Source organism: Kitasatospora sp. NPDC088861, from assembly GCF_044750105.1.
In the GTDB taxonomy this organism is placed as follows: domain Bacteria; phylum Actinomycetota; class Actinomycetes; order Streptomycetales; family Streptomycetaceae; genus Kitasatospora.
This window is the reverse complement of sequence record NZ_JBIVJF010000006.1, coordinates 57,672-115,342: the sequence shown is the minus strand read 5'-3', so window position 1 is coordinate 115,342 and position 57,671 is coordinate 57,672. Positions and strand designations below refer to the sequence as shown.

The following is a 57,671-nucleotide window of genomic DNA, read 5'->3' as shown; positions in this document are numbered from 1 at the left end:
CAATGACACCTCGATGATCCGCGCGCGGTAGGTGATCTCGATGTAGAAGCCGGTGCCCTCGTGGCCCCTCGGGGATCCGGCCGGCTCGGAGCAGACTGAAGTAGCGACAGACGACCGCTTCGACGTCGGCTTTGGCAGGGCGCTCCGTCCAGATCTTCACCGTGGGATTTTAAGGGAGCGCCTTACGGATCCCGCTCTCAGCACGGGAAGTCGGCCGGTCCGACTTCCCGTGCTGCGAAAGCCCCAAGCGCCGCTGCCAAGCCCTGTCCCGGAGTTCATCACTCCAGTCTGCTCACATCACTGCCGCCTGGTGACCGTTCCCTGCCGATCACACTGCCGTGGCCCCTGCCAGGGCCCTGGCGATGACCGGCGCCTTCGTGGCCAGTGGGCTACCGACCGCGGCGGTTGTCCTCCCAGTCGTCGAACCAGCGGAGCCAGATGGGCGTGCCGACACCGCGGTGCCACTGGTCGCGAGCGGCTTTCTCCAGCTCCGGGGTCGTCAGACCCTCCTCGTGCTCCAGCCAGTCGATGTACCACTCGCCGAAGCCGGCCGGTCGCCCCGCATCCGTCAGCAGCGGGTTGAGGCGATCGCAGGTCGGCCGGCCGTCGAACCACATACTGCCGCGATCCGGACCGCTGACGATGAGCAGGGTGCTGAAGTTGTGGCCATGGCCCGCCAGAAACACACCGCCCGTGACCCGGTCCCGTTCCGCCGCCTCCACGGCCTCGTTCCGAGCGTCCCGGGCGGCTTCGAAGTCGGCAGGGTTGGCGTAGTCCTCTTCCCGTACGAACTTCTCCCACACCTCGTCACTCGCCGCCAGCGCGGTGTCGTGATCGGGGAACGGCACGTGCAGCCGCTCCAGTTGGGTGTCCGCGTCCTCTGCCCAGTGCCATCCGTCGGGTCCCCGCCGCAACTCCCTGGGCCACCGTCCACCCGCACTCACCCGCAGCAGGAACTCCCGGTAGTCCGCCGGAAACGTGATCCCGAACTGCCGCTCCGCCTCCACCACCTGGACTTCGGTCAGCGGCGCAGCCAGCTCAGCCCCCGGCCCGCTCCACCCCTGCTCCTCGCGCACCGCGCATACCCGCCCCCGGACGTCGTCCCAGTCAATGCTCTGCATGATCGGCCAGGATATGACCTTGGTGTTTCAAGGCCCTGGCGGCCGGGGGTGCTGCTGAGGATCTGATTCAGGCGGTGATTCGAGGCACTGCTGAACACCTGGGACGGGGGGTTCGACCTCAGCTCCGTCTGGGCGGATGTGGGCCCGGAGTCCCGTGGATACGTCGGCCGAGGCCGTCGACTTGGTCGGCAAACCGAAACCGAGACCACGGAACGACGATGGCCCGGGCCGCTGAGCGGGCCGGGCCATCGTTTGCGTTGGGTGGGTGGGTGGATGGATGGGGTCAGGGGGTGGGGCGGAGGGTGGCGGTGGTGGTGCGGGCCAGCCAGACGCCCAGGAGGGCTTGGAGGAGGCTGATCAGGAGGGTTGCGGTGATCATCAGGGAGGCGAGGGCCGGGAGGCCGGCGAGGGCGGCGAGGGTGCGGGCGGTGCCGGCCACGGCTTCGCCGGTGGCGGCGCGCCACAGGAGGGGGGCGGCCCAGCCGGCGAGGGCGGCTGTGGTGGCGGTGAGGACGGCGGTGCGGGCTCGTTGGCCGCGCAGGGCCGTGGTGGTGCCGAGGGCGAGGCCGCAGAGGAAGGGGAGGTACCAGAGGGAGTAGAGGGAGCCGAGGGCTATGACCACGGTGGCGAGGAGGGTGGGGAGGAGGGTGCGGAGGTGGGGGGTCGTCATGGTGGTCAGGCTCCCGGTCGCAGGGTCCACACCTTGGTGGAGGCGGGTTGGTCGGCGGCCATCAGGAGTGGCGGGTTCCGGCCCTCCCACCAGTACGGGATGAAGTTCCGGTACCAGGGTGAGGCCGGGTTCTCGCTCTGGCCGCCGGGGTAGACGGCCTGCGCGGTGGCGGTGTCCGGGCCCTTCCAGTCGACGACCATGCGCCAGCTCGGGCCGAAGGTGGAGTTCATGCCGCCGTCGGCCGCGTTGACGGTCCAGCGGTCGCCCTCGGCGGGCTTGGGGCCGTAGCCGAGGGCTTCGGCGCCGGTGAGGGAGGGGATCTGCCGGGTGTGGACGCGGTCCCAGGTCCAGGTGGCGGGGTCGTTGCCGAGGTCCTGGGACAGTTCGGAGACGGCTTGGGCGAAGGCGGTGCGCATGGCGTCCGTCGCGGTGCGGGTCGGGCCGCCGGGGGAGGTGAAGGCCGGGTTGGTCGGGTCGTGCAGGGTCCAGGCTTCGAGGTTCTCGTCGAGGCTGGGCAGGGCGCTGGAGACCTTGAGGTACAGGCGGTCGCGTTCGACCGGCACCTTGGCGTGGTTCCACCAGGGCTGGAAGGTGGTCTCCAGGTAGTCGTTCCAGAAGGTCCACCAGATCGGGCCGCCGGCGACGCCGGGTTTCATGGTGTGGTCCCAGCGGTTCAGGACGTCGAGGGCGGCCTGTTGGCGGGGGTCGAGCTTCTGGTCGGCCAGGGCGGTCTTCAGGTGCGGCAGGATGACGGTGGCGAGGTAGTCCGTGACGTCGTTCTGCAGGGTGGTGAAGTCCGCGCTGGTCATCGCCTGGTGGCTCTCCAGGTACTGGTAGATCCGGTTGGCCCGGTAGCCGTTGTCGAAGGCGTTGAGCGTGGTGCCGATGTAGTACGGGTAGTCGGCGGAGACGGGGCGCTGGTTGGCGGTCGCGACCACGTGGTTCGGCGGGTTGTAGACCTGCGGGGTGGCGTCGAAGGGGATGGCGCCGACCACGTCGTACTCGCCGGTGCCGGGCAGCGGGAACCAGGGGTTGCCGCCCTTGGTCAGGGGGAAGTACCCGGCGGCGACCACGCCGATGTTGCCGCCGCCGTCGGCGTAGGCGAAGTTGAGCGTGGGGGCGTGCCAGTCGGCGAGCGCGGTGCGGAACTCCTGGTAGTCGCGGGCCTTGTTGACGGAGAGCAGGACGGCCAGGTCGGGGGAGGGGATGTTGCCCATCCAGCTGACCGAGGTGGTCTGCCCGGCCCGGGTCAGGACCGGCCCGTGCACGGTGAGGTCCACGGCGAGGTGTTCGGTGTCGCCGCCCCGGACCGGGATGGTGTACTCCACCCGCTGCATCGGGTGCCACGCGTTGTTCCAGAAGTACTGGCCGGGGTGGTCGGGGCTGGTCTGCTCGCTGTAGAAGACCGTCGACTGGTTCTGCCCGTCGGTCAGGGACCAGGAGATGTTGGCGTTGCGGCCGATCAGCACGCCGGGCATGCCGGCCATGCTGGCGCCGGTGACGTCGGTCTCCGGCGAGGACAGCGCGATCTGGTACCAGTACGAGGGCAGGGTCATCGGCAGGTGCGGGTCGCCGGCGAGCATCGCGTTGCCGCCCGCCACGGCCGGGCCGTTCGCCGCCCAGGCGTTGCTGTCCGGGAAGGTGTGGACCTGGGTGGCCGGGAGCGCGCGGATGGTGTCCAGCAGGGTGTGGGCCGCGGTCGCCTCCCCGGCGGGGTCGGGCTTCCCGGTGGGGGCGACGGGCGCGGGGCGCGGCTCCGACCGGTTGGCGGCGGCTTGGCCGTCGGGCCCGGCGGTGTTGACGTTCGGGGGCAGCGGCGCGATGCCGAGGTCGCGGTACGGTCCGACGTCGTACGGCCGTTGGTCGTTGGGCGCGTGGACCGGGAACCAGTCCATGGTGCGCTCCTCGCCGAGGGACTCCCGGAAGATCGCGTAGTCCAGCGGGGTGCTGGTGAAGTCCATGCTCTGGGTGAGGAGTTCCTGGATGACCAGGCTGTCGACCGGCGTCCAGTCGGCCGGGTAGACGCCGGTGAGGGAGAAGATGGCCGGCCACTGCCCGTTGTGGCGCAGCTCGGAGATCCAGGCGTTGACTCCCCGGGTGTAGCTGGTGAGGGCGCGGCCCGCCGGGCTGTCGGGCGCGGTGGCGGCCCAGGTGGCCTCGGCGGTGCGCAGGAGTCCCATCTGGAGTTCGAAGCGGTCGGACTCGACGCTCCCGGGCCCGTTGAGTTCCGCAAGGCGTCCGCGTCCGGCGCGCCGCTCCAGGTCGAGCTGGGCGAGCCGGAAGCGGGCGTGCAGGTAGCCCTGGGCCTGGAACAGGTCGGTGTCGGAGGCGGCCTTGACGGTGGGGACGCCGTTGTCGTCGAAGGCGACCGTCACCGGCGCGTTCAGGCCCGCCAGGGTGAGGGTCTCGGTGTGCGGGAGTTCGGCGCCGGCGGCGGAGTCCCACGCACCGGCCCCGGGGACGAGGGCGGTTCCGAGGGCCGGGACGGGCCCGATGCCCAGCGCGAGCAGCGCGAGGACCAGGCCGGAGACTACGGCTGCCACCGCCGCGTGGGTGGCTGTGCGTATGCGCCGCGGCAAGTTGACTCCAGGGGTGCGAGGTTGGGCGGGGTGAAGGGGGCCGGGGTCGAGGCAGGGGGGCTCAGGGAGCCGTCAGGACCAGAAGTCGGCCATCGTGCGGTGGATGCCCTCGACGGTGGCCCGGAGCTCGGGGTGCCCGGGGACCGTGCCGTAGACCGTGCCGATCAGCCACTCGGTGCCGGCCCGCCAGTCGGCCCGCCAGGACGGGTCGATCGTGGCGTCCACCAGGTCCACCCCGGGGAGGTGGTGGAGGCCGTCGAGCACCTCGCCGGGGCCGGGGGCGAGGCCGTCGGCGGGCGGGGAGATGAAGTACTGGAACGCCACCTTCGGGCAGCCTGCGCCCAGGGCGAGCACCGGCTGGGGCGGGTCGAACGCGCCGAGTGCCAGCCGGAGGGCGAGGGCGAGCAGGTCCGTCCCGGCGGAGCGCTTGAGGACGTCCGAGACGTGCCCGCCCAGGCGGCCGTTGACCTCGATCAGCCGCGGCCCGTCGGGGGTGAACTTGATCTCGGTGTGGGTGACGCCCTCGCGGATGCCGAGCGCCCGCAGCGCGCGCTGCTCCAGGGCCACGACCTCGTCGGCCAGGCCGGCGGGGAGCAGGGCCGGGGTGAAGTAGCCGGTCTCCCGGAACGGGGGGGCCAGTGGCAGCTTGCCGGTGACCGCGACGGTGCGGATCTCGCCGTCGCGGATCGCGGACTCGACCGAGACGTAGTCGCCCCAGAACTCCCCCACCACGGTGGGGTCGCTCACCAGGTACTCCTCCAGCACGAACACCGCCGGGCTCGCCAAGCCCTCGGTGAACTCGGCGTACCGGTCGGCCAGTTCGGCGGCGCTGCGGACCAGGCAGGTGTCCACGCTGCCGGCGCCCGAGCGGGGCTTGAGGACGGCGGGCAGCCCGGTCGCGGCGAGGGCCGGGCCGAGGTCGGCGGCGGAGTGGACCGTCCGGCAGGCGGTGGCCTGTACGCCCGCCGCCGCCAGGGCCTCGCGCTGGTGGAATTTGTCGACCAGGACCTCGACGGTGGCGCGGTCGTGGAACGGCACGCCGCACCGCGCGGCCACGGCGGACGCCGTCCGGAGCAGGTGGTCACTGAAGGTGATCACTCCGGAGGCGCCGAACTCGGCGGCCCGGTCGCACAGTTGCTCCTCGGTCAGGCCGGACGTGTCCACCACGGTGACCGACTTCGGCAGCTGGGCCAGGTCGGCGGCCACCTTCGGGTCGCCGAGGTCGCCGAAGAAGACCGCCGTGCACAGCCGCCGCCCGGCGGTCAGGACCCCGCGCGCGGTCGCCGAGCCCCGGCCGTAGACGACCAGCAGCACCGGGGGCGTCGGGGACGAAGGGGGCGAAGGGGACTCCGGGGGCGCCGGGTGGTCCGTCGGGTTCGAGCCGCCCATGTCAGCGCTCCCGCGGCTGGTTCGGGCTGAACGCCGCGCGCTCGGCGGCGACGGACCGGTGCTCCCAGGCCTCCCGGTCGCGCAGGTAGAGCGGCCGGTCGGCGACGACGGCCCGGGTCTCGGCCGAGCCCGCCGAGAGCCGCCACCGCACCGAGCCGGTGACGTGCGCCGAGCAGACCTCGATGAACGCCTGGCTGGCGCGGCGCAGTTCGCCGAACCAGCGGCCCTCCAGCGCCTCGCGGACCCACAGCTGCTCCTGGTTCAGCTTCTCCCGCAGCAGCTCGGCGGAGAGGGTGGCCGTCTCCAGGTGGCGGCGCGAGCGCAGCAGCAGCCAGGCGGCGGGCATCTCGCGGATCTCCAGCACCTTCGGCCCGTGGCCCAGGTGTTCGAGCCCGCTGTACCGGCCGAGGCCGTGCGCGCCGACCAGGTGGTTGAGGGTGTCGATCAGCTCGGTCAGCGGCAGCCGGCGGCCGTCCACCGCGACCGGACGGCCCGCCTCGAAGGCGACCTCGACGGCCTCCGGGGCCTCGGCGGGGCGCAGCGCGCTCCACTGGTAGAGCCGCTCGGGCACGGCGTGGTCCTCGGGGTCGTCGAGGATCCCGGACTCGAACTCCCGGCACCACAGGTTGGAGTCGCCGCTGACCAGCCGCTCGCTCAGCTGCTCCAGGCCGGCTTCCTTGAGCTCGCGCATCTTCTGGTCCCGGTCCACCGGGTCCAGGTCGTACGGGCTGCCGTAGCGTCCGGCGAAGCCGAGCAGTTCGAGGGCGCCGTTGAGCCGGCGCAGGGTGTTCTGGGAGCGGTTGGCGGTGTGCAGCACGGTGGTGGCGCCGAGTTCGCGGGCGGTGTCGACGGCGACCTTGGCGATCAGCGGGCGGCTGAGCGAGGAGCTGACCGGGTGGGTGTCGAGGTAGACGGCGTGCGCGGCGATGGCCGGGCGGACGTAGTCCTCGGCGAACTCCTGCCGGCCGTCGACCAGGTGCAGCCGGATGCCGAGCCGGTCGGCGATCCGCTGCTTGTGCTCGCTGCTCTCGTCCTCGCCGAGGTCGACGCTGACGGCGTGGACGTTGCGGGCGCCGGCCCGGGCCAGGCGGTGCAGCAGGTAGCTGCTGTCCAGCCCGCCGCTGAACAGGGTGACGACGGGGGCCGACGGATCGCGGGCGATCGCGTCGAGCTCGCCGAAGGAACGGACGACCTGGGCAGTCACCGCGATCCCTCCGGTCCCTGCTCGGCCAGGGCGGCGGTGAAGGCCGTCACCGTGGGCTCGTCGTACATCAGGTGCATCGGGACCTCGACGCCGAGCAGCGCCTCCAGCTTGCGGGTGGCGCGGACCACCTTGAAGGAGTCCCCGCCGATCTCGAAGAAGTCGTCGTCCGGGCCGATGGCGGGCAGTCCGAGGACCTCGCACCAGACCGTGGTGACGGTGGCGGCCACGCCGTCGCCGGGCGGTGCTTGCGGTTCGTCGGTGACGGCGGGCAGGACGGCCCCGGCCCGTTCGGTCAGCAGGGCGCGGTCCAGCTTGCCGTTGGCGGTCAGCGGCATCGAGTCGACGGTGGCCAGCGACGCCGGGACCATGTACGAGGGCAGGGCGCCGCGCAGCGTCTCGCGCACGGCGGCGGTGACGCTCGCGGGCTCGGCGCCGGGTGCGAGCACCAGGAAGCCGACCAGCCGGGCGTCGCTGCCGCGGCCGTGGGCCACCACGGCCGCCTGCCGGACCTCGGGCACCCGCAGGGCGGCGGACTCGATCTCGCCCAGTTCGATCCGGTAGCCGCGGATCTTCACCTGGAGGTCGACCCGGCCCAGGAACTCCAGGCCGCCCACCGGGTGGGTGCGGACCAGGTCGCCCGAGCGGTAGAGCGGGCCGGAGCCGTCGCCGAGGTGGTCCGGGACGAAGCGCTCCGCGGTGAGTTCGGGCCGGTTGAGGTAGCCGAGGGCGAGGCCCTCGCCGCCGATGTAGAGCTCGCCGGGCTCGCCGTCCGGTACGGGCTTGCCGTCCTCGTCGAGGATCCACAGGGTGGTGTCCTCGATGGCCGGGCCGATGTAGACGGTGTCCAGGCCGGGGTCGCGCGGGGGCACCCAGGCGGTGCAGTAGATGGTGCACTCGCTCGGCCCGTAGAGGTTGGTGAGCGGCGCGGTGGACTGGGCGTGGAAGCGGCGGACCAGCTCGGGCGCGAGCGGCTCGCCGCCGGTGAGTACGCGCCGCAGGCCGTCGAAGCGCTCCTCGGGCCCGCGGGCCAGCAGGAACAGCTCCAGCAGCGAGACCACGCAGTAGAAGACGGTGATGTCGGCGGCGCGGATGGTCTCGGCGAGGTAGTCGGCGTCGCGCTGGCGGCCGGGGGCGGCGATGACGATGGTGGTGCCGGTGATCAGCGGCCAGTACACCTCGATCAGGAACATGTCGAAGCTGCACGCGGTGTGGTGCAGCATCCGGTCGTCCGGGCCGAGTCCGTGGCTGCGCTGGAGCGCCCGCAGGCGGGTGGTCACCGCGCGGTGCGGGATCAGCGAGGCCTTCGGCCGGCCGGTGGAGCCGGAGGTGTAGATGACGACTGCGGGCTGCTCGGCGAGGTCGGCCGCCGGCTCGAACGGGACGGCCGGGCGGGCCGCCGCGCACTCGTCGACGGTGACGACCTCGGTGCCCGGCAACTCGGGGAAGCGGGAACGCAGTTCGGGGGTGGTGATCAGCAGCCGGGGAGTGCAGTCGGCCAGCATGTCGAGGGTGCGGGCGACCGGGTCGTTGACGTCGAAGGCGACCTGGGCGGCGCCGGCCAGGATCACCCCGGCCACGGCGACCACGAAGTCGGCCGAGCGCTCCAGGTAGACCGCGACCCGCTCGCCCGGGCGCACCCCCCGCTCGCGCAGCAGCGAGGCGACCCGCACGGTGCGGTCCCTGAGCTCGCCAGCGAGCAGGACCCGGTCGCCGTCGACCACGGCGGGCTGCGCCGGGTCGGCCTCCCAGCGGGAGAGCAGCAGGGTGTCGAGCCGTCGTTCGCCGTCGTCGAGAATCGTGGCCGTAGGGCTAGCCATGGAGGTTGTGTCCAATCGGTGTGGTCGGTGCAGGGGCGTCCCGGCGGCCGGGGCCGGCCGGGACGCCGGTTGGTTCACTGGTCGGCGTCGGAGCCCGGGGCGTCGGAGCCGGCCGGTGCGTCGGCGTCGGCCGGTGCGTCGGCGTCGGCGTCGGTCAGGGCGGGGCCGATGGCCGCGGTGAGGTCGCGGACCGTGGAGGAGTCGAAGAGCAGCTCGATGTCGAGCGAGCAGCCGAGTTCCGCCTCCAGCCGGGAGACCAGTCGCAGGGCGCGCAGCGAGTCGCCGCCCAGCTCGAAGAAGTCGTCGTCCAAACCGACCTCCGGCAGTGCCAGGACCTCGCGGAACAGCCGGGCCACCAGCGCCTCGTGGTCCGCCGTGCCGCCCGGCCCGCCGCTCGGCGCGGCCTCGTCGGCGAACCCGGCCGGGGTGGGCAGGGCGAGCAGGTCGGTCTTGCCGGCCGGGGTGAGCGGCAACTCGGCGAGGACGGTGACCGCCTCGGGGACCATGTACGAGGGCAGCGAGCGCCGCAGCCCGGCCTGGACCCCGGGGGCGTCGAGCGGGGCGCCCCGGTCCGCGGGCACCACCCAGGCGACCAGGCGGCCCTCCCGGACGGCGACCGCGGCGGCCGCCACCTCGGGCAGGGCCAGCAGGACCTGCTCGATCTCGCCGGGCTCGATCCGGTAGCCGCGCAGCTTGAGCTGGCGGTCCATCCGGCCGAGCAGTTCGATCCGCCCGTCGGGCAGGCGGCGGGCGTGGTCGCCGGTGCGGTACATCCGGCCGCCCGTGAACGGGTCGGTGACGAACCGCTCGGCCGTCAGCTCGGGCCGCTGCCAGTAGCCCTGGGCCACGCCGTCACCGCCGATGCACAGCTCGCCGACGCAGCCGACCGGCAGCAGCTCGCCGTCCACGGTGTCCAGCACGTGCAGCACGGTGTTGGCGATCGGGCGGCCGACGGTGACCCGGGTGGTGTCGGCGGTGATCCGCTCGACGCTGGAGTACACGGTGGTCTCGGTCGGCCCGTACATGTTCCACACCGACTCGCCGCGCTCGGCCAGCGGCGCCGCCAGGTCCGCGGGGAAGGCCTCGCCGCAGCTGTAGAGCCGGGGGCGGCCGGCGCCCTGCCAGTCGGAGTCCAGCAGCGCCCGGTAGCGGGACGGGGTGGCCTGGAGCGCGGTGATGCCGTGCTCGACGCTGTAGCGGTCGAGTTCGCGGCCGCTCAGCCCGAGTGCCTGGCCGCCGACGTGCACCGTCGCGCCGACGGCGAGCGGCACCAGCAGCTCGGCCAGCGAGGTGTCGAAGCCGAGCGTGGTGAGGGCGAGGAAGCGGGTGTCGCCGTCGAGGCCGGGGTGACGGCGGGCCAGGCTGTCCACCAGGTTCGCCAGTGCCCGGTGGCCGACGGCGACGCCCTTGGGGCGGCCGGTGGAGCCGGAGGTGAACATCAGGTAGGCGAGGCCGTCCGGGGCTGCGCCCGGCAGCTCGGCGGCGGCGGGGTCGGCGGCCTCCTGGAGCGTCAGGTCGAGGTCGGCCAGGTCCAGGGAGGCCAGGTCGACGGCGGTGCCGTCCCAGCCGGCCAGCGCGGGCGCGCCGGTCGCGTCGGTGAGCACCACGGCCGGGGCCGCGTCCGCCAGGACGAGGCCGATCCGCTCCACCGGGTGGGCCGGGTCGAGCGGGACGAACGCGGCCCCGGCCCGGGCGACGGCCAGCACCGCGGTCACCAGGTCGGCGCTGCGGCCCAGGCAGACGCCCACCCGGTCGCCGGGGCGCACGCCGCGCGCGGCCAGCTGCCGGGCCAGGGCCTCGGCCCGCCGGTCGAGTTCGCGGTAGCTGTACCGGGTCTGCTGGTCGACCACCGCCGGGTGGTCCGGGCGGCTGCGGACCGCGTCGTCGATCAGCCCGGACAGCAGGGCCGACGGCTCGCCGCGGTCGATCTCGCTGCCGTTCCAGGTGTCGAGCTGGCGGGCGCGGGCCGCCTCGGGGACGGCGAGCAGCTCGCGGACCGGGCGGCCGGGCTGCGCGGCGATGCGGGTCAGCACCGCGACGACGTGGTCGAGCAGCGCGCCGGTCTCCTCCGGGGTGATCCGCCCGGCGTCCACCACCGCCTGGAGCTGCATCTCGGCGGCGGCCCGCACGACCAGGGTGACCGGGTAGTTGGTCCGCGTCTCGTAGCGGACGTCGCTGACCGTGACCGCGCCGTGGGAGAGCACCGCCTCGGTGCGGTCCGGGTAGTTCTCGACCACCACGACGGTGTCGAACAGCGGCACGCCGGGCGCGGTGTCGGCCCAGCGCTGGATGTCGGTCAGCGGGGTGTGCTGGTGGTCCAGCAGCGGGTGGCGGGTCGCGGCGTGGCCGGCCAGCCACTCGTCGCCGGGCAGCTCCCGGTCGATCCGCACCCGCACCGGGACGGTGTTGATGAACATCCCGAGCATCTGGTCCGCCCGGTGCAGGTCGACGGGGCGGCCCGAGACGGTCACGCCGACCACCACGTCGTCGCGGCCGCTGTGGCGCGCGACCGTCCCCGCCCAGGCGGCCTCGACCAGGCTGCTGAGCGTGGTCGCCTTGCCGGCGGCCAGCCGCCGCAGCGCGGTGACGGTCTCGGCGGGCAGCTCGGCCCGCACCGTGCGGAAGTCGCCGGACGGCTTGGCGCCCGGGCGCACGCCCGGCAGGCTCAGCGTCGCCGGCTCGCGGTAGCCCGCCAGGTAGCCGGTCCAGAACGCGCGGTCGCGCTCGGCCTCCTGACGGCCCAGCCAGGCGATGTACTCGCGGAAGGCGGGCGGCGCGGGCGGCTCGGCGGCGTCACCGGACAGTCCGGCGGTGACCTCGGCCAGCAGCAGCGCGGCGGACCAGCCGTCCAGCAGCAGGTGGTGGTACGTCCACACCACCAGGTGCTCGTCGGGCAGGCGCAGCACCAGCAGCCGCATCAGCGGCGGCCGGGCCAGGTCGAAGCGCTCGCGGGCGCGCTGCTCCAGCTCCTCGGCGACGGCGCGCTCCCGGGCCGGCTCGTCCAGCCCGGACAGGTCGCGGAACTCGATCGGCAGGTCCGCCTTGGGCAGCACCACCTGGTGCGGGGTGCGGATCCGCTCGCGGACGAAGGCCGTGCGCAGCACCGGGTGCCGGGCGATCGCCCGCTGCCAGGCTGCTCCCAGCTCCGTCAGGTCCAGTTCGCCGCGCACCCGGAAGGTGGTCAGCTCGACGTACAGGCCGTGCTCGGGGGAGGTGGTGCTGTGGAAGAGCATCCCCTCCTGGGTCGGCGAGAGCGGGTAGATGTCCTCGATGTCGTTCACTTGGTGTCCTCTCCTGACCGGAACAGGGCGAATACCCGGGCCAGGTCGTCTTCGCTGAGGTCCGCGTCCGAGAACGCCTCGCCCGACCCCTTCGCGGGGGCCGGATCGGGCTCGGTGGGAGCGGTGGGCGGGGCGGGGGTGTCGGACGCCGGGGCGGCGGCGGGCGCGCGGTCCGCGCGCAGCCGGGCGGCGAGCTGTCCGACGGTGGGGTGGGCGAAGAGGTCGCCGGGGGAGACGGTCAGGCCCTGCCGCTGGAGTTCGGCGGTGATCTGGACGATCAGCAGGGAGTCGCCGCCGAGTTCGAAGATGCTGTCCTCGGGGCCGATCCGGGGGACGCCCAGCAGCCGGGACCAGACCGCGGCGATCTGCTCCTCCAGCCCCTCGGGGCCGGTCGCCGGTGCGGACGCCAGGGCGGCCTCCGGCGCGGCCTGCGATGCGGTCGGGACGGGCGTGGCCGGCCCGGCCGCGCGGGGGCTGACCAGCACGTGCGGGAGGTGACGGTTGGCCAGGATCCGGTCGAAGGCCAGCAGGCCCTCCCGGGTCGGGATGCCGCCCTCCGCGTCCGGGCCGGGAGCGTCCGGGCCGGGGGCGGCCGGGGCCGGGCGCAGCACGAAGCCCTCGACGAGCACGGCCGGAGCGCCGTCCGGCCCGGCGACGACCACGTCGACGACCAGCGTGTCGCCCGCCCCGGCGTCACCGGAGCGGCGGTCGACCCGCACCACGGCCTCGGGGCCGAGCGGGCCGAGCACCACCAGGCGGCGGTAGGCGACCGGCAGGTGGCTGCCGGTGCGGGCGGTGACGGCGCCGGTGGCGGTGTCCAGCAGCGCGGGGTGCAGCGGGTGCGCGGCCAGGTCGCCGTGGAACGCCTCGGGCAGGCGCAGCCGCAGCATCGCCCCGCCGCGCCCGTCCTCGCGGACCTCGGTGACGCTCTCCCAGCGCGGCCCGGTGCGCAGCCCGCTGGCGCCGCCGGGCCGCTCCCCGGCGGCGGCGGACACCGCGACCTGCGGCACCGGGGCGCAGCGGGCCGCGAGGCCGTCGAGGTCCAGGCGCTCGGGGGAGTCGCCCCCGTACGGCGCGATCCGGCCCTGGGCGTGCGGCCTGGACGGCACGGCGCTGGAGCGCACCTCCCACAGGTGCCCGCCGTCGGGCGCCGGACGCAGCCGCAGGGTGACCTCGGGCGGGGCGTCGGCGGGCATCCGCAGCGGGTGGGTGAAGACCGCGTCCAGCTCGACCGGCCCGTCCCCGACCGCCAACCGGTGCCCGGCGACGGCGAGTTCGAGCAGCGCGGTGCCGGGCAGGACCGGGACGTCGCCGATCCGGTGCTCGTCGGCCGGCCAGGCGCTCTGCCCGGTGCGGCGCAGCCGCAGCTCCACCGTGCCGTCCGGCTCCGCCCGGCGGGCGTCGAACAGGGCGTGGTCGAGCACCTCGCCGCCGTCGAGCCAGTCGCGCCGGCCGGACCGCATCGCCATGCCGGTCTGCGACCACCGGTCCCAGCCGATCGACACGGCGGCCCGGGAGCCGGCGGCGAAGCTGTCCAGGAAGGCGTTGGCGCCGGTGTAGTCGGCCTGGCCGACCGCGCCGGTGACCGCCAGCACCGAGGAGCAGAGCACCAGCACCGGCCGGTCCACGGCCGTCAGCCGCTCCAGCAGGACGGTGCCGAGCACCTTGGGGGCGAGCACCCGCGCCATCTCCCCGGCGCTGCGCAGGGCGGTGACGCCACCGCCGGGCACCCCGGCGGCGTGGACCACCCCGGCGATCGGGCCGTACGCGGCCCGCACCCGGTCGAGCGCGGCGCCGAGCGCGGCCTCGTCGGTGACGTCCGCCTGGACGAGGCAGAGCCGGGCGCCGTGCGCGGTCAGCCCGGCGAGGGCCTCGGCCAGCTCCGGCGGGCAGCTCGCGGCGGGCGCCGCGCCCTCGGGGCGCAGGCTCCGCCAGCCGGCGCCGTCGGGGACGGCACGGCGGGTGAGCAGGACGAGCGTCCGGTCGGCGTCCTCGGCGAGGTGGCCGGCCACGGCCAGACCGATCCCGCCCAGGCCGCCGGTGACCAGCCACACGCCGGACGGCGCGGCGGGCTGCGGCCCGGCCGGGTCGGTGAGGACGGGCCGCTCCGGGACCGGCACCAGGTGCGCCCGGCCGCGGACGGCGGTCAGCGGCGCCGCAGCGTGCCCGGCGCGCAGCTGCGCCACCACGGTCTGCGCCGCCAGGGCCAGTTCCTCGGGTTCCCGGGTCGGGCAGTCCAGGTCGAGGGCCTGGACGGTGACGCCGGGCAGCTCCTGCGGCAGCACCCGCACCGCGCCCAGCCCGGCGGCGGCCTGCGGGGTGCGGGCAGGCTGCCCGTGCACCCCGTGGGCGGCGTCGGTGACCAGCAGCATCCGCAGCGGCCGGCCGGGGAACGCCTCGCCCAGGGCCCGGGCCAGCTGGACCGGGACGGTGAGGGCGCGCAGCGCGCCGTCGGCCGCCTCGCCCGGGGTGGCCGAGCGCAGCGGCGGGGTGTCCAGGGCCCAGCAGGAGAGGACGGCGTCCGGCACGGTGCCGCGCGCGGCCAGGGCGGCGGCCAGCGCGGGGAAGGCTTCGGGGTCGTCGGCGTCGAGCGTGAACGGGGTGCCGTGCGTGAGCGCGGTGGACGCCCCGGCGCGGACCAGGCTGACCTGGACACCGGCGGCGGCGAGCTCTCCGGCGACGGCCTCGGCGAGGCCGGACTCGTCGGCGAGCAGGAGCACCGACGAGGGGAGCGGCCCGGTGCCGGACGGCGGCAGGGCCTGCGTCCAGGACACGACGCGCAGCCAGTCGTCCACGCCGCTCGCACCGTCGGAAACCTGCGCGGGCCCGGCGGGGCCCTGGACGGTGACGGCGGCGGGCTCGGCGGCGGTGGGCTCGAACCAGTGCCGGGTGGGCTCGAACGGGTAGCCCGGCAGCGAGACGTGCCGGCGCCCGGCGCGCTCGCCGAGGGCGGACCAGTCGACCTCGGTGCCCCGCTCCCACAGCCGGGCCAGCGCGGTGAGCCGGGCCGGCGGCTGGTCCGGGGCGGGCGCGGCGCCGCCGAGGGTGGGCAGCGCGGGGCGTCCGGCGCCCAGGGTCCGTACGGCGAAGCCGCTCAGCCCCCGGCCGGGGCCGAGCTCCAGCAGCGGGCCGTCGCCCGGCAGCGCGGCGAGCGCGTCGGCGAAGCGGACGGTGTGCCGCAGCTGGCGCGCCCAGTACTCCGGTGACGCGGCCTCCTCGGCGGTGAGCTCACGCCCGGTCAGGCCGGAGACGAGCGGCACGGCGGGCGCCTGGACCGGGACGGTGGCGACCAGCCGGGCGAACTCCTCCAGCAGCGGTTCGGCGTCCCGGGAGTGGAAGGCGTGCCGCACGGCCAGCTGCCGGGCGGCCACACCGCGCGCGGCCAGCCGCTCGGCGAGCCGCGCGACCGCCTCGGGGGCGCCGGCCACCACGCAGCGGTCGGGCGCGTTGACGGCGGCCAGCTCCGGCCCGGCCGGGTCGTCCAGCAGGGCGCGCAGCTCCGGCTCGGGCAGCGGGACGCTGAGCATCGCGCCGGGCGCCATGGTGCCCATCAGCCGGCCGCGTTCGGCCACCAGCCGGGCGGCGCCGGGCAGGTCGAAGACCCCGGCGGCGCAGGCGGCCGCGAACTCGCCGACGCTGTGCCCGGCGAGTGCGACCGGCCGGACGCCGAGCCCCGTCCACCACGCGGTGAGCGCGTACTCCACCGCGAACAGGGCCGGCTGGGCGGTCTCGGTCCGGTCGAACAGGTCCGGGTGGGCCGGGTCGAGCAGCAGCTCGCGCAGCGGCGCCGTGGTCCACGGCCGCAGGGCGTCCAGGCAGCGGTCGAGCGCGGCGCGGAAGAGCGGCTCGGCGCGGTACGGCTCGGCCGCCATGCCGGGGTGGCCGGCCCCCTGCCCGGGGTAGAGGAAGGCCACCTTCCGACCGGTTCCGACGGCCTGGACGGCCTGGGCGGCGGGGGACGCCTCGCCCGAACGCCCGGTCAGGACGGCGCGCCGCCACGGGTGGTGGCGCCGCCTGGTCTGGAGGGTGAACGCGGCGTCGCCCGCGCCGGGCGCACCGGGGGCGGCCAGCGCCGTGCCGATCCGCTCGGCGGCCCGGTCGAGCGCCCGCTCGCTCCTGGCGGACAGCGGCAGCAGCTCCCACTGCGCGGGCTCGGCGGCGGGCGCGGCGGGCAGCGGCGGCGCGTCCTGGAGGATCAGGTGGGCGTTGGTGCCGCCGATGCCGAAGGAGCTGACGCCCGCGATTCGGGCGCCGTCGCGGCCGGACCACGGCTCGGCCTCGGTCAGCACCCGGAACAGGCCCGGGGCCAGTTCGGGGCTGGGGCTCTCGAAGTGCACGGTCGGCAGCAGCGTGCGGTGCTGGAGTGCGAGCACCGTCTTGATCAGCCCGGCCATCCCGGCGCAGGTGTCCAGGTGGCCGACGTTCGACTTGACCGCGCCGAGCACCCGGCGGGAGTCCGGGGCGTCCGCGAACACCCGCCCCAGCGCGGCGAGTTCGATCCGGTCGCCGAGCGCGGTGCCGGTGCCGTGCGCCTCGATGCAGGAGACCTCGCCGGGCGTGACCCCGGCCACGGACTGGGCCGCCGAGACGACCCGGACCTGTCCGTCCAGGCTCGGCGCGGTGAAGCCGACCTTGCGGTTCCCGTCGTTGTTGACCGCCGAGCCGAGCAGCACGGCCCGTACGGTGTCGCCGTCGGCGACCGCGTCGGCCAGCCGCTTCAGCACCACCACGCCGACGCCGCTGCCGAAGACCGTGCCGGTCGCGTCGGCGTCGAAGGGGCGGCAGTGCCCGTCGGCGGAGAGGATGCCGCCCTCGGCGTGCAGGTAGCCGAGCCCCTGGCCGATCCCGGCGGAGACGGCGCCGGCCAGCGCCACGTCGCACTCGCCGCTGAGCAGCGCCTCGGCGGCCAGGTGGACCGCGAGCAGGGCGGAGGAGCAGGCGCTCTGCACGCTCAGGCTCGGGCCGGTCAGGCCCAGCCGGTAGGAGGTCTGGGTGGCGAGGTAGTCCTTGTCCCCGGCGGCCAGCCACTGGACGTCGGCCCGGTCGGCCAGGTGGGCCGCGTTGGGCAGCAGGTGGTGCGTCAGGTAGGAGTTGAAGCCGGCCGAGGCGTAGACGCCCACGCCGCCCTCGACGCCGTCGGTCAGCTGCCCGGCGTCCTCCAGCGCGGTGACCGCGCACTGCAGGAACAGCCGGTGCTGGGGGTCCATCAGCTCGGCGTCGCGGGGCGGGATGCCGAAGTACTCGGCGTCGAACTCCGCGAGGCCCTCCAGCACGCCGCCCGCCCCGACGAACCGGGGGTCGGCCAGCCGTTCGGCGGGGACGCCCAGGGCCGCCAGCTCCTCGGGGCTCCGGAAGGTGACGCTCTCGCGGCCCGCGACCAGGTTGGCCCAGAAGGCCCCGGCGTCGGGAGCTCCGGGGAACCGGCAGGCGAGGCCGGTCACGGCGATCGCGTCCGGCAGGTCCGGCGGTGCGGCGGCCGGGCCCCCGGGGGCGTGGGTGGTCATCGGGCTTTTTCTCCTCATGGGTGGTGATGCGACGCGGCTCGCGGGGGTCCGGCGGCCGACACCCGGCACGGGGTGCGGGGTGTCGGCCGCCGGCCGTCGGGGTCAGCCGGTCGGGCCGGTGCCGGAGCCGCCTCGGCGGGCGGCGCGGCGCCGTTCGTGGTGCTGCCGGCGGTCGCCGCCGGCGGGCTGCGCGGTGTCGGATGCGGCGGTGTCGGGTCCAGCGGTGTCGGGTCCGGCCGTGTCCGAGGCGGGCTCGGGTGCCGATGCAGCCGGTACCGCCTGCGGCGCCGGGGCGCCGGCCGGCCGGTCCAGCAGCTCGGCCAGGTGACGGATGGTCGGCCGGTCGAACATCTCGACCACCGAGAGCTCCTGCCCGAAGTCCTCGGCGATCCGCCGCTGGACCCGGACCAGGTGGATGGAGTTGGCGCCGGCCTCGAAGAAGTTGGTGTCGACGCCGACCTCCGCCCCGTCCATCACCTCCCGCCACAGCTCGGTGAGCCGCTCCATCGCGCCGAGCGCGCTCGGCCCGTGCGCCGCCGCTCGCGCCACCGGTGAAGCCGGGGCCGCCGCGAGGGCGGGGGCGACGGGGACGGCGGAGACGACGGCGGGGGCGGGCACCGCGGCGCCCAGCCGGGCGAGCGCCGCCCGGTCGACCTTGCCGTTGGCGGACAGCGGCAGCGCCTCGACCGCCCGCACCCGCTGCGGAACCATGTAGCCGGGCAGCCGCTCGGCGAGCGCGTCGCGCAGCGCGGCCGTCCAGTCGGTGCCGGAGCCGGGCTCCTCGGCGGACGCGTTCAGCGGTCGGCCGCCGACGAGCGTGTGCAGCACGCGCTGGCCCTCCTCCAGCCGCAGCGCCTCGCGCAGCGGATCCGGGAAGACGTCGCCGATCGGGCAGAGCGCCACCGCGCAGTCGGCGGCGCGGTGGCGCAGCAGCTGCGCCATCGCCCCGGCCTCCAACAGGCAGAAGCGGTCGGCGAGTTCGCCGTACACCGGGGCGATCGCGGCGGTCCGGGAGACCAGGAAGACGGCGAAGCCGGCCTGGTCGAGCAGCGGCCCGTTGGCCTCGCTGTAGAGCGCCCGGTCCAGCGCCCGGGCCGAGCCCGGTGCTCCGTCGAGGGCGACCAGCGCCGGCCCGGCCGGGTCGACGTAGTAGGTGCCGGCCGGCAGGCCCGCCACCCTGCCGGGGGCGACGGCCAGGTAGGTCTGCACCGGGTACAGGCCGCCGGCCGAGCCGTAGGCGTACCGGGGCACGCCGTCCTCGTCCTGGCGGGCGAGCACGGTCAGCAGCGCGTGCAGGTCGGCCAGCCGCACGGGGGCGTCGGCGAACCCGGTGGCGGCGCCGCGCAGGGCGGCGGCCCGGCGCAGGTCCAGGGTGTCGGTCGGCAGGGCGAAGGGCAGGACCTCACGGCCCGCCAGGTCGGCGCGGCGGCCGGGCTGGCGCAGGCGCGCCTCCAGCCGGCGGACCCGCTCGGCGTCCAGGGCCGGGGCCGCCGCGGGAGCGGGGGCGGCGGGCTGCGGCCGGGCGGCCTCGCGGACCACGAAGGCCGCGAGCCGGGCGCCGAGCCCGTTGCCCTCGACCAGCGCCGCCGCCTCCCGGACGCCGTCCATCCGGACCAGTGCCGATTCGATCTCGCCCAGCTCGATGCGCATGCCGCGCACCTTGACCTGGCAGTCCTCCCGGCCGAGGAACTCCAGCTCACCGTCGGGCAGCAGCCTGGCCAGGTCGCCGGTGCGGTACAGGCGCTCCCCGGTGACCGGGTGGGTCGGGAACGCCCGGGCGGTGAGCTCGGGGGCGTTGCGGTACCCGACGGCCAGGCCCACGCCGGTGATGAACAGGGCGCCGGCGACGCCGACCGGGCGCGGCCGGAAGGCCTCGTCCAGGACGACCATGCCCTGGTTCCGCATCGGCCGCCCGTACGGGATGCTCGGGCGGCCCGGCTCGACCGCGCCGATCGGGTGCAGCACGGACCAGATCGACGCCTCGGTGGCGCCGCCCAGGCTGATCACCTCGGCCTTGGGCGACAGCGCGCGGACGTGGTCGGGCATGCCGACGGGGATCCAGTCGCCGCTGAGCATGACCAGGCGCAGCGACTCCAGGTCGGCGGCCGGGTTGCCGCCGGCGTACGCGAGCAGCATCTCCATCAGCGCGGGGACGGAGTTCCAGACGGTGACGCCGTGCTCGGCGACCAGCCGGGACCAGCGCGCGGGGTCGCGCTCCTCCCCGGGCCCGACCAGCACCAGCGCGGCGCCGGCGGCGAGGGTGCCGAACAGGTCGTAGACCGAGAGGTCGAAGCCGAGCGAGGAGAGGCCGAGGACGCGGTCGGCGGGGCCGACCCGGAACCGGTCGTTGACGTCCACCACGGTGTTGAGCGCGCCGCGGTGGTCGATCATCACGCCCTTGGGGTCACCGGTGGAGCCCGAGGTGTAGATGACGTACGCGAGGTCCGCCGGGGTGGTGGGCGCCGGGGCCGGCTCGGCGTCGGCCGGGGCGGCCAGCGCCTGTTCGAAGCCCAGCAGGGTGACCCCGGCCGGCACCGCGCCGGCCGCGTCCCAGGACTCCCGGGCGAGCAGCGCGGTGGCGCCGGCGTGTTCGAGCGAGCGGGCGACGCGGGCGGCCGGCAGTCCGGCGTCCAGCGGCAGGTAGGCGCCGCCGGCCCGGATCACGCCGATCGCGGCCGCGACCTGCTCCCAGCCCCGGTCGGCGCGCACGCCGACCAGGTCGCCGGGGCCGACGCCGGCCCCGCGCAGCGCGTGGGCCACGGCGGCGGAGGCGCGCTCCAGCTCGCCGTAGGTCACGGTGCCGGTGGCGGAGACCACGGCGGTCCGCTCGGGGGCGGTGCGCGCCTGGGCGAGGAACGGCTCGTGCAGCAGACCGTCGGGCCGCGGGCCGTCCGTGGCGTTGAGCGCGCGGTAGGCCTCGGCGTGGGCGGCGGGCAGGGCGGCCAGGTACGGGTCCGTCCAGGCGTCGGGCCGCTCGGCGAGGGCGGTGAGCAGGCCGGTGTAGGCCTCGAACATCGCGTCGAGCAGGTCCTCGGGGAAGAGCTCCTCGACGGCGTCCCAGGTCAGCCGCAGCCGGCCCTCGTCCTCGGAGATCTGGTGGTCCAGCCAGACCTGGGGGGTCTGGGTGATGGTGTGGGCGACCCGGGCGCCGAGCTCCCGCAGCACCTGGCTGCCGCCGACCTCGCCGGCGCCGAGCTCGCTGGTGAAGACGACCGGCATGGCGGCGTCGGCCACCCCGCGTCGGCGGGCCAGGTCGCCGCCGACCCGCACGCCGCTGACCAGCTGGTGGTCCAGGTCCTCCCAGAGCCGGTCCTGGAGCCGGCGGGCCCGCTCGGCGAAGGAGCCGGCGGTCGCGCCGTCCACCTCGAAGAGGCTGAGCGCGGTGAAGTCGCCGACCATGGCGGCCAGGTCGGGGTGGTCGCCGACGCGGTTGAACAGGGTCAGGTTGAGGGTGAAGCGGTCGGCCGCCGCCCAGGTGCCGAGCACGGTGGCGTAGGCGGCCAGGGCGAGCGCCGAGGGTGTGACCCGGCCGGCGGCGGCCCGGCTCTTCAGCCGCTCCCACAGCTCGGCGGGCAGGTGCGCCTCGCGGCGGTGGAACCTGGTCTGCGTCAGCTCCTCGGGACGCCGCGCCAGCGGCAGCGCGGGGGCGGGCGGCAGGGTCTCCAGGCGGCCGTGCCAGTAGTCGAGGTCGCGTTGCAGCGCGGGGCCCTCGCGGCGGGTCCGCTCGGCCAGCACGTAGTCGCGGAACGAGAGCTCCATCGGGCGCGGGTCGAGCGAGCCCTGGTAGATCGCCAGCAGCTCGCGCAGCAGGATCTGCACGCTGCCGCCGTCGGCGATCAGGGTGTCGATGCTCAGGTGCAGCCGGGCGTCGGTGCCCTCGGTCCGGCTGGCGTGCAGCTCGAACAGCGGCCAGGTGTCGGCGGGCAGCACCTGGTGCGACATCCGGGCGCGGGTCCCGGCGAGGGCGGCGGCCCGCTCGGGCTCCGGCAGCCCGCGCAGGTCCTCGACGGCCAGCTGGTACGCGGGCACCTCGGGCAGGATGCGCTGGGTGCCGTCCTCGGCGAAGACCAGGCGCAGCGCGTCGTGCCGCCGCACCAGGGCCTGCCAGGCGTCCTGGAGGCGCAGCGGGTCGACGTCGGCGACGTCCACTTCGAGGTAGAGGTGGCAGGCGACGTCGCCGCCGACGGCGCCGCTGCGGCCGATCCAGTACGCGCGCTGCACGTCCGTCAGCGGGAAGGGCTCGTGGCGGTGGGCCGGGTCGGGCAGCAGCTCGACCGGTTGGGCGGGCGCCGCGGTGGCCCCGTCGGCGCCCAGCGCGTCCACGGCCCGGGCGAGGGCGGCGACGGTCGGCGAGTCGAACAGGGTGCGCAGCGGCAGCTGGACGTCCAGGTCGCGGCGGATCCCGGCGACCATCCGGGCGGCCAGCAGGGAGTGGCCGCCGAGCTCGAAGAAGTCCTCCTCGGTGCCGACCTTGTCGAGCGTCAGGGCCTCGCGCCAGATCGCGGCGATCCGCTCCTCGGTCGGCGTGGCGGGCGCGGTGCGGTCGCGGCCGGCGGCGGGGACGGTCTCGGGGGCGGGCAGCGCCGCGCGGTCGACCTTGCCGTTGCCGGTGAGCGGCAGCGCGTCGAGCGGGATGAACCGGGACGGGATCAGGAAGCCCGGCAGCTGCCCGGCCAGGGCGGCCCGCAGCTCGGCCGGGGCGGGCGGCGCGGCCGGGTCCTCGGGCACCAGGTAGGCGGCCAGCGCGGCCCGGGCGGTGCCCAGGCCGTAGGCGGTGACCACGCACTGGCGGATGCCGGGCAGCGCGGTGAGCGCGGCCTCGACCTCGCCGGTCTCGATCCGGAAGCCGCGGATCTTGACCTGGTGGTCGTTGCGCGAGAGGTACTGGAGGCGGCCGTCGGGCAGGGTGCGGACGAGGTCGCCGGTGCGGTACAGCCGGGCGGCGGGGTCGGCCGAGCCCGGGCCGGCTGACTCGGAGCCGGCCGACTCGGGGCTTGCCGAGGCGGGGTCGGTCGCCTCGGGGTCGGCGACGAAGCGTTCGTCGGTGAGCCGGGGCAGCCCGAGGTAGCCAGCCGTCACCCCGGCGCCGCCGATCAGGAGTTCGCCCGGCACGCCGACGGGCACCCGCCGCCCGTACGGGTCGAGGACGCGCACGGTGGTGCCGGCGATCGGGCCGCCGATGGTGACCAGACCCTCGGCCGGGTCGACCTCGGCGGTGGTGGACCAGACGGTCGTCTCGGTCGGCCCGTACATGTTGCGGATCGGGCCGCCGAGGTGCTCGGCCAGCCGGCGCACCAGCTCGGCGTCGAGGGCCTCGCCGCCGAGCAGCAGCTGCCGCAGGCCGCGCAGGGCCTGCGGGTCGGCCTCGTCGAGCAGGGTGCGGGCCCGCGAGGGGGTGCACTGCAGGTGGGTGACGCCGTGGGCGCGCACCAGCGCCGTCAGCTCGGTCTCGGCCGCGACCGCGAGGGCGGCCGGGGTGGGGGCCGGTGCGGCGGCCGCGGTGCGGCGCAGCTCGGCCAGCCGGGGCAGGGCGGCCAGCGCGACGTCGGTGTCGACGCCGAAGTCGACCAGGCAGCCGATCTCGTCCACGCCGGCCGCGGCCAGCCGGTGCACCAGCGGCAGGCACTCCTCGGCGGTGCCGATCAGCGAGCCGTGGCCCAGGTAGCGGGCGCAGGCGTGGTCGAGCAGGGCCTCCTGGTCCTCCGCGGTGAAGTCGTTGCTGCGCACGTCCATGCCGAGGCCGCGGGCCAGGTTCTCGATCAGGCCGACCGAGCTGCGCAGGTAGTCGCGGAACGGCTGCCAGGCGTGCGCCCGGACGTCGGCGGCGTCCGCGCCGACGTAGCTGTGCAGCATCAGGGTCACGTGCGGCTCGCCCGGGTGGCCGGCCTCGTGCCAGGCCTCCCGGTAGAGGGCGATCTTCTCGCCGAGTTCCTCGACGCTCTGGCCCAGCAGGTGGGTCAGCAGCCGGGCGCCGACCCGGCCGGCCGTCCGGCAGGTCTCGGGGTTGCCCGAGGAGGTGAGCCAGTACGGCAGCTCGGCCTGGACGGGGCGGGGCAGCACCTGGACGTCGACGGTGCGGCCGCCGGGCCCCTCGAAGGGGAGCCGCTCGCCGCGCCACAGCCGGCGCACCTGCTCGATCCCGCTGACGGTGAGCGCCTGGCGGTCCTGGTAGGCGTCCTTGGCGAGGACGAAGTCGTCCGCGTGCCAGCCCGAGGCGAAGGAGAGCCCGACCCGCCCGCCGGACAGGTTGTCGACGACCGACCACTCCTCGGCGACCCGGACGGGGTGGTGCAGCGGCAGCACCACGCTGCCGGCCCGGATCCCGATCCGCTGGGTGGCCTGGGCGATCGCGGCGGCCAGCACCGAGGGGGCCGGGAACGGCCCGCCGAAGGCGTGGAAGTGCCGCTCGGGCAGCCAGACGGCGGAGAAGCCGTTGGTGTCGGCGAAGCGGGCGCCGTCCAGCAGCAGCCGGTACTGGTCGGGGCCGGGCTCGGCGCCGGCGGTGTCGCTGGCGAAGTAGAAGAGGCTGAACTCGGGGACGGCCGGGGCGTCCTGCGAGGCCGGTGCGGCCGGGGTGGGGGCCGCCGTGCCGGGGTCGGGGTTGACCACGACGCGGTGGCCCCGGCTGAGCGTCCAGAGCAGTTCCAGGACGGAGATGTCGAAGGAGACGCTGGTGACGGCCAGCCAGGTGGCGGGCTCCCCGTCGTCCGCCAGCACGCGGTCCATCGCCGCCAGGAAGGCGGTGAGGTTGCGGCGCAGCACGACGACGCCCTTGGGGCGGCCGGTCGAGCCGGAGGTGTGGATGACGTACGCGGGGGAGTCCGGATCCACGGGTGCGGCTGTGGGCGCGGGTCCGGCGGACTCGGCCGGGGCGTCGAGGTCGAGCAGCGGGGCGCCGGCGGGCGCGGCGTCCCGGGTCGCGGCGTGCACCACGACCACGGCGGGCTCGGCGTCCTCGACCACGTGGCGCAGCCGGGCCGCCGGGTAGTCCGGGTCGAGCGGCAGGTAGGCGGCGCCGGCCCGGAGCACGGCGAGCATGGCGGCGGGCAGGTCGGTGCCGCGGCGCAGGCACAGGCCGACCCGGTCGCCGGGGCGCACCCCGGCGGCCTGGAGGCGGGCGAGCAACTCGTCGACCCGGGCGTCCAGTCGGGCGAAGGTGAGGGCCAGCTCCGGGCGGCCGCCGGGCAGCACGGCCTCGGCGTCCGGGCGGGTGCGCACGGCCTCGGCGAAGGCCGTCACGACGTCCGGCGCGTCCGCGGGCAGCGCCGGGCCGTCGCCGGCCGAGGCCAGCAGGGCCTGCTCGACGGGGGTGAGCGCGAGCAGTTCGGAGAGCCGCAGTCCGGGGTCGGCGGCGCCGCGGGCCAGCACCCGCTGAAGCGCCTCGGTCAGCGTGCGCACGGTGTCGTCGTCGAACAGGTCGCCGCTGAACTCGCAGACGCCTGCCGTGAGTTCGCCGTCACGGGCGAGTTCCAGGCTCAGGTCGGTGCGACACAGGCCGTTGTCCAGCTCGACCAGCTCGACCGTGACGCCGGGCAGGGCGATGTCGGGGGCGGGGACGTTGCGGTAGCCGAACTGCACCTGGTAGAGCGGGGCGTGGCTGAGGTCGCGGTCCGGGCGCAGCTCGCGGACCAGGCGCTCGAAGGGCACCTGGGCGTGGGCCAGCGCGCCGAGCGAGGTCTCCCGCACCCGGCCGAGCAGTTCGCCGAAGGTCGGGTCGCCGGAGAGGTCCGAGCGCAGCACCAGGCTGTTGACGAACATGCCGACGAGCCCGGCGAGTTCGGGACGGTCGCGGCCCGCGGTGGGCACGCCGACCACGACGTCCTGCTGGCCGGAGTGGCGCATCAGGACGGCTTGCCAGGCGGCCAGCGTGACCATGAACGGGGTGGCCCGGGCCGCCCGGGCCGCGCCCTCCACGGCCTCGGTGGTGGCGGCGTCCAGGGTGAAGTGCACCCGGCCGCCCCGGTGGCCGGGCACGGCCGGCCGGGGCCGGTCGGTGGTCAGCTCCAGGACGTGCGGGGCGCCCTCCAGCCGCTCGCGCCAGTAGCCGAGCGGCTCGGCCAGCGCGGTGTCGGTGAGTTCGCGGCGCTGCCACTGCGCCCAGTCGGCGTACTGCACGGCGAGCGGCTCAGGGGCCGGGCCGCCCTCGCGGAAGGCCCGGTAGCGGGCGCAGAGCTCCTCCACGAGCACCGCGCGGGACCAGGCGTCGCCGACCAGGTGGTGGTTGACCACGACCAGCAGGGCGCGCTCGGGCGCGGAGCGGATCAGCAGGGCGCGCAGCAGCGGTCCGTGCTCCAGGTCGAACGGCAGGGCCGACTCCCGCTCGGCCAGCGCGCGCTCCTCGGCCTCGCTCCAGCCGGCCTCGCCGCCGGCCGGCTCGACCACCCGCAGCACCGGGGCGGTGCGCTCCAGCACCCGCTGCACCGGGCCGTCCTGGCCGGCGGCGATGACGGTGCGCAGCGCCTCGTGCCGCTCCACCAGGCCGTCCAGCGCGGCCTCCAGCGCGGCGACGTCCAGCGGGCCGCTCAGGCGCAGGCCCACATACTCGTTGAACACCCCGAGCCCGGGGGTGAGCTGCTCCAGGAACCAGAGCCGTTCCTGGCCGAAGGACAGCGGCGCTGGCAGCGCCGGGTCGCGCGGCGGCACGGCGGGGGCGGTGGCGGCGGGGCCGGCCGTGGCGGCCGGGGTGGTGCCTGCGCGGCCCCGGGCGCGCGCCTCGAAGGCGGCGCGCTGCTCGGGGGTGAGCCGGGCGAGACGGTCCTCGCGGCGGCCTGCGGGGTTGGTCACTGGTTCTCCAGGTCGGCGAGGATGCGGTCTTCGATCTCGGTGGCGAGGTCGGCGACGCGGCCGCCCTCGAAGAAGACCCGGGCGGGGACGTCGACCTCGAACTCGGCCCGCAGCCGGGCCGCGATCTGGGCGGCCAGCAGCGAGTGCCCGCCGAGCTCCAGGAAGTCGTCGTCCACCCCGACCCGGTCGAGGCCGAGCAGTTCGGCGTAGATCTCGGCCAGGCGCTCCTCGGTCGGGGTGGCCGGGGCGGTGTACGGCGTGGCGAGCTCGGGGCGGGGCAGGGCCGCCGTCCGGGGGGCCTCGGCGGCCGGGGCGGCGGAGGTGCGCAGCGTGCCGTCCGCGATCGCGGCGCCGGCCCGGGCCACCACGGCCCGTCCGGGCGGGCCCTCCAGCAGGGCGGCGAAGGCGCGGGCGCCCTGCTCGGGGGTGAGCGCGCCGGCCAGCATGTCGGCCTGGAAGGCCCGCAGGGCCTCGGGGACCTCGGCCCGGCTGGCCATGCCGACGCCGGCCCACATGTCCCAGTCGACGGCCACCGCGTGGCGCTCGCCGCGCGCGGCCTCGGCCTCCGCGACGGCGGCGAGGTAGGCGTTGGCGGCCGCGTAGTCGGCCTGGCCGTAGGTCGGGATCAGGGTGGCGAGCGAGGAGCAGAGCACCAGCACCTCGGCCTCCCCGGGCCGCAGCGCGGCGAGCAGGTGGCGCAGGCCGGCGGTCTTCGGGGCGAGGACCGTGCGCATGCTGTCGTCGGAGCGCAGCTCGATGGAGCCGCCGCCGGGCACGCCGGCCGCGTGGACGACGCCGTCGATCCGGCCGAAGGCCGAACGGGCCTGTTCCAGCGCCCGGTCCAGCGATTCGGCGTCGGTGACGTCGGCCTGGACGGCCAGCACCTCGGCGCCGCTCTCGCGCACTGTGGCGAGCGCGGCCTCGTCGGCGGCGCCGCGGCCGAGCAGGACGAGCCGGGCGGCGCCGGCCCGGGCCAGGGCCCGGGCGAGGGTCAGGCCGATCCCGCCGATCCCGCCGGTGAGCAGCCAGGTGCTGCCGGCCCGCACCCGGGCCGGGGCGGTCGGGACGGGGCGCTCGGCGGGCTCGACCACGCGGGTGAGCAGAGCGCCCTCGCGCAGGGCGAGCAGCCGGGCCGGGCCGGTGAGCACGGCGCGCACCACCGCGTCGGCGGCGGCCTCGTCGAGCGCGGCGCCGACGGCGAGGTCGACCTGGGTGCAGCGCAGGTTGCGGTACTCCTCGCCGAGCACCTGGACCGGGCCGCTGAGCAGGGCCGCGGCGGGCCGGGGCTGCTCGCCGGGGGCGGCCGGGAAGGCCCCGGCGGTCACGACGCCGAGCCGGACCTCGTTCAGCACGCTCTCGGCGGACATCGCCCGGGCGAGGTGGACCAGGCCGAAGTAGCCGGCGGTCTCGTCCGGCGTCTCGTCCAGGCCCCAGGCGTACAGGACGGCGGTGGGCGTGCGGACCAGGCCGCGCAGGTCGGCCAGCAGCTTCGCGTACTGGGCCGGGTCGGCGGGGTCGAGCTCGTAGACGCCGCGGCGCACCCGGCGGTAGGCCGGGCCGGGCCGGACGGTGGTGACGATCTGGCCGCGCGCGGTCAGCAGTTCCACCAGGGGCTGGGCGGCGGCGGCCCGGTCCAGCAGGACCAGCCAGGTCTGGCGGCGGCCGGCCAGCGGGTCGTCCCCGGGGGCCTCGGCGAGCGGGCGCCAGTCGACGGTCGCGTGGACGGCGTCGAGGTCCGCGGCGGGCAGCGCGGTGGCGGGCGCCCGGCCGGGGACGGCGGGCTCGATCCAGTGCGGGAGCCGCTCGAACGGGTAGCCGGGCAGGTCGGCGGGGCGGGCGTCGGCGTCGACGGGCTCCCAGTCGACGGCGGCGCCGTGCGCCCACAGGCTGCCGAGCGCGAGGACGGCGCTGCCGGGCTCGTCCTCGGCGCCGCGCCGCCCGCGGGTGGGCAGCGGCGGCAGGGCGAGCCGCGGCCCGGCGGTGCCCTCGGCGGCCGCGCGGGCCAGGTCGGTCAGCACGCTGCCGGGGCCGGTCTCCACCAGCACCATCCGCTCGTCGAGCGCCGCCAGGCGGGTGAGCCCGTCGTGGAAGCGCACCGGGGCGAGCATCTGGCGCACCCAGTAACCGGGGTCGGTGGCCTGCTCCGGGGTGATCCAGTCACCGGTGAGGTTGGACAGGAACGGCACGGTGGGCTCGTGCAGCGTGACCTTGGCGAGCTCGGCCGCGAACTGCTCGGCGGCGGGCGCGCACAGGGCGCTGTGGAACGCCCGCTCCACCGGCAGGCGCAGGGCGCGCAGGCCCCGCTCGCCCAGCTCGGCGGCGGCCCGCTCGACGGCCTCGGCGCTGCCGGACAGCACCGAGGCGCCCGGTCCGTTGACGGCGGCGAGGTCCAGGCCGTGCGCGGCGGCGAGGTCGGCCGCGGCCGCCTCGTCCAGCGGGACGGCCAGCATCGCGCCGGGCGCGCTCTGCTCCATCAGCCGGCCGCGGGCGGCGACCAGGGCGAGCGCCTCGGGCAGGTCGAGGACGCCGGAGAGCAGCGCCGCGGTGTACTCGCCGAGGCTGTGGCCCAGCAGCGCCGCCGGGCGCACGCCCCAGTGCCGCCACAGCGCGGCCGTGGCGTGGCCGACCGCCAGCACGGCGGGCTGGGTGACGGAGCTGCGGCGCAGCAGGTCGGCGTCGCCGCCGCGCAGCAGCTCGACCAGGTCGAGGCCCAGGTGCGGGCGCAGCAGGTCGGCGGCCTCGTCCAGGGCGGCCCGGAAGACCGGGTGCGCCCGGTGCAGGCCCAGGGCCATGCCCGGGTACTGCGCGCCCTGGCCGGGCAGCAGGAAGGCGACGGGGGCGGCGCCCTGCCCGGCGCGGGCCCGGACCGACTCCCGGCGGCCGGCGCCGCGCAGCGCGGCCACGGCGGCGGCGGTGTCGTCCGCGACCACGACGCGGCGCTGGACCAGCTGGCGGCGGCCGGTGCGCAGGGTGCGGGCGACGTCGGCCAGCGGGCGGTCCGGGTGGGCGGCGAGGTCGTCGGCGAGCCGTTCGGCGGCGGCGTCCAGCGCGGCGGCGGTGCGGGCCGACAGCGGCAGGGCGACGGGGACGGCGTCCGGTGCGGCGGCCTCGCGCGGGGCCGGCTCGGGGGCCTGCTCCAGGATCACGTGCGCGTTGGTGCCGCCGATGCCGAAGGCGCTGACGGCGGCCCGGCGCGGGCCGTCGGCGACCGGCCAGTCGGTGAGGCCGGCCGGGACGAAGAACGGGCTGTCGGCGAGGCCGAGTTCGGGGTTGACGGCTTCGGCGTGCAGGCTCGCCGGGATGCGGCCGCCGCGCACCGTCAGGATGGCCTTGATCAGGCCGGTGACGCCGGCGGCGGTGTCCAGGTGGCCGAGGTTGGACTTGACCGAGCCCAGGCCGCACCAGCCGGTGGCGGACCTGTCGTCGGCGTCCTGCTCGGCGCGGAAGGCGGCGGTGAGCGCCTCGACCTCGATCGGGTCGCCGATCGGGGTGCCGGTGCCGTGCGCCTCGACGTAGCCGATGCTGTCCGGGGCGACGCCCGCGACGGACAGCGCCTCGCGGATCACGGCGGTCTGGCCGGCGACCCCCGGGGCGGTGTAACCCGCCTTGTTCGCGCCGTCGTTGTTGACGGCCGAGCCGAGGATGACGGCGTGCACCCGGTCGCCGTCGGCGAGCGCGTCGGCGAGGCGCTTGAGCACCACGACGCCCGCGCCGTTGCCGAAGACCGTGCCGGCCGCCTCGGCGCCGAAGGGCCGGCAGTGCCCGTCCGGGGACTCGATGCCGCCGGGCACCGGCAGGTAGCCGGAGCGGTGCGGCACGGTGACGGTGACGCCGCCGGCGAGCGCGAGGTCGCACTCCTCGGACAGCAGGCTCTGCACCGCGAGGTGCACCGCGACCAGCGAGGTCGAGCAGGCGGTCTGCACGCTGACCGCCGGGCCGCGCAGGTTGAGCTTGTACGCGGCGCGGGGGGCCAGCTGGTCGGGCTGGTTGCCCTGGAAGAGCATCGGCACGCCGAGGGAGTCCCGCAGGTCGGTGCGCGGCAGCAGGTTGTGGATCAGGTAGGTGCTCAGCAGCGACCCGGCGTAGACCGCGATCGGCCCGCGCGCCCGGTCGGGGTCGCAGCCGGCGTCCTCCAGCGCCTCCCAGGCGCATTCGAGGAAGATCCGCTGCTGCGGGTCGATGACCGAGGCCTCCAGCGCGTTGTAGCCGAACAGCTGGGAGTCGAAGCCGGCGACATCCGCCAGCACGCCCTTGGCGGCCACGTACCCGGGCTTGCCGGCCTCGCCGTCCGGCACCCCGGCGGCCCGCAGCTCCTCGGGGCCGAACCGGCTGATCGCCTCGGTGCCGGAGGCCAGCAGCTCCCACAGCGCGTCGACGGAATCGGCTCCGGGGAAGCGGCCCGAGAGGCCGACGACGGCGACCCGGCCGTCGGTCTCGGCCTCGTCGGGAATGACCGGCTGTGCGTTCAAGGTGTTCTCCGTGGGTGAGGTGGGCTCCGCGCGCGGCGGGGCGGGCAGGACCGGGTACGCGGCCGGGGCTCAGACCGCCATGGGGTTCAGGGCCGCCGTGCGGCTCAGACCGCCATGAGGTAGCGCTGGAAACGGGGCATCAGGAACTCCAGGGCCCGGACCTCGACGGGCGTCAGCTCCGGGTGCCAGACGTCCCAGAGCAGGACGGCGCGCTGCTGGGTGCCCTTGTTCCAGGCCTCGTGGATGAAGCTGTCGTCGAAGAGGATCACCTTGCCCTCCTCCCAGCCCCGCTCGTCGTCGCCGACCTTGATGGCGCAGCCGGGCGGCACGATCAGCGGCAGGTGCGCGGTCAGCAGCAGGTTCACGCCGCCGGTGTGCGGGGTGATGTGCACGCCGGGGTTGAGGATGGTGAACATGCCGTCGCGCGGCCCGTGCGGGCTCGCCGAGACGGCGGCGTGGGTCTCGGGGCAGCGCTCCAGGACCTCGTCGCGCCAGCTGCCGTTGCGGTACAGCTGGTAGGTGTCCCAGCCCTGCCAGCCGAGCTCCTTGGTGTACAGGTCCTCGTACGGGGCGAAGCGGGCCTGCTCGGCGCGCAGCTCCAGGAACTCGGCCTTGATCCGGTCGTACGCCTCCTCCATCCGGGCCACCCAGGGCAGTTCGGCGGTGTCGTGCCAGGGCAGGGCGCTGATCCCGGGGAAGAACAGCCGGGTCGGCTCCTGGTCGTCGTGCAGGTACTCCGGGGCCTGTTCGCCGGTGAGGATGCGCAGGCACTCCTCGACCCGCTCCAGCCCCTCGGTGCCGAGGATGCCGTGCAGCTCCGTCATCACGCCCTGAACGTCCATGTCAGTCCCTCCCTGTCGGTGCGGTCCGGGTCGTCGGCCCGGCCGGTGTGTGCTGGTCGGCGGCCGGGCCCTCGGCCCGGTCCCGGGCCTCGCGGCGGGCCCTGGCGCGGGCCCGGACGGCGCTCTGGCGGCGTTCGCCGCGCGGCTCGGCGGTCTCGGCGGCGGCTCGGCCGTCCGGGGCGGCGCCCTCGGTGAGGCCGGCCGCGAACTCGGCGATGGTGGGCCGCCCGAAGACGTCCACCAGCCGGACCGGCCGCTCCAGGCGGCGGGCCAGCTCCAGCTGGAGCCGGGCGGCCAGCAGCGAGTCGCCGCCGGCCTCGAAGAAGTTGGTGTGCCGGCCGACCGGGCCGCCGCCCAGCAGCCGGCGCCAGGCGTCGGCGACGAGCTGCTCGACCCCGGCCAGCGGGGCGGCGTCGGCGGGCCGGGCGGCGGCCCCGGGCAGCGGCAGCCGGGCCCGGTCCCGCTTGTTGGTGCGCGTCCTGGGCAGCGCGTCCAGCAGCAGCACGGTGTCCGGCACGACCGCGGCCGGGAGCCGCTCGGCCAGGTGCGCCCGCAGCTCGGCGCCGGTGACCCCGGGCGCCGCGACGGCGTAGCCGACCAGTCGGCGGGCCCCGCCCTGGCCGTGCGCGGCGGCGGCCGCTTCGCGGACCCCGGGGTGCAGCTCCAGCAGCGCCTCGATCTCCTCCAGCTCGATCCGGTTGCCGCGGATCTTCAGCTGGCTGCCGATCCGGCCGACGAACGCCAGCTCGCCGTCCGGGAGGCGGCGGCCCAGGTCCCCGGTGCGGTACAGCCGGCCCCCGGCCTGCCAGGGGTCGGCGACGTACGCCCGGGCGCTCTCCTCGGGCCTGCGGTGGTACGAGCCGGCCAGGAAGTCGCTGCGCAGGTGGATCTCGCCGACCACGCCGACCGGGCAGAGCCGGCCCCGGCGGTCCAGGACCACCGCCTCGCGGCCCGGGATCGGGCTGCCGATCGGTACCCCGGCCGGGAACTCCTCGCCCGTCGCCAGCTCGCGGTGCGTCGCCAGCACGCACTCGGTGGGCCCGTAGAGGTTGTGCAGCCGCGGCCGGTCGGGGCGGTGCGCCCAGGCGGCGGCCAGGGCCACCGGGAGCACCTCGCCGGCCATCAGCACGTGGGCGAGGTCCGGCAGGTGCGAGCCGGTGGCGTCCAGCGCCTCGGTGACCAGTTGGAAGAAGGCCGGGACGGTCTGGATCTGGGTGATCCGCTCGGCCCGCAGCCACCCGGCCACCGCGAGCGGGTCGCGGCGCAGCCCCTGCGGCGGCAGGCAGAGCACCGCGCCCGAGCAGAGCGCGGCGAACACCTCGGTGTACGCGGCGTCGTAGGTGAACGGGGCCCACTGGGCGATCCGGCTGTCCGGCCGGATGCCGAAGTGCTCGCGCTGCCAGTGGGCGAACTGGGCGAGCGCCGCGTGCGGCAGGGCGATGCCCTTGGGCGTGCCGGTGGAGCCGGAGGTGTAGACCAGGCAGAGCGGGTCGCCGGGGGCGGCGGGCGAGGCGGCCGGGGCGGGGCCCGCGGGCTCGTCGGCGGCCGGCACCCGCGGGTCGACGACCTCGACCGGGATACCGGCGAAGTGCCCGACGCCTTCCCGCAGTTCGGGGTGCAGGGCGAGCGTGCTCCCGGCGGCCAGCAGGCACACCGGTTCGGCGTCGGCCAGCAGCGCGGTCAGGCGGGCGTCCGGGTCGGCCGGGTCGAGCACCGCGAAGGCGGCCCCGGTCTTGGCGACGCCGAGGATCGCGGCGCTCTGCACCGGGCCGGCGGGCAGCAGCACCGAGACGAACCGGCCGGGGGCGGCGCCGCGCTCCAGCAGCCGGGACGCGATCCGGTCGCTCCAGACGTCGAGCTGCCGGTAGCCGACCGTCACGTCCTCGGCCCGGATCGCGGGGGCGTCCGGGCGGGCGGTGGCCCGGGCCCGGAACAGCTCGGACACCGAGACGGCGTGCTCGGCGCGCGCCTCGCCCGCGGGGCGGGCCGGGCGCGGGGCGGGCAGAGCGGGGTCGGTGAGCGCGACGGCGTCGAGGGGGGCCTGCGGCGAGGCCAGGGCGGCGCGCAGCAGGACGTGGAAGTGCCGGGCGAAGCGGTCCGCGAACTGCGGGCCGAAGCGGTCCGTGGCGTACTCCAGGGTGCCGGCGATCCGGTCGGCGCGCTCGTCCAGGGCCAGGGTCAGGTCGTACTTGGCCGCCCCGGTGGGGACCTGGCGCAGCACGCCGGCGGCCGCGCCCAGCCGGACGTCGGCCGGCGGCGCGTCCTGGAACACCAGCGAGGCCTGGACCAGGGTCGGGCGGCCCGGGTCGCGGGGCAGGCCGAGGCCGGCCACCAGCCGGTCGAAGGCGACCAGCGGACGGCCGAGGTCGCCCGCCAGCGCCCGCCCGGTGCGGGCGGCGAGCTCGGCGAAGGACGGCGCCCCGGCCAGGTCCACGCGCACCGGCAGGGTGTTGGCCAACGAGCCGACCAGCGACTCCAGTTCGGGCCGGTCGCGGTTGGCGACGGGCACGCCCACCAGCACGTCGTCACTGCCCGCGTAGCGGCCCAGCAGCGCCGCGTACACGGCGAGCAGCAGGGTGAAGGGCGTGGTGCGCAGCCGGGCGGCGCCCTCGCGCAGCGCGGCCGTCAGCTCCGGGGCGAGCGCCACCGGCAGGGCCTCGCCGGCTCCCGTCGGCCGCGCCCGGGTCGGTGCGTCGGCGGGCAGGTCGAGCACCCCGGGGTGCCCGTCGAGCCGCTTCAGCCAGTACTCCAGGTGTTCCTGACGCAGCGTCAGGCCCGCCTCGTCGGCGCAGCCGGCCGCGTAGCCGGCGAAGTCCAGGTCGAGCGCGGGCGGCGGCTCGGCCAGCCCGAGACGGGCGGCGTACAGCGCGGCCAGCTCGCGCACGGCCACGCCGATCGACCAGCCGTCGACCGCGAGGTGGTGCGCGGTGCACAGCAGCACCGAGCGCTCGGGGCCGGTGCGCACCAGGGTGAGCCGCAGCGGCGGCTCACCGGCCAGGTCGAAGGGGCGCACCGCCTCCGCCCGGGCCAGCTCGGGCACCTCCTCGGGCGCCGCGTCCAGGACGGCCAGGGCCGGTGCGGCGGGCGGCGCGAGGACCAGCACCGGGCCGTCCTCGCGCAGCTCGCAGCGGGCGGCGAGCACCGGGTGCCGGGCGGTCAGGTCGGCGAGTGCCCCGGTCAGGGCCGCCTCGTCCACCGGCCCGGTCAGGTCGAGCGCGGCGGGCAGGTGGTAGGCGGGCGAGTCGGGGGCCAGGCGGTGCAGCAGCCACAGCTGGCGCTGCTGGTCGGTCATCGGGACGGCGTCCGGGGCCGGCCCGGCCGTCCGGACGGCGGGCGCAGGGGTGGCGGGCCGCACCCGCGCCAGGGCGGCGGGGGTGGGGTCGGTGTAGAACTCGGCGAGCGAGGGCGCGGCGCCGAAGCGGGCCCGGACCCGGCCGAGCAGCCGGGTCGCGGCGATGGAGTTGCCGCCGGCGGCGAAGAAGTCGTCGGTGGTGCCGACCCGCTCGGGCGGCAGGCCCAGGACCTCCGCCCAGAGCGCGACGGCGGCCCGCTCGGCCTCGGTGACCGGTGCGCTGCGCCGGGCGGCGGTGAGCTCCCCGGCGCGCAGCAGCAGCGCCGGCCGGTCCACCTTGCCGCTGGTGTTGAGCGGCAGCGCGGGCAGCGGGGCGATCACCCCGGGGACGGCGGCGGCGGGCAGCCGCTCGCGCAGGTGCCGGCGCAGGCGGTCGGGCAGCCCGTCGTCCCCGGTGCGGGCGGTGACGAAGGCGACCAGCCGGGGCCCGGCGGGCTGCCCCCGGTCCACGACCACCGCCGCCTGGCGGACCTCGGGGTGGGCGGCGAGCAGGGACTCCACCTCGCCGACCTCGATGCGGTGACCGAGGATCTTCACCTGCTGGTCGGCCCGGCCGAGCACGACGATCCGGCCGTCCGGCAGGTGGCGGGCCAGGTCGCCGGTGCGGTAGACGGTGCCGCCGGCCGGGTCGACCGGGTCGGCCACGAAGGCGGCGGCGGTCAGCTCCGGGCGGTTGCGGTACCCGGCGCTGACGCCGGCCCCGCCGATCACCAGCTCGCCGACGGCCCCGCGCGGCACCGGCCGCAGCCGCCGGTCCAGGACGTAGCAGACGGTGCCGGCCACCGGGCGCCCCACCGTGACGCCCTCGCCGGGCAGCACCCGCCCGACGGTGGACCAGATGGTCGTCTCGGTCGGCCCGTACAGGTTCCACAGCCCGGCGCAGCGAGCCAGCAGCCGATCCGCGAGGTCGGCGTCCAGGGCCTCGCCGCCGCACAGCGCCCGCAGCCCGGGCCGGCCCGCCCAGCCGCCGTCCAGCAGCCCGCGCCAGAGAGAGGGGGTGGCCTGCATGACGGTGGCGCCGCTGCGCTCCAGCAGCGCGCCCAGCGCCTCGGCGTCGCGGACGCTCTCGCGCGGGGCGACCACGACCCGGCCGCCGGCCAGCAGCGGGGCGAACAGCTCCAGGACGGAGATGTCGAAGGTGATCGAGGTGACGGCGAGCAGGGTGTCGTCGGCCCGCAGGCCCGGCTCGGCGCGGACCACGCTGTGCAGCAGGTTGGCGACGCAGCCGTGCGGCACCGCCACGCCCTTGGGCAGCCCGGTGGAGCCCGAGGTGTACATCAGGTACGCGAGGTCCTCGGGGCCGGCGCCGGGCAGCGGCTGCCCGGTCCCGGCGTCCGGGCCCTCGTCGAGCAGCGCGGCCGGGTCGGCGGCGGGCAGCCCCTCGGCGGGGTCGCCGATCAGCAGGCGGGCGCCGCTGTCGGCGAGCACGTGCTCGGCCCGCGCGGCGGGCATGGCCTCGTCCAGCGGGACCAGCACGGCCCCGGCCCGCCAGATGCCGACGATCAGCGGCACCAGCTGCGCGCCGCGCTCGACGCGCAGGGCCACCCGGTCGCCCGGCGCCACGCCGTGCCGGGCCACCAGCCGGCGGGCGACCAGGTCGGCGGCCGCGTCGGCCGCGGCCCGGTTGAACGCGCGGCCGGGTGACTCGACGGCCGGTGCGGCGCCGTCCTGCCGGGCGAGTTCGCGCAGCGCCTCGGGCACGGTGGCCCAGGCGCGCTCGGCGTCGGGCGCCCGGTTGAAGTCCACCAGGACGCGCCGGCGCCGGCCTTCGGAGAGCACCGGAAGCTCGGCCAGCGGCCGGTCCGGGTCGGCCGCGGCGGCCTCCAGCAGGCACAGCAGCGAGTCCGCGAAGTCGGCCGCCGTCGCGGGGGCGAGCAGCGCCGTGCGGTACTCCAGCGTCGCGTCCAGCGCGCCGGAGGGGCGCGGGCGCAGGAAGAAGGTCAGGTCGTACTTGGCCGTGCCGCTGTGTGAGGGCGCCGGGGAGGTGGTGACGCCGGGCAGCTCCAGGGTGGTGGTGGGGCCGCTGTGGAAGGAGTACATCAGCTGGAACAGCGGCGTGCGCCCGCCCGCGGCCCGGCCCAGCCGCTCCAGGACCAGGTCGAAGGGGGTGTCGCGGTGGCGCAGGTCGGCCTTCAGGTGCCGGCGGGTGCGGGCCAGGGCCTGCCGGAAGCTCGGCTCGCCGCCGAGGTCGCTGCGGTGGGCGACGAGGTTGAGCAGCGGTCCGACGACGCCGGCCAGCGCGGTGCGGCCGCGGGTCGCCACCGGCATGCCGACCACCAGGTCGTCCTGGCCCGTCCAGCGGGCGGCGGTGGCGCAGAAGGCGGTGAGCAGCACGGTGGACAGGCTGGCCAGTTCGCCCCGGCCGAAGGCGCTGAGCCGGGCGGCCAGGTCGGCGGGGACGGTGAAGTGGTGCAGCGCGCCGGCCGCCGGGTCGCCGCCGGGGCCGACGTCGGACGGCAGGTCGGCGGTGGGCAGTTCGCCGCCCAGCCGGGTCTGCCAGTGGTCGATTCCGCCGGCGTGGCTGGTGTCGCTGTCGTCGCCGCGCTGCCAGGCGGCGAAGTCGCCGAAGTCGGGTCCGGCGGCCGGTTCCTGGGCCGGGTCCGGGTCCGGGGCCTCGCCGCCGAGTTCGGCGGCGTAGCAGGCGGCCAGCGACTCCAGGAAGACGCCGAAGCCCCAGGCGTCGACCACGATGTGGTGGGCGGTGAACAGCAGCAGCGAGCGGTCCCCGCCCAGCAGGAACAGCTGGGTGCGCATCAGCGGGGGCCGGCCCAGGTCGAAGGGCACGGCCACGGCGCGGGCGGTGAGCTCGGCGAGCCGGTCCGCGCGCTCGCCCTCGGGGACGCCGGTCAGGTCGACGGTCTCGACGGCGGGGCGGACCAGGCCGGCGAACAGCTGCCACGGCTCGCCCGCCCCGTCGGCGGTGACGGCGCAGCGCACCACCTCGTGCCGCCGGGCGACGGCGGCCAGCGCCCGTTCCAGGGCGGCCACGTCCAGCGGGCCGCTGACGTGGAAGGCGGCGCTCTCGTTGTGCAGGGCGGTGCCGGGCAGCACCTGCTCGGCCCGCCAGATGGACCGCTGGGCGTAGGACAGCGGCGCGCGGGCGCGGTCGCCGCGCAGCGGCAGGGAGGTGTCGCGGCTCATCGGCGGCCGCCCTCCGGCGAGGCGTCCGCGCGGCCGGCGGCGACGGCCGCGGCCAGCCCGGCGACGGTCGGGTCGCCGACGTACACCCGCAGCGGCACCTCGACGCCGAAGCGGGTGCGCAGTCCGTCCAGCAGGCGGGCGATGCCCAGCGAGTCCCCGCCGAGCAGGGCGAAGTCGTCGTGCCGGCCGACGGCGGGCACGTGCAGCAGCTCGCGCCACAGCTCGGCGATGCCGGCCTCCAGGCCGTCCAGCGGCTGTTCGCCGGTGCGCCCGGCCAGGGCGGCGGCCGGGCTGGGCAGCGCCCGCCGGTCGGCCTTGCCGCTGAGGGTGCGCGGGATCGCGGCGAGCCGCAGGTACAGGGCGGGGCGGGCGGGGGCGGGCAGGCCCTCGGCGGCGTGCGCGCGCAGTTCCTCGTCGGTGGCGCCGTCGGCGACCAGGTAGGCGCAGAGCACCGGTTCGCCGTCGGCCTCCTCGACCAGGGCGGCGCAGACGTCCGCCACCGCGGGGTGGCGGCGCAGCAGGTCCTCGATCTCGCCGAGTTCGACCCGGGCGCCGTTCACCTTGACCTGCTGGTCGCGGCGGCCCAGGACCTCCAGGGTGCCGTCGGCGCCGAGGCGGCCGAGGTCGCCGGTGCGGTACCGGTCCGGTGCGGCGAAGCCGCCGGCCGCGTCGCCCAGGTAGCCGCGCAGCGGGAACGGGGTGTGGATCTCGATCTCGCCGATCGCGTCCACCACCGGGCGTCCGCCGAACAGCACCGCGATCTCGACCCCGGGCATCGGCCGGCCGGCCGGGACGGTCTCGGCCTCGGCGTCCTCGGCGGTGAGCCGGCGGAAGACCTTGGTCATGGTGGTCTCGGACGGCCCGTAGAGGTTGACCAGTTCCTTGCCGTCCCCGAACAGGGCCCGCCACCAGGCGATGTCGGCGGGGCGGACCGGCTCCCCGGCCATCAGCACGCTGCGCAGCCGCGGCAGGGAGTCGGCGGCCAGCCCGGCGGCGCGCAGGGTGCGGAACACGGTGGGCACGCAGTGCAGCAGGTCGACCTGCTGCTCGGTCAGCCAGCGGGCCAGGGCCGCGCCGACGGGGATGGCGCCGGGCGCCGGGAGCACGGCGGTGCCGCCGGCGCACAGCGGGACGAGGGCGTCGCGCAGGAAGGCGTCGAAGCCGGGGGAGGTGAGCATGGAGATCCGGGTGCCCGGGGCGATGCCGAACTCGGCGATCTCCCAGTCCAGGAAGTGCGCGACCGCCTCGAAGCTGCCCCGGATGCCCTTGGGGCGGCCGGTGGTGCCCGAGGTGAAGTAGACGTAGCCGGCGTCGGGGCCGCTGATGCCGGTCCAGTCGTCGGCCGCCCAGGGCAGCGGGGTGATCGACTCGGCGGCGAGCAGCGGCAGTTCGCCCTGTCCGGCGACGGCCAGGTGCTGCCCGGCGACGGTCGGGCCCGGCCCGGCGGCGGCCAGCGCGGAGCGGCCGGCGGCGTCGGCGAGCACGGTGCCCGGCCGGAGGTCCTCCAGCAGGGCCGTCCAGCGGGCGGCGGGCTGGCGGGTGTCCACCGGGGCGAACGGGCGGCCGGTGGCGGCGCAGGCGAGGATCGCCGCGACCACCGGGACGGGGTCCGCGCAGGCGACCAGGACCGGGCCGGTGCCGGTGGCGAGGCGGTCGCGCAGGCCGGCGGCCAGCCCGGCCAGCTCCTGGTGGCTCCAGACCCGCTCGGCGGTGGCGAGGGCGGGGGCGGCGGCTCGGCGCTCGACCTGGTCGGCCCAGCGGTCGAGGATGCTCGTGTGGCTCACAACTCTCCGTTCATGATCCGGTGGGCCACGACCGTCAGCGGGTCGAGGGAGGGCAGGGCCTCGCTCAGACCGGCGTCCTCGATCGCCCTGGTGACCAGGTGCAGCTCGGTGCAGGCGGCGACGAAGGCCCGCACGCCGTAGCGGGGCAGGGTCTCGCGCAGGAAGTCGATGGTGCGGGCCGGGTCCTCGCCGCGCTTGAGGCGGTGGATCTCCCGGTGCAGCGCCTCCTGGTCCGGTGGGCGCAGCGCCACCAGCTGGCCAGCGGCCCGGGCCCCGGCGGCGCCCGAGGTGAGGATGCCGGCCCGGGCGGTGCCGGAGGAGCAGAGCAGCAGGTGCGGTTCGCCGGCCGCGGCCAGTTCCTCGTGCACCACGTCGACCAGCGAGACGCAGCGCGCCGCGAGGTCGGCCGGCAGGTCGCCGAGCACGTGGTGGGCGGTGATGCAGGCGATCACCACGCGTTCCGCGCCGGCGGCCAGCAGGCCGCGCAGCGAGGACTCCACGGCGCGGCGCAGCTCGTCGAGTTCGCCGCTGCCGATGGCCTCGGTGCGGTCCACCACGGCCGGGTCGGACCAGAGCAGCACCCGGGGGGTGTCCTGCTCGGGGTGGAGCCGGCAGGCCCGGTAGACGGTGCGCAGCAGTTCGACGGAGGCCAGCGGGCCCATGCCGCCGACCACCCCGACCAGCGGGTGGCGCGGGCGGGTGCCGGGGTCGGCGATCGGCCCGGCGGCTGTGGCGGTCATCCCAGGCACGGCAGATCGAACTCCTCGACGAAGAGGGCGAAGGTCGCGACGAGCATCAGGTAGTCGGTGTCCAGGTGGGCGTGCACCTGCTGGCCGTCGCCGCGCTGACGCTGCGTCAGGGCGGCGACGGTGTCCGGGTCGAAGTAGCCCTGGCGGCGGACGGTCGCGGGGGAGACCAGCTCCTCGAACCAGTCGGCGCCGGTGCTCAGCAGGTGGCTGCTGGTCTGGCCGCGGAAGCCGTACTTCTGCCGGCTGAGCACCTCGCCGGGCACCAGCCCCTCGGCCGCCCGGCGCAGCACGGCCTTCTCCCGGCCGTGGGCGAGCATCAACTCCGGTGGCAGCGTGGTGGCGTGGTCGACCACCGCGTTCGCCAGGAAGGGGAAGCGCAGCTCGACGCCGTTGGCCAGGGCCATCCGGTCGCCGTGGTCGCCGAGCAGGTGGTCGGCGAGCCGCAGGTGGTAGTCGAGGTAGGAGCGCTGGTGCAGCGGGTGGCGCCCGGACAGCCGCTCGGGGTCGACCAGGCGCTGGTTGGTGACGGAGAACTCGTCCAGCCCGTAAGCCAGGTCCTCGGCGTACAGCTCGCGGCGGAACTCCTGGGCGGGCAGCTGGTCCTGCTCGTAGCCGAGGTCGACGCCCCACATCCGTTCGCGGATCTCGCGCTCCAGCCGGGCGTCCAGGCCGGTGAGCCGGCTGCCGCCGAGCCCGGTGGCGTCGAAGCGGTAGCCGGGGTAGCCGCCGAACAGCTCGTCGGCGCCCTCGCCGCTGAGCGCGCCGACCGTCCCGGCGGCGCGGACGGCCTCGGACAGCGCCAGCGAGCAGACGTTGTACGACTCGCGCACGGGTGCCTCGGCGTGGCGCACCATCGCGGTGATCCGCTCGGCCACCTCGTGCTCGCCGACCGGGACTTCGTGGTGCTCGGTGCCCAGCTTGGCGGCGACCAGCCGCTGGTGCGGGCCCTCGTCGAAGTCGCGGCCGGGGAAGGTGACGGAGAAGCTGGGCCAGGCGTGGCCGGGCCGGGCCCGGGCCATCAGGGCGCCGATCAGGCTGGAGTCGAGGCCGCCGCTGAGGTACATGCCGATCGGCACGTCCGCGAGCAGCCGGCTGCGCACGGCCCCGTCGAGCAGTTCGGCGGTGCGGTGGGCGTACCGCTCCAGCTCCCGGTCCAGGGCCTCGGGGGCCACCGGGTCGAGGTCGGCGGCGAGCGGGAAGTCGAGGTCCCAGTACCGTTCGGTGCGCACGCCGGAGCGGTCGGCGATCAGCCGCTCGCCGGGGCGCAGGGCGCTGATGCCCTCGAACATGGTGCGCGGGCTGACCAGTCCGGGCAGCGTCAGTACCTGGTCGAGGCCGCGCAGGTCGACCCGGGCGCTGACGGCCGGGTGGCGCAGGATCGCCTTGATCTCGGAGGCGAAGATCAGCTGGCCGTCGGCGACGGTGTAGAAGAGCGGGACGATGCCGGCCCGGTCGCGGGCGAGCAGCAGCCGCTGTGCGGTCCCGTCGTGCAGCGCGAAGCCGAACTGGCCGTCCAGGTGGGCCGTCAGGTCCTCGCCGTACTCGCGGTACAGGTGGAGCAGCACCTCGGTGTCGTTCTCGGTGCGGAACCGGTGGCCGCGGCGGCTCAGCGCGGTGCGCAGCTCGCGGTGGTTGTAGATCTCGCCGTTGCAGACCGAGACCAGGGTGCCGTCCTCGGTGCGGTGCGGCTGGTTGCCGCCGGCGAGGTCGTTCAGGGCCAGCCGGCGAAAGCCCAGGCACAGGCCGTCCGTGGCGTAGTGGCCGTCGTCGTCGGGGCCGCGGTGCACCAGGCACGCCGTCATCTCCCGGACCACGGCGGCATCGGCCGGGCGACCGCCGCCCAGGACGAATACGCCGGTTATTCCGCACATTCTGTCCGCCCTCTCCCGTCGTGCGTTCGGAACTCGTCGTCGGAACTCGCCGATCGAAATACTCTGGAAATATCCGAAAGAAACCCGGACGAGGAGCACCGTAACAGAGCTCGGTGTTCCGGGAAAGACTCAAGATCCTTATGCGCCAACCAACTATTTCAGGGCACAACTGAGCTGCGGCATCGCCCGGTTGGACCTTCTCGGGGCATGCCGGAATACGGGCTGGACCAACCCGTGAATTACCGCATAAAGTCGTGCGGGAGGCCTGTTCAGGCTTCGCGTAATTGACTGGGGAAGAAAAAGGAGCAGCGATGACCGGTTCGTCCGCCGTACAGCACGACGAGGTGGCCCGATGGACGCCGTGGCACCGGGACGCCGCGCCGAACGGGCGGTCCGGGCCCGTGCGCGTCTACTGCCTGCCGCACGCCGGCGGCTCCGCGAGCGCCTACCTGCCGTGGGCCCGGTCCGGCGAGCAGCCGGGCCTGACGATCGTTCCGGTGGAACTGGCGGGCCGGGGCACCCGCCTCGCCGAGCCGCCGTCGGCCGTCATGGACGAGGTCGTCGACGGCCTGCTCGCCCTGCTGGCGAGCCGCCCGGCGGACGAACCGTTCATCCTCTTCGGCCACAGCATGGGCGCCCGGATCGCCTACGAGACGACCCGCCGGCTCGCCGCCGAGGCGCTGCCGCTGCCGCTGTCCCTCGTGGTCTCCGGCGGCCGGGCCCCCGGCACGCCGGACGTCACCCGGCTGCACGGACTCACCGACGACGAACTCCTGGAGCGCATCGTCGGCCTCGGCGGGACCCCGGCCGAGGTGCTGGAGTTCGCCGACCTGATGCAGATGATCCTGCCGGTGCTCCGGGCCGACGTCACCCTGCTGGGCGAGTACAACGACCGGATCCGGCCGACCGTGCTGCCCTGCCCGGTGCTGGCGCTCGGCGGCGCCGACGACCTGATGGCCGGACCGGAGTGGATCACCGGCTGGCGGTCCACCACGGCGGCCGGCTTCCGCCACCGCATCCTGCCGGGCGACCACTTCTTCCTGCACCAGCAGCGGGCCGAGGTGCTCGCGGAGCTCGCGGCGCAGGCCCGGGCGTGCCTGGACACCGCGGACGGCCCCCAGGAGGGCCGGGCGCCGGGCGCCTGACCCCGGCCGCCCGGTTCCGTACGACGGGGCCGGGCGGCGGGTGGCGGTCCGTCCGGAACGCTCCGGACGGACCGTCATCGCCGGCCCTCGTCGGCCCGTCGCAGGACGGCGGCGACGACCCGGGCGATCTCGTCGATCGGCCCGGCGTCGGCGAGGTCCAGGTGCCGGGCGGCGAGCGGGTGGTCGGCCACCGGCCCGGTGGCGTGGGCCGACCAGACGGCCACCGTCTGCTGCGGCCGGTGGTCGCCGGTCGCGGTGAAGGTGGTCAGCGGCGCGTCGAGCACCCCCGGGGTCCACGCCGCCATCAGCCCGGCGTGGTAGCGGCAGGAGTCGAGGAACACCGCCAGCTCGTCCTCGTCGCGCGGCGCGGCCTCGCGCAGCGCCACGGCCAGCCGGTCGAGGAGCTCCGAGGGCTTGGGCCGCCACTGCTGCGCCAGGACGGCCGCCACCTCGGCGGCGGGCGCGCCCGTCGCCGTCAGCAGCTCGGCCAGCACGGCGGTGTCGGTGACCTCCCCGGCGTCCGGCGGCGCCGGATGGCTGTCCAGCAGCGCGACCAGGTCGACCTGCTCGCCCTGCTCGCGCAGCAGCACGCCGATCTGGTGCGCGACCAGCCCGCCGAAGGACCAGCCGAGCACCCGGTAGGGGCCGTGCGGCTGGACGGCGCGCATCCGCGCCAGGTACTCCCGCGCCAGGCCGTCCACGTCGGCCGGCCGCTCCCCGCCGCCGACCGGGCCGATGCCCTGGAAGGCGTAGACCGGCTGGTCCGGGTCGAGCCCGCGCAGCAGGCCGATGAAGCCGAGGCCGTCGCCCGTCACCGGATGGACGCAGAACAGCGGTGCCCGGCCGCCCGCGGCCCGCAGCGCCAGCAGCGGTTCGAAGGGGGCGTCGGCGCGCCCGGGCCGCTGCCCGGTCAGCCGCTGCGCCAGCGCGGCCGGGGTCGGCGCCTCGAACAGCGTCTTCACGGGCAGGTCGACGCCGAACTCCGCGTGGATGCGCTCGACCAGCCGGATCAGCAGCAGCGAGTGGCCGCCGAGCAGGAAGAAGTCGTCCTCCGGGCCGACCGCGGGCACGCCCAGCAGCTCGGCGAAGACCGCGACCAGCGTGCGTTCGGCCGGCGTGCGCGGCTCCCGGGCCCGGCTCTCGACGTGGGTCTGCGGCTCGGGCAGCGCCCGGCGGTCCAGCTTGCCGTTGGCCGTCACCGGGAGCGCGCCGAGCAGCACGTAGGCGGTGGGCACCATGTGGTCGGGCAGGTGGCCGCGCAGGTGGGCGCGCAGCGCGGCGGCCGTGGGCGGCTGCGCGGCGCCGTCCGGCACCACGTACGCGACCAGCCGTACGGCGCCGGCCCGGTCCTCGCGCACGGCGACGGCGCAGGCCGTGACCGCCGGGTGCTCGCCGAGCCGGGTCTCGATCTCGCCGAGCTCGATCCGGTGGCCGCGCAGCTTCACCTGGCTGTCCACCCGGCCCAGGTACTCCACCACGCCGTCGGGGCGGTGGCGGGCCAGGTCGCCCGTGCGGTACATCCGGGTGCCCGGCGCGCCGTGCGGGTCCGCGACGAAGCGCTCGGCGGTGAGCGCCGAGCGGCCGAGGTAGCCGTACGCGAGCTGCTCGCCGGTCAGGTAGAACTCGCCCGGCACGCCCGGCGGGACGGGGTTGAGGGCGGTGTCCAGGACGTAGCCGCCGGAGTTCCAGACCGGCCGCCCGATCGGCACCGGGTGCGCCTGCTCGTCCGCCGGGCCGCACTCCCAGGCCGTCACCTCCACGGTGGCCTCGGTGGGCCCGTAGAGGTTGTCCAGCCGGACGCCCGGGAGCACCTGCCGGAACCGGCGCACGGTGGCCGCGGGCAGCGCCTCGCCGCTGGCCACGACCAGGCGCAGCCCGGTGCACTCGGCGGCCCGCGGGTGCTGGAGGAAGACGTCCAGCATGGACGGCACGAACTGGGCGACGCTCACGCCCTCGCGCTGGATCAGCTCCGCCAGGTAGGCCGGGTCGCGGTGCCCGTCGGGCTTCGCCAGCACCAGGGTGGCGCCGGTGATCAGCGGCCAGAAGAACTCCCACAGCGAGATGTCGAAGCTGGCCGAGGTCTTCTGCAGCACGCCGTCCCGGGCGCCGAGCCGGTACTCCTCCTGGCCCCAGCGCAGCCGGTTGGCGATGGCGTGGTGCGGGACGAGCACGCCCTTCGGCCGCCCGGTCGAGCCCGAGGTGTAGATCACGTAGGCCGGGTCCCCGGGGCCGGGGGCGGTCGGCGTGACGCCCTCGGGCGCCGGCAGGTCCTCCGGTGACAGGCACGGCACGCCCTCGGCGGGGCGCAGCGCGGCGGCCTGCTCCGGGGCGGCGATCACCGCGGCCGGGCGGGCGTCCGCCAGCATGTACGCGAGCCGGTCGGCCGGGTAGTCCGGGTCCAGCGGCAGGTAGGCGCCGCCGGCGCGGTGGACGGCGCACAGCGCCACCACGAGCTCCACCGAGCGGGGCACGGCCACCGCGACCCGGCTGCCCGGGCGGACGCCGACCGCGGCGAGCCGGCGGGCCAGCGCGTCGATCCGGCGGTCCAGCTCGGCCGGGCCGAGTTCCCGGCCCTCGAACACCAGGGCGGGGGTGTCGGACGGCGCGGCGAGCCCTGCCGACACCAGGGCGGCCAGCGTGGTCGGCGCCAGCTCCCGCCGCTCGCCGGCGGAGCGCTCCAGCAGCCGAGGCCGCTCGCCCTCGGCGGACAGTTCGAGCCGGGAGATCGGCCGCTCGGGGTCGGCCGCGGCCGCGCCGAGCAGCCGCGTCAGGTAGCCGGCGATCGCCTCGACCGTGGCCCGGTCGAACAGGTCGGCGCGGTACTCGACGGCGCCGGTCAGCTCGTCGTCCGGGCCGGCGGGCGTGCCCAGGGTGACGGTGAGGTCGAACTTGGCCGGCGCCGGGCCGGCGGTGAGCAACTCGCTGTCGAGGCCGGGGATCTCCACGGCGGCGCCCGCCTGCTCCATCACCAGGGCGACCTGGAAGAGCGGGTGGCGGCCGGGGGAGCGCTCCGGGTTGACCAGCTCGACGATCCGTTCGAACGGCAGGTCCTGGTGGGCGTAGGCGGCGAGGTCGGCGTCCTTGACGCGGCGCAGCAGCTCCCGGAAGCCCGGGTCCCCGTCGGTGTCGGTGCGCAGCACCAGCGTGTTGACGAAGAAGCCGACCAGGTCGTCCAGGGCCTCGTCGGTGCGCCCGGCGATCGGGGTGCCGATCGGCAGGTCGGTGCCCGCGCCGAGGCGGGTGAGCAGCGCCGCCAGACCGGCCTGGACGGCCATGAAGAGGCTGGCGCCGTCGGCCCGGGCGAGCTCCGCCAGGGCGCGGTGGTCCGCGCCGCTCAGCCGCAGCGGCACCCGGCCGGCCTCCTGGCCGGTCTCGGCGGTGCGCCGCCGGTCCACCGGCAGCGCGATCTCCTCGGGCAGGCCGGCCAGCGCCCCGCTCCAGTACTGCCACTGCCGGGCGGCGGTGCTGCCCGGGTCCTCGTCGTCCCCGAGCAGGGTGAGCTGCCACTGGGTGTAGTCGGCGTACTGGACGGGCAGGGCGGTCCACTCGGGGGCCCGGCCGGCCGTCCGGGCCTGGTAGGCGGCGCCCAGGTCGCGGGCGAGCGGGCCCATCGACCAGCCGTCGCAGGCGATGTGGTGGACCGTCAGCAGCAGGACGTGCCGCTCGGGGGCGAGGGCGAAGAGGTGGGCGCGCAGCGGCGGCTCCGACGCGAGGTCGAAGGGCTGGGCGGCGGCGGTGCGCAGGGCCTCGGCCAGGCCCTCCTCGGTCACCGTGGCGGTGCCGGAGTGCCGTAGCAGCGGCGGGAGTTGCTCCGGGGCGAGGATCCGCTGGTGGGGAGCCGCGTCCGCGCCGCGGGGGAGCGGGAAGACGGTGCGCAGGGCCTCGTGGCGCGCGGCGCAGTCGTGCAGCGCGGCGGCGAGGGCGTCCCGGTCCAGGGCGCCGGTCAGGCGCAGGGCCAGCGGGATGTGGTACGCGTCGCTGTGCGGGTCCAGCTGCTGGAGGAACCAGAGCCGGCGCTGGGCGTGCGAGAGCGGGATCCGCTCGGGGCGTGCGGCGGCGGTCAGCGCCGGGCGACATCGCCCGGCGTCCACCGCGCGGGCGAGCCCGGCGGCCGTCGGGCTCTCGAAAACCGCCCGGATGGGCAGTTCGGCCCCCAGGGCGGTGCGCACCCGGCTGACCAGCCGGGTGGCGAGCAGGGAGTGGCCGCCGAGCGCGAAGAAGTCGTCGTCGGGGCCGACCTCGGCCACGCCGAGGACCTCGGCGAGCAGCGCGCACAGCGCGGCCTCGCGGGCGTCCCGGGGGGCCCGGGAGCGGCCGGTGGCGGCCCGCAGCTCGGGCTCGGGAAGAGCGGAACCGTCCAGCTTCCCGCTGGAGTTGAGCGGGAGACGGGCCAGGACGGCGTAGGCCGCCGGGATCATGTAGTCGGGCAGCTGCCCGGCCAGCAGCTCGCGCACCTCGGCGAGGTCGGGGGCGTTCCCGTCCTCGGTCACCAGGTAGGCGGCGAGGTGGCGCTCCTCGGCGCCGGCGCCCCGGGCCAGGACGGCGGCCTGCACGATCGCGGGGTGGCGCAGCAGCACCGCCTCGATCTCGCCGGGCTCGATCCGGAAGCCGCGGATCTTGATCTGCCCGTCGGCCCGGCCGAGGTACTCCACCTGGCCGTCGCGGCGCATCCGGGCGAGGTCGCCGGTGCGGTACATCCGGGCGCCGGGCGGGCCGTACGGGTCGGCGACGAAGCGCTCGGCGGTCAGGGCGGGGCGGCGCAGGTAGCCGCGGGCCAGGTGCGGCCCGGACAGGTAGAGCTCGCCGGGCACGCCGAGCGGGACGGGGCGCAGCAGGTCGTCCAGCAGGTACGCCCGGGTGTTGTCGAGCGGGCGGCCGATGACGGGGGTGCGGCTGTCCGCCAGGGAGCAGGCGAGCGCGTCGACGGTGCACTCGGTCGGGCCGTAGTAGTTGAACACCGCGACGTCCGGCAGGGCGGAGAGTTCGGTCCACAGCGCCGGCCCGACGGCCTCGCCGCCCAGCATCAGCACGGCCGGGCGGTGGTGGCCCTCGGCGAAGAGGCCGGCGGCGGTGAGCGCCGGGACGTACGTCGGGGTGAGGTCCAGGAAGTCGAGGCGCTCCCGGCGGACGTAGCCGACCAGGGCCTGCGGGTCGAGCCGGACCTCGTCGCTCAGCAGGTGCAGCGGGTGGCCCTCCAGCAGCCAGAACAGCGGCTCCCAGGCGGTGTCGAAGGTGATCGAGGCGACCAGGCCGAGCTGGAGCCGCCGGCCCTGCGGGCCGCCGGACGGGCGGACCATGCGGGTGCGGTGGTGGTGCATCAGGCTGCTGAGGCCGCCGTGCGGGATCACCACGCCCTTGGGCACGCCGGTCGAGCCGGAGGTGTGGATGACGTAGGCCGGGTCGTCCGGGCCGGTGGGGCCGGTGCGGTCGGCGTCCGTCAGGTTCCCGCCGGGGTGGGCGGCGACGGCGGCCCGCGCCCCGGGCTCGTCCAGCACCAGGACGGGCGCGCCGTCCGGCAGCCGGCCGGCGTCGGCGGCCGTGGCGAGCACGCAGACCGGGGCGGCGTCGGCGAGGATGCCGGCCAGCCGCTCGCGCGGCATGGCGGGGCTGACCGGTATGTAGGCGGCGCCCGACTTGAGGACGGCGAGCAGCGCGATCAGCAGGTCGGTGGTGCGCGGCAGCGCCAGGACGACGTAGCGCTCGGGGCCGGCCCCGCGCCGCACGAGCTCCCGGGCGAGCCGGTTGGCGCGCTCGTTGACCTCGGCGAAGGTGAACCGGCCGTCCTCGGCGACGAGGGCCGTGACCTCGCTCTCCAGGGCGGCGCGCTCCTCGAAGGCGCCGTGGTACGTCACCGCGGGGGCGCCGTGCTGGGTCGCGGTGAGGGCGCCGTCGTGCGTCATCGTGGCGGCACCGTCGTGCGGCACCGCGGGGGCGTCGTCGTGCGGCACCGCGGGGAAGGGCAGGGCGGGCCCGTGGGCGCGCTCGAACAGGTCGAGCCGCTCCTCGGCGCCGAGCAGGTCGTACTCGCCGATCCGCTGGTCCGGGTCGGCGGCGGCCGCGGCGAGCAGCCGGCCGAGCCGGGCGGTCAGGGCCTCGGCGCCCGCGCGGGTGAACAGGTCGGTGCTGTACTCGACGAAGCAGCCGAGCCCGGCCGGGGCGCCGTCGGCGTCGTGCACCTCGCGCATGTTGAAGGACAGGTCGAACTTCGCTCCGCCCGGGCCCGCCTCGGCGATCTCGGTCTCGATGCCGGGCAGCGCGAGGGAGGCCTCGGGGGTGTTCTGGAAGGCCAGCATCACCTGGAACAGCGGGTGCCAGCCCAGCGAGCGGTGCGGGTTGAGCGCGGTGATCAGCCGCTCGAACGGGAACTCCTGGTGGGCGAAGCCCTGGAGGTCGGTGCGGCGCACCCGCTTGAGCAGCTCGCGGAAGGTCGGGTCACCGGAGGTGTCCAGGCGCAGGACCAGCGGGTTGACGAAGTAGCCGACCACGTCGTCGTAGCGCTCGTCGGTGCGGCCCGCGATCGGGCTGGCGATCGGGATGTCCGTACCGGCCCCCGACCGGGTCAGCACCGTCGCCAGCGCCGCCTGGAGCACCATGAACATGCTGACCCGGCAGGAGCGGGACAGCGCCAGCAGCTCGCGGTGCAGCTCGGCCGGGAGGTCCCACGGGAAGTACTCGCCCCGGTGCGACATCGCGGCGGGGCGGGGGTGGTCGGTGGGCAGCTCCAGGAAGTCCGGCAGGCCCGCCAACGCCTGGCGCCAGTAGGCGAGTTGCCGCCCGCCCTGGCCCTGCGGGTCGTCCAGGTCACCGAGGTTCGCGTGCTGGCGCACGGCGTACTCGGCGTACGTGCCGGGCAGCGGGGACCAGACGGGCGCCCGGCCCTGGCCGCGGGCCAGGTAGGCGGTGCTCAGGTCGCGGGCCAGCGGGGCCAGCGACCAGCCGTCGCCGGCGATGTGGTGCAGCACCATGAGCACCACGTGCTGCTGCGGGCCGAGCACGAACAGGTGCACCCGCAGCGGGGCCTCGGCCTCCAGGTCGAAGACGTGCCCGGCCCCGGCCTCGATCAGGGCGGGCAGCTCCTCCTCGGTGACGGGCACCACGGTGAGGACCGGCGGCAGCTCGGCCATCGCCAGCACGTGCTGGCGCGGCACGCCGTCGCGCTCGGGGAAGACGGTACGCAGGGCCGCGTGCCGCTCCACCACGTCGGCGAGGGCGCACCGCAGCGCCTCGTGGTCGACCGGGCCGGTCAGCCGCAGCGCCACCGGGACGTTGTACGAGGCGTCGCCGCCTTGGAGGCGGTCGTTGAACCAGAGCGCCAACTGTGCGTACGACAGCGGTGTCTCCGCGGGCAGGCTGTGTTCGCCCAGCACGGGGCATCCCTCCAGGTGGAACCGCCCCGCCGGCCGGGTGGGTCGGGCGGGCCGGACGGTGGTTTCCGGTGGCTCTTGGCCGTTGTGGGCCCCGGCCGTGGTGAGCCGTGGTGAGTTGCGGCCACGGTGAGTCGCGGGGCGTCGTGGGCCCCGGGGCCGTCGGGGGCCGCGGCCGTGGTGAGTTCAGGCCGCGGTGAGCCCCGCCGTGGTGATGAGCGGGCCGTGGTGATCTGCGGGCCGTGGTGATTCACGGACCGTGGTGGTGTGCGGGCCGCCGGGGGTCCCGGGGCCGTCGCGGGCCCCCGGCCGTGGTGGCCTCCGGGGGTCCTTGTGGGCTCCGGGGCCGCGGGGGCCCGCCGACGTCCCTCGGCGGGGGGGCTACCGGCTACCGCGCTGTGCGGGCGGGAGTCACGCGGTCCAGCGGTAGGTCATGTCCGGCTCGTTCTCCTCGTTGCGGCTGCCGTCGTTGGTGTCCACCACGACGAAGCCGTGCCGCTCGTAGAAGGCGCGCGCCTCGGTGTTCTTCTGGAAGACGTGCAGCGAGAGCTCCTGCGGGCTGGCCGACTTGACGGCCTCCAGCAGCACCGTCCCGATGCCGCGGCGGCGCACCTCGGGGCGCAGGTAGAGGTGGTCGAGCAGGTTGCCGTCGAGCGAGGCGAAGCCCAGCACGGCCCCGGTCCCGGCGTCCTCGGCCAGCCACACCCGGGTGTCCGGGAGCACGACGTGGGTGATCCAGCTCAGGGTGGCCTCGTCACTGTGCAGACGGGGCAGGTACGGCATGGTCGCGGTGCGGGAGGCCAGGAAGACCTCGGTGACGACACCGGCGTCCTCGGCTACCGCGGCCCGCAGGCGGACGTTCGCGGTGAGCGGTCCGTCGGACTGCATCCACATCTCCTCGGTCAGGTGTGTGAAGGGGCGGTGGTGCCGCGGGTGACGACCGAAGGAGGAATACGTGATCGGCACCCGTCGCACACCGACGCTACGGTCGCGAACTACGGGCGATGGAGCCGAATTTCCCCCCGGATGGGCCGACATAGTGCGTCCCGGCGGCATTGATCTTCGAGCAACCTAACACCTGGTCATGGACAGGGGAACCCCCGAAAGCAGGTTCCTGACAAGTCGATTCTGCGGTTAGATGATCGCGCGGGCCCGGCCCCCGGGGAGCGAGGATTTCGGCGCACCGGGCGGTGACATTCCCCGACTTCCCTTGTACCTTCCCCGACGCCGAACTTCCCCTGGCTTCGCCCGACTTCCTCCGCCTTCCCCTCGTCTTCCCCTGCACATCCCCTGCACATCCCCTGCGCTTCTCCTGCCTTCCCCGACTCCCCGAAAGGAGCGCCCGCGTGGACACTCCTGCCGTCCGAATCAGCGGCGCGGTCAAGACGTTCGGTGCCACCACCGCGGTGGGCGGCCTGGACCTGGAAGTGCCGCCCGGCATGTTCCTGGGCCTGCTCGGGCCCAACGGCGCGGGCAAGTCCACCACCATGCGGATGCTCACCGGGCAGACCCGCGCGGACGCGGGCACCGTGGAGGTGTTCGGGCACCGGATGCCGGAGGACTCCCGCCGCGCCCGCTCCCTGGTCGGTGTCGTCCCGCAGCACGACAACATCGACCCCGAACTGACGGTGCGCCAGAATCTCGACGTCTTCGTCCGGTTCACGGCCCTGCCGCGCGAGCGCTACCGTGAGGCGGTCGACCAGGCGCTGGCCGCCGTCCGGCTGACCGACCGCGCGAACACCCGCGCCGACGCGCTCTCCGGCGGCATGCGCCGACGGGTCCTACTGGCCCGGGGCATCGTCAACAACCCGCGGCTGCTGCTCATGGACGAGCCCACCGTGGGCCTGGACCCGCAGATCCGGCAGGACCTGTGGGACGTCATCGACGGGATGCGCGAGAGCGGCACCACGGTGGTCATGTCGACCCACTACATCGAAGAGGCGGAACGGCTCGCCGACGAGGTGGCCGTGGTGACCGGCGGCCGGGTGATCGCCCGGGGCACCCCCGCCGAACTGCTGCGCGCGCACGCGGGCGCGCAGGCCGCCGAGTACCGGGGCGACGCGGCCCGGCGCGAACTCGTCGAGGCCGAGGCCGCCCGGGCCGGACTGCCCAGCCGGCGGACCGGGCCGGCGGTCTCCGTCCTGCGCGCCGAGACGATCTCCGCGCAGCTGCGCGAGCGTCTCGGACCGCCGGACGTGCTGCGCCCGACCTCCCTGGAGGACGTGTTCGTCGCGCTGACCGGAGAGCTGTTCGGCTGAGCCCGGGCCGGCCGCTCCCTCGCCCCCTGGCCCACCGCCCGCCTGCCCGCCCGCCTGCTCGCCCCCACAGAGAGGACACCCGATGACCACGGCGACGCCCATGCCCCGCACCGAGGCCCAGACCGGTCCCGCCCCAGGCCTCCCGCCCGCCCTGTGGCCGACCATGCGGGCGGTGTGGCTGCGCGAACTGCTGCTCTTCCGCCGCTACTGGCCCGCCATCACCTTCGGCTCGCTGATCGAACCGCTGGTCTACATGACCGGGTTCGGCATCGGCTTCAGCCGGCTGATCGACTCGGTCCAGGGGCACCCGTACCCGCAGTTCGTCGGCGTCGGCATGGTGGTCACCTCGGTGCTCTTCGCCTCGGCCTTCGCCGGGATGTTCGAGAGCTTCAACCGCCGCAAGTACCAGAAGATCTACGACGCCGTCCTGTGCCAGCCCGTCGACGTCTGGGAACTGGTCACGGCCGAGGCGTCCTGGATCGCCGTCAAGTCCTCCGTCTACGGCACCGCGCCGCTGCTGGTCTGCCTCGCCATCGGCCTGCCGCCGGGGCCGGAGCTGCTGCTGGTGCCGCTGGTGGCGCTGGTCTCCGGCTTCGCCTTCGCCCTGCTCGGCATGTGGGTGTCCTGCCTGGTGCCGGCGATCGACTGGCTGCGGCTCGTGGTGTCCGGCGTGCTCACACCGCTGGTGATGGCCGCGGGCGTGTTCTTCCCGCTGGACGGGCTGCCCGACTGGGTCCAGGGGGTGGCGGCCGTCAACCCGATCTACCACTGCACGCAGCTGGTGCGCCACGCCGCCTTCGGGACGCTCGGGGCGGGCGACGCCCTGCACGGGGCCGTCCTGGCCGCATTCGCCGTCCTCGCCTGGTTCCTGGCCGTCCGCGGGATGCGCCGCCGGCTCGTCGACTGAACGGCTCCCGGACCTTCCCGGACCTCCGGAGCAACACGAACACCACGCACCACGCAGCACACAGCACGCAGCACGCAGACCGAGGAGAACCACCCCGATGACAGCCCGCGTCGCAAGCCAGCGCCGTTTTCTGATGTGCCGGCCCAGCCACTTCGGCGTCAGCTACTCCATCAACCCCTGGATGCACCCGGAGAAGCCGGTCGACGGCGCACTCGCGCTCGCCCAGTGGACCAGGCTGCGCGACCTCTACCGCGAACTCGGCCACACCGTCGAGGAGATCGACCCGCTGCCCGGACTGCCCGACATGGTCTTCGCGGCCAACGGCGCGACCGTGGTCGACGGGAAGGTCCTGGGCGCGCGCTTCCGCCACGCCGAGCGCACGGCCGAGGGCCCGGCCTACCTGTCCTGGTTCCGCGAGCAGGGCTGGTCCGAACTGCTGTGGCCCGAGCACATCAACGAGGGCGAGGGCGACTACCTGCTGGCCGGCCGTCGGCTGCTGGCCGGCACGGGCTTCCGCACCGACCCGAGGTCGCACGCCGAGGCCCAGGAGTTCTTCGGCGTCCCGGTGACCAGCCTGACCCTGGTCGACCCGGAGTTCTACCACCTGGACACGGCGCTCGCCGTCCTCTCCGACGACGAGATCATGTACTACCCGGAGGCCTTCACCCCCGGCAGCCGGGCGGTACTGCGCGAACTGTTCCCGGACGCCATCCAGGCGACCGCCGAGGACGCCGCCGTCTTCGGCCTCAACGCGCTCTCCGACGGCCGCCACGTCCTGCTCCCCGAGTCGGCCACCCACCTGATCGGTGAACTGCGCCGACGCGGCTTCGAGCCGATCGGCGTGGACCTCACCGAACTCCTCAAGGCGGGCGGCAGCGTCAAGTGCTGCACCCTGGAACTGCGCGGCCGCTGACCGCACCGGCAAGCTCACCGGTTTTCACCAAGCACGAGAGGACGACGTGGTGACGAATCCCTTCGACGACCCCGACGCCGACTACCTGGTCCTGGTCAACGGAGAGGGCCAGCACTCACTCTGGCCCGCCTTCGCCGCCGTGCCCGAGGGCTGGAAGACGGTGTTCGGCGCGGCGCGTCGGCAGGCCTGCCTCGACCACATCGAGCAGACCTGGCCCGACATCCGCCCCCGAACCCTGACCCACGACTGACCGCCGCCCCGCGCCGCTGCCCCGCCCGGTCGTGCCGCAGAAACGCAGCACCCCTCCCCGGCCCGCAGACGGCTGCCCGGGATCAGTGACCAGGGGCGGGCACGGCAAGCGCCCGGCGGCGGATTTCGGCGGCTTTGTCGGTATCGCTGCCCGTGACCGCATCGACCCCGTCGGGTGCAGGTAGTCCCTCGGCGGTCACCGCGACGAATGAAGCGTGCGGGTTGGCCTTGGCGGCGGCGTTCAGTGCCTGTCCGAAGGCGGGGCCGACGGCGACGACCAAGTCGCAATGCTGGGCCGCGAGCCCGGCGAGGTAGGGCAGCGCCTGGTCGGCGGTGGGGGCTGGGACGAGCAACTGCTGGACGTTCAACTGATGCTGCTGGCTGGCCTCCTGGAGGGCGGTCCAGATGGCGCTGGTGTCGCTTCGTGAAGCGGCCTCGGAGGCGTCGCCGGTGAGGCAGGCCGTGTGGCGCCCGGCGATGTTGGAAGGGATGACCGGAGCCGGGTGGCTGTTCTCGTCGTCGTCCGTTCCGAGAGCGAGCAGGACCGTGATGGCGGCCACGGCCGCTGCCGAGGTGAGTCCGAGCAGCCAGCGCAGGTGAGGGTTGGCGGGGAACTTCATGGCGGGCTACTCCTGGCGTTCGGCCGCGGTGTGCGACGGCGCCCAGCGGGGATGGTCAAGTCTCACCCAGGAGTTTCTTTCCCTTGGTAAAGAACATGAAAAAATTCTTAAGATCATGTCTGGAAATTATGGGAAAGCGTGGCACGTAACGGTCATGGTCCTGCCAATTTTGCTCTGTGTCAGGAGGGCTGACACCAGATAGGAAAGACACGGACCGGCACCTGGGGAGGGTCGGCCGCTTCGTCTGCGTCTGTGGGGGACTAGCCGTGCGCCGCTCGCTTGCGTTCATCACTTCTCTGCTCGTCCTGCTGACGGTCGGCACCCAGGAGGCGAGCGCGTTCACCGCTGCCAACGCCCCGACACCGACCGTCACACCGAGCACTCCGCAACAGGTCAGCGGCGACCCGACTCAGGGAAGCCACACCGTTCCGTCGTCACAGACCAAGAAGGACGGAAGCGCCCCCGGGAAGTCCGTGCACCAGCCGGGCCCGGGTGAATTGCCCGAGGCCAAGGCGATGCCGGGTGACACCACCCCGCATCCCTCGGGCGACGGGCGGCCCCGGACCCCGCTGAAGGGTGAGGCCGTCACCCCGCCGCCGTCCTTGGAACACCACCCCGGCGACGCCGGATCCGGCAGTCCTCAGTCCGGCGGTACGGCGCAGCCGAAGGCCGCCGCCTCGCCACAGGACGACACCAAGGACGGAAAGGGGGCGAAGCACCCCACTGCCAAGTCGGCATCGCCCTCGGAGAAGGACCTACAGGCCCACAACGACGCCGCCACCGGTACCGGCTCCCCGGGCCTTCCCACTGAGGGGGCCGAGGTCACCGGTGCCCGGACCGACAGCACCTCGGTGTACCAGAATCCGGACGGCACCAAGACCCTGCGCGTCTACCCCCGCCCCGTGCACTACCAGAAGGCCGACGGCAGCTGGGACGACATCAACACCAACTTCACGCTGGACCGCGCAGGCCGTTGGGTCGAGCAGGCCAACAGCCAGCAGGCCAGTTTCGCGGTCAAGTCCGACGACCCGTCGCTCGTGAGCTGGTCCCTGGACGCGGGGCACGTGGTCTCCTACGGCTTGCAGGACGCGGCCCCGGTCCGCGGCGTCGTCCAGGGCGACACCCTGACCTACTCGCTCGCGCGCCCCGCAAGCGATGTCGTCTACAACGGCCTCGCCCAGGGCATCAAGGAATCTCTGCTCCTGCACGACGCGACCGCCCCGACCAGCTGGGTCTTCCCACTGCACGTCACCGGGTTGACCCCGGCGATCGGGTCAGCCGGCGAGGTGCAGTTCAAGGACGCCGCCGGCGCGGTACGTCTGACGATTCCACGCGGCTTCATGATGGACTCGAAGGTCGACCCGGCATCCGGCGACGGTGTGGTCAGCGACGGTGTCAGCTACCGTCTGATCGACCAGAACGGCGTTCCCGCCCTGCAGATGGACCTGGACGCGGCCTGGCTGCACGACCCCAAGCGCGTCTTCCCCATCACCGTGGATCCCTCGACCTCGAGCATCGGCGTCGGCCAGTCGACCTTCGTCCGTTCCGACCAGAAGGCGAACTTCTCGACCGATCCGCTGCTGCGGATCGGCACCTCCGACGGCGGCGCCTCGAAGCTGAACAGCTACCTCTACTTCCCGGGCGTGGCCAATGCGTTG

Annotated in this window: 23 protein-coding genes and 1 pseudogene (1 of these 24 only partly in view); 6 read left to right on the top strand and 18 right to left on the bottom strand. The window is 75.7% G+C overall.

Going from position 1 to position 57,671, the window contains the following annotated elements:
* Positions 1–389: 389 nt before the first annotated feature.
* The 15 genes from ACIP37_RS13685 to asnB form a co-directional block, all read right to left on the bottom strand.
* On the bottom strand, positions 390–1,121 hold the full coding sequence (locus ACIP37_RS13685) for an SMI1/KNR4 family protein (protein WP_331744783.1): 732 nt from the start codon (positions 1,119–1,121) through the stop codon (positions 390–392).
* Positions 1,122–1,404: 283 nt separating this feature from the next.
* Complete coding sequence (locus ACIP37_RS13680; protein WP_331744782.1) at positions 1,405–1,791, bottom strand: hypothetical protein; 387 nt, start codon at positions 1,789–1,791, stop codon at positions 1,405–1,407.
* 5 nt (positions 1,792–1,796) lie between these two features.
* The gene (locus ACIP37_RS13675) at positions 1,797–4,334 is read right to left on the bottom strand and encodes a penicillin acylase family protein (protein ID WP_400806859.1); all 2,538 of its coding nucleotides are present in this window, start codon (positions 4,332–4,334) and stop codon (positions 1,797–1,799) included.
* Between the two features lie 108 nt (positions 4,335–4,442).
* Positions 4,443–5,759 carry an acetyl-CoA carboxylase biotin carboxylase subunit family protein gene (locus ACIP37_RS13670; protein ID WP_400806861.1) on the bottom strand — a complete coding sequence of 439 codons (1,317 nt, stop codon included), beginning with the start codon at positions 5,757–5,759 and terminating at the stop codon, positions 4,443–4,445.
* A gap of 1 nt (position 5,760) precedes the next feature.
* Positions 5,761–6,963 carry an argininosuccinate synthase-related protein gene (locus ACIP37_RS13665; protein WP_363627751.1) on the bottom strand — a complete coding sequence of 401 codons (1,203 nt, stop codon included), beginning with the start codon at positions 6,961–6,963 and terminating at the stop codon, positions 5,761–5,763.
* Positions 6,960–8,780 carry a non-ribosomal peptide synthetase gene (locus ACIP37_RS13660; RefSeq protein ID WP_400806863.1) on the bottom strand — a complete coding sequence of 607 codons (1,821 nt, stop codon included), beginning with the start codon at positions 8,778–8,780 and terminating at the stop codon, positions 6,960–6,962. Before ACIP37_RS13660 ends, ACIP37_RS13665 begins: the two co-directional genes overlap by 4 nt.
* A 74-nt stretch (positions 8,781–8,854) precedes the next feature.
* Positions 8,855–12,061: an amino acid adenylation domain-containing protein gene (locus ACIP37_RS13655; RefSeq protein WP_400806865.1), complete on the bottom strand. Its 3,207-nt coding sequence runs from the start codon at positions 12,059–12,061 to the stop codon at positions 8,855–8,857.
* The gene (locus ACIP37_RS13650; RefSeq protein WP_400806868.1) at positions 12,058–17,565 is read right to left on the bottom strand and encodes an SDR family NAD(P)-dependent oxidoreductase; all 5,508 of its coding nucleotides are present in this window, start codon (positions 17,563–17,565) and stop codon (positions 12,058–12,060) included. The genes ACIP37_RS13655 and ACIP37_RS13650 overlap by 4 nt, the downstream gene beginning before the upstream one ends.
* 102 nt (positions 17,566–17,667) lie before the next feature.
* A complete protein-coding gene (locus ACIP37_RS13645) occupies positions 17,668–26,349 on the bottom strand; it encodes an amino acid adenylation domain-containing protein (protein ID WP_400806870.1) in 8,682 nt (2,893 codons plus the stop codon).
* On the bottom strand, positions 26,346–30,818 hold the full coding sequence (locus ACIP37_RS13640; RefSeq protein WP_400806872.1) for an SDR family NAD(P)-dependent oxidoreductase: 4,473 nt from the start codon (positions 30,816–30,818) through the stop codon (positions 26,346–26,348). Before ACIP37_RS13640 ends, ACIP37_RS13645 begins: the two co-directional genes overlap by 4 nt.
* A gap of 104 nt (positions 30,819–30,922) precedes the next feature.
* Complete coding sequence (locus ACIP37_RS13635; RefSeq protein WP_331744769.1) at positions 30,923–31,660, bottom strand: aspartyl/asparaginyl beta-hydroxylase domain-containing protein; 738 nt, start codon at positions 31,658–31,660, stop codon at positions 30,923–30,925.
* 1 nt (position 31,661) lies between these two features.
* Positions 31,662–38,153: an amino acid adenylation domain-containing protein gene (locus ACIP37_RS13630; protein WP_400806875.1), complete on the bottom strand. Its 6,492-nt coding sequence runs from the start codon at positions 38,151–38,153 to the stop codon at positions 31,662–31,664.
* On the bottom strand, positions 38,150–39,937 hold the full coding sequence (locus tag ACIP37_RS13625) for a non-ribosomal peptide synthetase (RefSeq protein WP_400806878.1): 1,788 nt from the start codon (positions 39,935–39,937) through the stop codon (positions 38,150–38,152). The genes ACIP37_RS13630 and ACIP37_RS13625 overlap by 4 nt, the downstream gene beginning before the upstream one ends.
* Positions 39,934–40,677, bottom strand: coding sequence for an aspartate/glutamate racemase family protein (locus ACIP37_RS13620; RefSeq protein WP_331745473.1), 744 nt, complete (start codon positions 40,675–40,677; stop codon positions 39,934–39,936). The genes ACIP37_RS13625 and ACIP37_RS13620 overlap by 4 nt, the downstream gene beginning before the upstream one ends.
* On the bottom strand, positions 40,674–42,557 hold the full coding sequence (gene asnB / locus ACIP37_RS13615) for an asparagine synthase (glutamine-hydrolyzing) (protein ID WP_363585488.1): 1,884 nt from the start codon (positions 42,555–42,557) through the stop codon (positions 40,674–40,676). Before asnB ends, ACIP37_RS13620 begins: the two co-directional genes overlap by 4 nt.
* Before the next feature lie 311 nt (positions 42,558–42,868).
* On the opposite strand from asnB, the gene ACIP37_RS13610 reads away from it, so the two are divergent.
* Positions 42,869–43,702 carry an alpha/beta fold hydrolase gene (locus tag ACIP37_RS13610; RefSeq protein WP_363585489.1) on the top strand — a complete coding sequence of 278 codons (834 nt, stop codon included), beginning with the start codon at positions 42,869–42,871 and terminating at the stop codon, positions 43,700–43,702.
* Positions 43,703–43,776: 74 nt separating this feature from the next.
* Here ACIP37_RS13610 and ACIP37_RS13605 read toward each other — a convergent pair whose 3' ends face one another.
* Entirely contained in the window at positions 43,777–51,069 is a 7,293-nt protein-coding gene (locus ACIP37_RS13605; protein WP_400806883.1) for an amino acid adenylation domain-containing protein, read from the bottom strand.
* Positions 51,070–51,477: 408 nt separating this feature from the next.
* Positions 51,478–51,954: a GNAT family N-acetyltransferase gene (locus ACIP37_RS13600; protein WP_363624225.1), complete on the bottom strand. Its 477-nt coding sequence runs from the start codon at positions 51,952–51,954 to the stop codon at positions 51,478–51,480.
* A 458-nt stretch (positions 51,955–52,412) separates the two neighbouring features.
* Here ACIP37_RS13600 and ACIP37_RS13595 point away from each other — a divergent pair, with 458 nt between their 5' ends.
* The 4 genes and pseudogenes from ACIP37_RS13595 to ACIP37_RS13580 all read left to right on the top strand — a co-directional run bounded on the left by ACIP37_RS13595 (position 52,413) and on the right by ACIP37_RS13580 (position 55,394).
* On the top strand, positions 52,413–53,324 hold the full coding sequence (locus ACIP37_RS13595) for an ABC transporter ATP-binding protein (RefSeq protein ID WP_363375621.1): 912 nt from the start codon (positions 52,413–52,415) through the stop codon (positions 53,322–53,324).
* Between the two features lie 82 nt (positions 53,325–53,406).
* Positions 53,407–54,231, top strand: coding sequence for an ABC transporter permease (locus ACIP37_RS13590; protein WP_363624229.1), 825 nt, complete (start codon positions 53,407–53,409; stop codon positions 54,229–54,231).
* 46 nt (positions 54,232–54,277) lie between these two features.
* A pseudogene (ddaH, locus tag ACIP37_RS13585) lies at positions 54,278–55,144 on the top strand (dimethylargininase); the annotation flags it as partial.
* A 49-nt stretch (positions 55,145–55,193) separates the two neighbouring features.
* Positions 55,194–55,394: an MbtH family protein gene (locus ACIP37_RS13580; RefSeq protein ID WP_363585493.1), complete on the top strand. Its 201-nt coding sequence runs from the start codon at positions 55,194–55,196 to the stop codon at positions 55,392–55,394.
* An 82-nt stretch (positions 55,395–55,476) separates the two neighbouring features.
* On the opposite strand, the gene ACIP37_RS13575 is transcribed toward ACIP37_RS13580, so the two are convergent.
* Positions 55,477–56,013 carry a hypothetical protein gene (locus tag ACIP37_RS13575; protein WP_400806887.1) on the bottom strand — a complete coding sequence of 179 codons (537 nt, stop codon included), beginning with the start codon at positions 56,011–56,013 and terminating at the stop codon, positions 55,477–55,479.
* Positions 56,014–56,279: 266 nt separating this feature from the next.
* Between ACIP37_RS13575 and ACIP37_RS13570 the strand changes: the two genes are divergently transcribed.
* Positions 56,280–57,671 carry the beginning of a LamG-like jellyroll fold domain-containing protein gene (locus ACIP37_RS13570; RefSeq protein WP_400806889.1) on the top strand. It continues 10,299 nt past the right edge of the window, so 1,392 of the gene's 11,691 nt are visible here — the first part of the coding sequence; it begins with the start codon at positions 56,280–56,282; the stop codon falls past the right edge of the window.

Excerpts from the sequence above, each read along its gene's own strand:
- ACIP37_RS13685 (WP_331744783.1), bottom strand. The coding sequence starts at position 1,121 with ATGCAGAGCATTGACTGGGACGACGTCCGGGGGCGGGTATGCGCGGTG.
- asnB (WP_363585488.1), bottom strand. The coding sequence starts at position 42,557 with ATGTGCGGAATAACCGGCGTATTCGTCCTGGGCGGCGGTCGCCCGGCC.
- ACIP37_RS13590 (WP_363624229.1), top strand. The coding sequence starts at position 53,407 with ATGACCACGGCGACGCCCATGCCCCGCACCGAGGCCCAGACCGGTCCC.
- ACIP37_RS13610 (WP_363585489.1), top strand. The coding sequence starts at position 42,869 with ATGACCGGTTCGTCCGCCGTACAGCACGACGAGGTGGCCCGATGGACG.
- ACIP37_RS13680 (WP_331744782.1), bottom strand. The coding sequence starts at position 1,791 with ATGACGACCCCCCACCTCCGCACCCTCCTCCCCACCCTCCTCGCCACC.
- ACIP37_RS13600 (WP_363624225.1), bottom strand. The coding sequence starts at position 51,954 with ATGCAGTCCGACGGACCGCTCACCGCGAACGTCCGCCTGCGGGCCGCG.
- ACIP37_RS13630 (WP_400806875.1), bottom strand. The coding sequence starts at position 38,153 with ATGAGCCGCGACACCTCCCTGCCGCTGCGCGGCGACCGCGCCCGCGCG.
- ACIP37_RS13650 (WP_400806868.1), bottom strand. The coding sequence starts at position 17,565 with ATGACCACCCACGCCCCCGGGGGCCCGGCCGCCGCACCGCCGGACCTG.
- ACIP37_RS13670 (WP_400806861.1), bottom strand. The coding sequence starts at position 5,759 with ATGGGCGGCTCGAACCCGACGGACCACCCGGCGCCCCCGGAGTCCCCT.
- ACIP37_RS13660 (WP_400806863.1), bottom strand. The coding sequence starts at position 8,780 with ATGGCTAGCCCTACGGCCACGATTCTCGACGACGGCGAACGACGGCTC.
- ACIP37_RS13620 (WP_331745473.1), bottom strand. The coding sequence starts at position 40,677 with ATGACCGCCACAGCCGCCGGGCCGATCGCCGACCCCGGCACCCGCCCG.
- ACIP37_RS13635 (WP_331744769.1), bottom strand. The coding sequence starts at position 31,660 with ATGGACGTTCAGGGCGTGATGACGGAGCTGCACGGCATCCTCGGCACC.
- ACIP37_RS13575 (WP_400806887.1), bottom strand. The coding sequence starts at position 56,013 with ATGAAGTTCCCCGCCAACCCTCACCTGCGCTGGCTGCTCGGACTCACC.